Here is a 44,037-nt window from a genome sequence, read left to right on the forward strand (position 1 = left end):
CCTTAAGCAAAGAGGTGTAGTGGGCAGTTGAAGTTTGTAGTGGTTGTTGCTTTATGCAGTAGGCAGTTGCAGTACGCAGTCAGTAGTAGAAGTGGCGGCATGCAGTAGAAGGTGCAGTGAGCAAAGAGGTGTAGTTGCAGTATGCAGTTCGCAGTGGAAGTTGCTTTATGTAGCAGGTAGTAGCGGTACGCAGTCCGTAGTAGAAGTTGCAGTAATCAGTAGCAAGCCGAAGTAAGCAAAGAGGTTGCATTAGCAGTTGCAGTACGTAGCAAGCAATGGCAGTAAGCAGTCGAAGTTGCAGTACGCAGTAGCAGCATGCAGTCTAGCGCGGCCCGGTACAAACCGGCCCGCGCTTTTCTCTTATGGGCGCTCGACGCGATGCTCGCTCGCAGAGCGGCGCGGCGTGCCGGAGCCACTCGCACAAACAAGTCCCGCGCAAGTCACTCTGTAAGTGATCCGCTAAATGATCCGACCTATGCTGATCAGATGAAGCGAGTAGGCGGAGGTGTGCGATGAGACCCTGGCTGGTTGCGATCATGGTGATCGTCGCGATAGCGACGACGATCGGGCACTCAACGGCGGGCTATGCACACGATAAGGGCGATGGCTACGCGGGTCCGCCGATCGGATTCAAGAAATGAAAATTTGTTAGCTGCCTGCTGTGCTGTGAGTGCCTGGCGTATTGGCTGCGTTTCCCGCGGCGTGGATATTTGCGTGCGGGACGGCCGGTCGTGATCGACTCAGTGGAGATGACAAATGAAAGCGCGACGCATCTTTGCAGCCATCCTGGCTGTGTTGTTTGCTTTGGCACTTCCAGCTTCCGCGAGTTACGCGTGTGGAAACGATAGCTATAGCCAGCCAAACGGCGAAGGCAAGTAAAGCGGATGCGTGACCCGCAAGCGACCAGAAGAAAAGTCCAAAAGAAAAGAGCAAGCAGAACCACACAAGCCCGGCTTTCTCCGTGAAACGCCGGGCTTGGCTTTATCCGCGCCGCAGCCGCGCGCAAGTCATCAGCGAGCCGGCAGATGCGGCACGCCTTCGTTGCTCGTCACGCTCAACTGATGGATCGTCCGGTGCGCCTTGTTCAACTGCGCTTGAGCGGCGATCCGTTGTGCTTCGAGTTGCGCCACATCCTTGCGTACCTGATGCTGGCGCGCGCTCACGCGATGCTCCTGCTCCGCGTGGCGCTGCAGGTCGACGCGCAGCCGCTCGGCCTGCGCCTCCGATTGCTCGATCTGTTTCGTGAGCATCGCGTTCTGTGCCGCCAGCTGGGCGAGCCGCGTTTCGCCATCGGCGAGGCGCGTCGCCTGCTCTTCGAGATGATGAAACGCCGCGCCGGCCGCATCGAGATCGGTGGCGCGCAGCGCGTGCCAGAGCGTGTTGTCCTGGTGCAGGGTCACGAAGTAGGAGAGCGTGGGGCCATGAAACATCAGCGTCACCACGTAGTCGAAGCTGCGGAACACGCGGAAGGTCGCGAGCTCGTTCGCGGCGGCGAGGGCTTCGAACGAAGCGCCGTCGGCGAGTTGCACGGGCCGGTTGGAGAGGTGCGAGGGCACGGCCGGCACCGCGTGCAGCGTGGAGACCGGGCGCGACGCCGCGGCGGTGTCGGGCGGGCTCGGGGCAAGCGCGCCGGTTTCGGCGGACGGGCTGGCGTCAGTGACGGCCCCGGTGCTCGCGGACCGCGCGGCGGGTTCGTCGCGCTCGACTGCGGCATCCTCGGTGCGTGTTGCTTCTGGCGGTGCCTCGTGCTCGACGGGGACGAGGTGCGACGCGCCGTTGGAGAGCACGGCGCTACGGCGATTCAGGAACGACTTCACGGCGTATCCCCCAAAATGTCATGGTAGACATCGCGGCGGCCCGGGCGTCGGGGCGGCGGGCCGTGGCGGTCGGCACGCGGTCGAGGTGGAGCGGCATACTGCGGGATAGGCAGCCCGCTCCGCCATGGCCTGTGGTCAGCTCAGTGCAGCGGGCGCCTCCGGCGTGCAATGTCGTCAAAGAGCGCACAGCCGGGCTCGAGTGCGAACAGCCAGGTTTCGTCATAGCCGCTCAGGGTGTCGAGCGCGTCGCGCAGGCGCTCGACCACGATGGCCGGAATCTCGACCGTGGCTTCCCGGCCCCCGGACAGCCGGGCGATACTGGCGTGCTGGATCAGTTCGTCGGCGGCTTCGGCGACGTCGGCGGCAAAGACGAGATGGTTGTTCAACAGTTCGACGAGGCCAGGCGATGTCGCGACGTCTTCGACGTTGAGCTGCACAGAAAGGAAAGTGGCTTTGTTCATCCTCGGATTCCTCACGGACGTTGCACCACAGCGAGAGGCCTTTCGTCTGATTATCTGATGAGAGCAGCAAGACCCAGTATAGGCGAGGGTGCAAGCGGGTGCGCCGGGCGTGCGCTGGGTGTCCGCAAGCGTTCCGCGGGCCCCTGGCGGGCGAGGGCGGCGCGCGGCCTGCGCGCGAAAAAAGACCGTCACGCACGGGACGATATAATGGGGGCCGTTCGCCAATTCCGGCTCAATCAGGGTATCGCAGGCGAACGCCAGCGGCCCCACGCGCATTCAAATACGTATCCCTGTCGTACGTAGCGAGGAACCAGCGAGGTACAGCAAGATGAATCGACAACGGCGAAACCCGGGCACGTACGCGGCACTGGCCGCGCTCACGCTCGTCTGCAGCGCCTGCAGCACGCTCATGCCCCCCTGGGAGAGCGCACCGAGCCCCGCACCCGCCATGACGTCCAACGGCGTGCCCGCCGGCTACTACCGCGTGAACCCCGGCGACACGCTCTCGCGCATCGCTGGCGCCTATGGCCAGCGCCCGCAGGACCTCGCGAACTGGAACCAGCTGCCGCCGAACGCGCAGGTGCTGCCCGGCCAGGTGCTGCGCGTGGCGCCGCCGCCGAGTTATGCCAATGTCGCCCCGCCGCCGCCCGCCTATACCAACACCGCGCCCGCGGCCGCCGGCGTCGCCGCGCCTGTGCCGGTCGGGGTCACGCTCGCGTGGCCCGTGCGCGGCCCGATCCTGCAGCGCTTCTCGCCGGGCAAGTCCAACGGCATCATCATCGGCGGAACCCAGGGCGAGCAGGTCAAGGCCGCAGCGGCCGGCCGCGTGGTCTATGCGGGCACGGGCATCGAGGCCTATGGGCCGCTCGTCATCATCAAGCACAACGACCAGACCGTGACGGCCTACGGCCACAACAGCAAGCTGCTCGTGAAGGAAGACGACGCCGTCGCGCAAGGCCAGCCGATCGCCGAAATGGGCGTCGACAACGACGGCATCCCGGGCGTGGTGTTCGAAGTGCGCAGCGACGGCAAGCCGGTCGATCCGCTGCAACTGCTCCCGCGTTAAGTCCGCGCCCTGCGGCACGATCGCGTGCCCCGCGCCGGGTCCCTGCGCACCCGGCGTGTCCAGGCGGTTGGCGCGTCAGCCCCGGCTTCCCACTACGCGCCGTTTGAAAATACACTCGATGGTTTCCACGCCGCGCAACGCGGCGGAACGTGCCGTGCGCGCACGGCCATTACGAGGATGCCATCCGCATGATTGATCTGCGTAGCGATACCGTTACCCGCCCGGGCCCAGCCATGCTCGCCGCCATGACCAGCGCCGAAACCGGCGACGACGTCTGGGGCGACGACCCCACCGTGCTGCGCCTGCAGGCGCGCATGGCCGAAGAGGCCGGCAAGGAGGCGGGGCTGTTCTTTCCCAGCGGCACCCAGAGCAACCTCGCCGCGTTGATGGCGCATTGCGCGCGCGGCGACGAATACATCGTCGGCCAGGCGGCCCACACGTACAAATACGAAGGCGGCGGCGCGGCGGTGCTCGGCAGCATCCAGCCGCAGCCGCTCGAGAATGCCGAGGACGGCACGATCGCGCTCGAGCGCGTCGCCGCCGCGATCAAGCCGATCGACGACCACTTCGCGCGCACGCGCCTGTTCGCGCTCGAGAACACCATCGGCGGGAAGGTGCTGCCCGCGGCCTATGTCGCCGAGGCCACGCAGTTCGCGCACGGCCGCGGCCTCGCCACTCACCTCGACGGCGCGCGCGTGTTCAATGCGGCGGTGGCGTCGAATCAGCCGCTCAAGGCGCTGGCCGAGGGGTTCGACTCGGTGTCGATCTGCTTTTCGAAGGGGCTGGGCGCGCCGGTGGGCTCGGTGCTGGTGGGCAGCAAGGCGCTGATCGACGTGGCGCACCGCTGGCGCAAGGTGCTGGGCGGCGGCATGCGCCAGTCGGGCGTGCTGGCGGCGGCCTGCCTCTACGCGCTCGATCACAACGTGACGCGTCTCGCCGACGACCACGCGAATGCCGCGCGCCTCGCCGCCGGGCTCGCGCAGATCGACGAAGTGAAGGTGGCGTCGCAGGCCACCAACATGGTGTTCGCGCAGTTCCCGCAGGCCGATTGCGCGCCGCTCGAGGCGTGGCTCAAGGAGCGCGGCATCCTCACGCAGATGCTTTACGCGTCGCGCTTCGTGACGCACCTCGACGTGAGCGCCGCCGATATCGACACGTTCGTGGCGGCGGTGAAGGACTACTTCAAGCGCTGACGAGGACGCGGGCGGGGTGTGTGCCGCGCAGGTGCCCCCTGCCTTCCTATTTGCTCACCCCGCGATGCGACGGCGCGAACAGCCGCAAGCCGCTCACCACGCTCGCCACCGCCGCGAATGCGGCGCCCAGACCCAGCGCCAGCGTAGGCCCATGCGCGCCCGCAATGCCGAAGCACAACGCCACGAGCGCCGCGCCCGTCGTCTGCCCGAGCAGGCGCGAGACGGCGATGGTGCCGCTCGCACCGCCACTGCGCTCGGGCGGCGCGGACGACATGATCGCCTTGAGGTTCGGCGACTGGAAGAAACCGAAGCCCGCGCCGCAGATCGACAAGCGGATCACGATGTCGGCCAGTCCGGGATGCGCGGGCAGCATCGCGAGCGACGCCATGCCGGCCGCGAGGATCGCGAGGCCGATCGCGCCGAGCAAGCCGGGCGGATAGCGGTCGGAGAGCCGTCCCGCAATGGGCGCGGCGGCGGCCACGACCACGGACCAGGGCGTCATCAGAAAGCCGGTCTCCACCTGGCTGCGCATCAGCACCGTTTCGAAATAGAACGGCAGCGAAACGAATGCGAGCCCCTGCGCCGCGAACGAGCACATGGCGGTCAACGACGAGAGCGCGAACACGGGCTGCCTGAACAGGTCGATAGGCAGCATCGGCGCGGGATGGCCGGCCTCGCGGCGGATCAGCAGCGCGCCGAACACGAGCGCGGTCGCCGCCGCTATGGCCACTTCCTTGCCCGGCGCGCGCTGCGCCGCCTCGCCGAGCGCGAAGATCAGCGCGGCGAAGGCCACTACGTTGAGCAGCGCGGCGAGCGGGTCGAAGGCATGCTTGCCGCGCTCCGTGTGCGGCAGTGCCGGCAGCGCGAACACGAGTGCGATGACCCCGAGCGGCACATTGATCCCGAAGAGCCAGGGCCAGGTGCCCGCCGAGAGGATGATCGAGGCGATGGTCGGCCCCACGGCGAACGAGACGCCGACGATCAGCGCGTTCATGCCGAGCCCCCGCCCGAGCCGGTGTGGTGGGTAGAGGAAGCGGATCAGCGCCGTGTTGACGCTCATGATCGCGCTCGCGCCGAGCCCCTGCAGCACGCGCGCGCCGGCGAGCGCCGTGAGCGTGGGCGCGAGCGCGCAGGCAAGCGACGCCACCGTGAAGATCGCCAGCCCGCTGATATAGATGCGCCGGTGGCCGATGATGTCGCCGAGCGCGGCGAGCGGCAGCAGCGTTGCCACCATCGCGAGCTGGTACGCGTTGATGATCCAGACCGAGGCGGCGGGCGCCGCGTGCAGATCGGCGGCGATGGCGGGCAGGGCGGTGTTGGCGATGGCGGTGTCGAGCGTCGCCAGCGCGACGGCGAGCATGATGGCGGCCAGGGCGCGGCGGTTTTTGGGCGACATCGGCGCGTCGGCGCGCTCGGTGAGGCTTTGCGCGGTGCGGGTTTCGGACACGGCGGATCTCGGGTGATGCGAAGGTGGGGCAGGTACGCGCAGGCGCGGCGCGGGCGATTCCGCGATTGTTGCAGACGCGGCGCGTTTCTGCAGCGCACGCTTCAAAGCGTGAGCCACCTGTAAGGTGCAGTGAAAACCGGCTCCGAATACGAGCGCACTCACGAAAACTGAACCTGTCGCCAGGCTTCAAATGCAACTAACCGCCAACCGTGCGCGATCCCCGCGAGCCGCCAGTGCAGCGTGCATTCGCGCGAGAGGCCATGCGCAACATGAATGCCGCGCCGCCGCACGCCACCCAAAAATGTCCTACTCTGCAAACTGATCCGCGCCTGCCCAGCCGCCGCCTTGGCCGCATCCGCTGGACGCAGCGCGCCGTTTTTCCGGGAGACATTCGATGACAGCAGTGGGTCTTGAATTCGACCAGTTGAAGAGCAGTGCCGACGCCCTGCGCCGTTCCGTGTCCAACCGCCTGATGTATGGCGTCGGCAAGGACGCCGTGACGGCGCGTCCGCAGGACTGGCTGCACGCCGCCGCGCTGGCCGTGCGCGACCGCCTCGTCGAGCGCTGGATGGTGACCACGCGGCGCCAGTACGACCAGGACGCCAAGCGTGTTTATTACCTGTCGATGGAGTTCCTCATCGGCCGCACCTTCTCCAATGCGCTGCTCGCGCTCGGCATCTACGAGCCGATGAAAGAGGCGCTCGCAGGCGTCGGCGTCGACATGGAAGCGCTGATCGATCTCGAGCCCGACGCCGCGCTCGGCAACGGCGGCCTCGGGCGCCTCGCCGCCTGCTTTCTCGATTCGATGGCGACGCTCGGCATTCCGGGCTTCGGCTACGGCATCCGCTACGAATACGGCATGTTCCGGCAGCAGATCATCAACGGCGAGCAGGTGGAGGAGCCCGACTACTGGCTGAGCTCGGGCAACCCGTGGGAGTTTCCGCGCCCCGAGGTGCAATATTCCGTGCACTTCGGCGGACGCACGGTGCAGAGCAACGGCACCGTGGAGTGGATCGAGACTGAGCACGTGAACGCGATGGCCTACGACACCATCATTCCCGGCTATGCGACGAGCGCGACCAACACGCTGCGCCTGTGGTCCGCGCGCGCCGCCGAGGAGCTCGACCTCTCCGCGTTCAACCAGGGCGACTATCAGCGCGCGGTGGAGGCGCGCAATGTCTCGGAGAACGTCTCGCGCCTGCTCTATCCCGACGATTCGACCATGGCGGGCCGCGAGCTGCGCTTGCGCCAGGAGTACTTCTTCGTTTCGGCGACGATGCAGGACCTGATCCGCCGCTACCTGCGCACGCACAGCACCTTCGGCCGCTTCTCCGAAAAGGTCGCGGTGCACCTGAACGATACGCACCCGGTGCTGGCGATTCCCGAGCTGATCCGCCTGCTCGTGGACGTCCATCACATGCCCTGGGACGAGGCGATGGGCCACGTCAAGCGCGTGTTCTCGTACACCAATCACACGCTGATGCCCGAAGCGCTGGAAACCTGGGATGTCGAACTATTGGCGCGTCTGCTGCCGCGCCATCTCGAGATCATCTTCGACATCAACGCCGCGTTCCTGCGCGAAGCGAGCGAGAAAGGCGCGCACGATCTCGACTTCATTCGCCGCATTTCGCTCGTAGATGAATACGGTCAGCGGCGCGTGCGCATGGCGTATCTCGCGATCGTCGCGAGCCACAAGGTGAACGGCGTCTCGAAGCTGCACTCGCAGCTGATGACGCGCCATATCTTCGCCGACTTCGCACGGCTCTATCCCGAGCGCTTCACGAACGTGACCAACGGCATCACGCCGCGGCGCTGGCTCGCGCAGGCGAGCCGGCCGCTCGCGCGGCTCGTGGACGAGACCATCGGCACGCACTGGCGCACCGATTTGTTCGAGCTCGGCGCGCTGCGCAAGGTCGCCCGCGACGCGGCGTTCGAAGCAGCGTTCCGCGCGGCCAAGCGCGAGAACAAGGTGCGCCTGATCCGCAAGCTCACCGCGCGCACCGGCCTTGCGTTCAACCCCGACGCGCTGTTCGATATGCAGGTCAAGCGCATCCACGAATACAAGCGGCAGCTGCTCAACGTGCTGCATGTGATCACGCGCTATAACCGCATCGTGCAGGAGCCCGAACGGGATTGGGTGCCGCGCGTGGTGCTGTTCGCGGGCAAGGCGGCTTCGGCTTACCGCATGGCCAAGACCATCATTCGCCTCATCAACGACGTGGCCGAGAAAGTGAACCACGACCCGGTCGTGGGCGAGCGCCTGAAGGTGGTGTTCGTGCCGAACTATGGCGTGAGCGTGGCCGAAGTGCTGATTCCGGCGGCCGATCTTTCCGAGCAGATCTCGACGGCGGGCACCGAGGCGTCGGGCACCGGCAACATGAAGCTCGCGCTCAACGGCGCGCTCACGATGGGCACGCTGGACGGCGCGAACATCGAGATCGGCGAGGCCGTGGGCGCGGACAACATCTTCATCTTCGGCAATACGGCCGATCAGGTCGATGCGCTGCGCTGTGCCGGCTACCGCCCGCGTCAGCTCTACGAGGAGAATGCCGAGCTGCGCATGGCGCTCGACCAGATTCGCCGGGGCTTCTTCTCGCCCGGCGACCCGGCGCGCTATGCGGAAATCTTCCACACGCTCGTGGACTGGGGCGATCACTACATGGTGCTCGCCGACTACGCGTCGTTCGTGCAGGCGCAGGAAGCCGCGGACCGGCGCTTTGTCGACGTGCCCAGCTGGACTGCGAGCGCAATCGAGAACGTGGCGGGCATGGGCATGTTTTCGTCGGACCGCGCGATTGCGGAGTATGCGCGCGAGATCTGGCACACGAAGCCGATCGACACGGGGCGCTGACCCGCGCCCTGGCGCGCTCGTGCGCCGTGCGGTTGCCCGCGGGCTCGCCGCGGACCGGATGCGGATTTACTGTGCGGCGGGGCGCGCTGCGCTCGCCTCGGCGCTGGCGGCCTTGGCCGCGCGCACGGCCTGCTCGACGCGCTCGAGGAAGGCAAGGTCGTTGCTCCAGACCGCTTCGCGGGATTCGCCGCCCGTCACCACGAAGAGCTGGTGTTTGGCGTCCTGCCAGATCCACGCGAGCCAACCCACCACCACCATCATCACGCCGCACCCGAGCCCGGCTCCCGAGCCGTATGCGCCGCCCACGGCGGCGATCGCCACGCCGATCAGCGACAGCGCGATGGGCAGGCCGCGATTGCGCCGCCCGGCGACGACGCGCAGGTCGTCGATGTCGCGCAGCGGAAAGACCTGGCCCGCGGCGGATAGTGCGGTGCGCGTGACCGAGACGCCGGCCTCATTGAAAGGGAGTTCCATCGGTTCGATCGCTGCGAGGGGAAAGGGCGCAGCGTACCAGAAGCGCGCGCGGGGCGGCAGGCTGCACGCCGCCGCAGGCAGGCCGGCGAGGCCGCCGCGCCCGCCACACGGTGTGCCTGGCGCCCGCCGCGGCGGGCGCCAGGCCGTGCGTGCTTAGAACTTGTGGCGGATGCCGACACGCACCGCGACCTGGTTCTGCGAGCCGCTGCCCGAGGGCGCGAAGATGCTCGACGAGGAATCGCCGATCTGCGCCTGGACCGGGGCGCCCTTGTAGGTGCCCGAAGCGTCTTCGTAAGCCACGAGCGCGTACACGTCCGTGCGCTTGCTGAGCGCGTAGTCGGCCGATGCGTTGACCTGGTTCCAGTGCGCCGTGAACAGGCCCGATGCACGCGAGTACGTGTAGCCCACTGCGCCCGTGAATGCCGGCGTGAACGCGTACTTGGCGCCGGCTTCATAGGCGTTGTAGAGCGTCGAGGAGCCGGTGACCGGTGCGAAGCGCGTATTGGTCCACAGCAGCCACATCGTGGCCGGGCCGAACACATAGCGGCCGCCGAAGCCGAACGAGCGCAGATCGCGGATCACGCCCGTGCTGCTGCCGGTCGTGTTGACGTTGGCGAGCGAGGTCGAGAAGGTCGTGGGCGATGCCGCGGCCGGGTAGGTGATGTCGGTGTACGCGCCGCCGAGGCTGAACGGACCGTATGCGTAGTTCGCGCCGAAGCTGTATGCACGCGACGAAGCCGTCGTCGTGCCGGCCGGCGAGCCTGCGAACGAGGTCGTGTTCGAGAAGCCATAGAGGCCGCCGAACGTGAAGCCCGAGAAGTTCACGCTCTGGAACTTGACCGCGTTGCTGATGCGGCTGGACGTGAGCTGGTCGACGTCGTTGACGTGGTAGGCCCAGTTGCCCGAGACCGTGTTGCCGCCGGTCGAGTACTGCCCGCCGAGCACGTCGGTGCTGAACGAGTACTGGCGGCCGAACGTGAGCGAGCCGATGTTGTCCTTCGTGAGGCCCACGAACGCCTGGCGGCCGAACATCGAGCTGCCCTGGCCAGCCGTGCCGTTACCGACGTTGAAGCCGTTTTCGAGCACGAAGATCGCCTTCAGGCCGCCGCCCAGGTCTTCCGAGCCGCGCAGGCCCCAACGGCTGCCTTGTGCGACGCCGTCGCCGAACGTGAAGGCACTCGAGCTGCCCTTCGTTGCGTTCTGCGTGTGGTTGATGTAGTTCACGCCCGCATCGATCAGGCCGTACAGGGTCACGCTGCTTTGCGCATGGGCTGCGCCGGCAAAGGTGGTCAGAATAGCGGTGGTCAGAATCTTGTTTTTCAACTGTTTCTCCGGGTAAAGGACGTATGTCTCCGGCGCTCTGGTGGGCCGGTTGATGCGACGCGCTGCAATTTAAGGGTCGGCCGCGAAAGAAATGTGACAGTAAGGATATGCAGGCTGAATGTCGCCTCGGTGTGGCGCGGATGCGACAAGGGGCTTGCGAGCGGCGTCAGGCGGCCACGAGCCGCGCCGGGACTGGCTCGGCGGGATTTTGAAGGGGGGCGATGCGGGGCTGGAACCGGAGAAAGGCGGGTTATAAGATTTTCTGCTTTGAATAATCCAGATGCGTCTATGGATCTTCGGTTTGCCTGGCAATGCGAATGAACTGAGAGGGAGTTTTCCCGATGTGGAGCACTGGCTCATGCAAGACACGAGCCAGTGCGTTTGGGCAAACCTCAGAGCGAGAGCAGCGAACCCGTGCGGATCGGCTTGTCGCCCGCAATGCGCGCGATCTCCATGCCGGCCGTCGCGAAGCGCGCGCTATGCCGCGCGTACATCACGCCGCTCACGCTTGCGTGCAGCGTGGTCAATGCGTCGGTGAGCGGGTCCACGATGTCGGCGACCGGCGCACCGGCTTCGATCCACGCGCCGCATTCGGCGCGGAACACGATCACGCCGCTCGCAGGCGCGACGATCGGCTCCGTGCCCGCGAGCGGCGTGGCCGGATGCGCGAGCGGCGGCAGCGGGGCCGCCGTGCCATCGATCACGCCGCGCTCGATCAGATAATCGACGATGGCCTGCGCATCGCGCTCGGCGAATTCGTGCGAGACGTCGCGCTGGCTGCGCAGCTCCACGGTCACGGAAATCGAGCTATGCGGAATTGGGAAGCGGTGGCCGAAGCGCTCGCGCAGCTCCGACCAGCAGAAGCTGTGAATCTCGTCGAAGGGATTGCCGATCGAGTTGAGCGCGAGCAGCGATGCCCTGGCGTCCAGATAGCGCGCGAGCGGCTCGACTTCGGGCCAGAGCTCGGGATTCGTGTAGATGTGCAGCGCGGCTTCCCAGTCGCAATGCAGGTCCAGCACGATGTCGGCGTCGTAGGAGAGGCGTTGCAGTGCCAGGCGCTGCGATTCGATCTCGGTCTTCGGCGTTTGCGCCGCGAGCGCCTCGCCCATCGCGGCGCGAATGGCCGCGCGGTTCGCGTCGGCATCGGGACCGAGGCGGGACTCGATCTGCGGCAGCACGAGCGCCGTGAGATCGTAGAAGCTGCGATTGAAGTTCTGCGCGGTGTTCGACTCGAAGCGGCCGATGAGATGGCCGAGCCAATGCTGATTCAGGCCGATGGGGTTCGCCACCGGCACGATCACGATCTCGCCGCGCAGGCGGCCCGCGGCTTCGAGCGCGGCAAGCTTGCGCCGCAGCGCCCAGGCCGCGAGCATGCCGGGCAGCTCGTCGGCATGCAGGGACGCTTGCACGTACACCTTCTTGCCGCCGGGTTGGCCGTAGTGGAAGCTCGTGATCTGGCGCGCGGTGCCGAGTGCGGGCGCTATCAACGGATGGTGGTGGGTTTGCATGATGGGCTCGCGCGGCGCGCTGAGGCGCACGGCGCGTTCAGAGTGGGGGTATGAATGGCCCGAACGCGGGCCGGTGCCCATGATCTTAGCTGATATGGACAGCGGGCTGAAAGCAAGCGCCCGCATCCCGCGGTGCGAATAGGCAAGCCCAAAAAGCAAAAGCCCAGACCGGATGAGTCTGGGCTTTTTTACATCGGCAACCCGGGACCGCGTCTTTACGCGGTCGCGGCGCTATTGCAGTGCTTAGCCGCCGTACACGTCGAAGTCGAAGTACTTCGACTCGATCTTCTTGTACGTGCCGTCCTTGATCATGTCGGCGATGGCCTTGTCGATCTTGGTCTTCAGGTCCGCGTCTTCCTTGCGCAGGCCGATGGCGGCTGCGCCCGTCGGGATTTCCTTGCCTGCGAACTGGAAGCCGGCGCCGCGCGGCGTCTTCAGGAAGCCGAGGTCGGCTTGCACTTCATCCTGCAGCGCTGCGTCCAGACGGCCCGAGAGCAGGTCGGCGTAGACCTGGTCCTGGTTCTGGTAAGGCACCACGTTCACGCCCTTGGGCGCCCAGTTTTCCTTCGCATAGGTTTCCTGGATCGTGCCCTGCTCGACGCCCACCGACTTGCCCTTGAGCGAATCGGCGCTCGGCTGCAGGGTCGAGCCCTTCTTGGCGACGAGGCGCGTCGGCGTGTTGAACAGCTTCGCCGAGAAGGCGATCTGCTCTTCGCGCTGCGGGGTGATCGTCATCGAGGACAGCACGCCGTCGAACTTCTTGGCCTTCAGGCCCGGGATCATGCCGTCGAAGTCTTGCTCGACCCACACGCACTTCGCGTTCAGGCGCTTGCAGATCTCGTTGCCGAGGTCGATGTCGAAGCCGACGAGCTTGCCATCGGGTGCCTTCGATTCGAACGGCGCGTAGCTCGCGTCGACGCCGAAGCGCACGGTGGTCCAGTCCTTGGCGTGGGCGACGCCGGCCGAGACAGCCAGCAGGGCAACGGACAGGGTGGCAAGCAGTTTTTTCACTATGTGTACTCCTCGGTATGGTTCAGGGCGCGCAGCATGCGGTCGTGCCGCCGCCGCGCCTGGTTCCGGCGCGGCTCGCGCCGGAACATTCGTTGGGCTCGCTGGCTTGGGAGCGAGCGGCGGCGCAAAGCTTACCCGGTCAAAATTGCTGCGTCGCTAGTGTAATACCGGATAGCGGGATTCGATCCGCTGAACGTCCGTTCGTACGCCTCTACAACGAGGCGCAAAGCCTTGTGGGATAAGGCGCTCGGGGTTAGGGGCGGGAGCTGTCGGCGGCGCCGGCGAGGGCGATTGCGATGCTCCGCCGCAACAGTCTGAAGAATGCGCGCGGCATATGAAGGGGAGTTGAAAACGAAACGATGGCGTACCGTTGGGTCCGTTGTCAGGTACGCCCTTGTTACGCCGTGCCGCTGCCGCAGTGCAGCACGAGCGGCGCGCGTGAACGGGGCATATAGAGAGCGCGCACGAATGCGCGCTTTGCCCAGGCTCAGACCATGCGTGCACCCGCGCGGTACGTGGCGCGCGGCACCGGCAGCGTGTCGAGCATCGTCACGCGCACGAAGTCCGCGCGCAGGCCGGGCTCGATCGCGCCGCGGTCGGTGAGGCCCGCCTTGCGCGCCGGCTCCCACGAGACCGTCGCGAGCGCGCGCGGCAGCGTCCAGTCGGCCTTGGTCACGAGATCGAACGCAGCGGTGAGCAGGCTCGACGGCACGTAGTCCGACGAGAGGATATCGAGCAGGTCCGCCTGCGCCAGCTCGAGCGCGGAGACGTTGCCCGAATGCGAGCCGCCGCGCACCACGTTCGGCGCACCCATGATTGTGGCGATACCGCGCTTTTTCGCCTCGACGGCCGCCGCGCGCGTGGTCGGAAATTCGGCGAGCACGATGCCTTCGGCCGCCGCTTGCTCGACGTGCTCGACGAGCGTGTCGTCGTGGCTCGCGAGCGGGATGTTGCGCGCGCGGCAGCGCTCGACGATCTCGCGGCGATGGGCGTCGGCAAAGCGCTCCTGCTCGGTGGCCATCTCGGCGAGCATGGTTTCGGCCTGCTGGTCGGTCCACTTGCCGTGGCGCTCCTGGAAGCGCCGCCATTGCGCGCGGTCGTGCCACTGGCGCTGGCCAGGCGTGTGGTCCATCACCGAGGCGAGGCGCAGGAGCGGGTGCTCGCTCAGGATGTCGAAAAGCTCGATCACGTCTTCGGTCGCGATCTCGCAGCGCAGATGCAGAAAGTGCTCGGCGCGCAGCAGCTTGCGCTCCGAGAAGCGCGAGAGCGCGGCGGCGCTCGCGAGCTGCACGTCGCGGCCGCGCACGCCCACGGCGGCGCGCGTGCCGATGGCGAGCGCGTCGAACACCGTGGTGATGCCGGCGGCGGCGATCTGCGCGTCGTGGATCACGAATGCGGCGTCGGTGTTCCAGTGCACGCCGGGGCGCGGCGCGAGGTGCTTTTCGAGGTTGTCGGTGTGCAGCTCGACGAGCCCCGGCAACAGGAAGTCGCCTTCCCAGTCCTGCGCGTCGGGTGCGGCGGTCGTGCCGCGCGAGATCTCGCGGATCGTGCCGTCTTCGACACGCAGCGTGCCGGTGAAAACTTCGTCTCGCGTCACGATGCGAGCGTTCTTGATCAACATCGTCGGGCTCCGGAAATCGGGTCGTAATACAGTACAAGCAGCGCTTCGAGCGCGGGTTCAACGGTGATTCTGCCTGCCGCAAATGACAGGCCGCGGCTTTTCAAGGCACTTTCAGGCCATTTCAGCAACGCTCGCCTGCGCCTGCGCCTGCGGGGCGGCGAGCGCCAGCACGCGCGAGGCCACGCGCTCGCGCGTGTCCTCGTCGTGAAAGACGCCGACGATCGCGGCGCCGCGCTCGCGCGCCTCCACGATCAAGCCCGCGACCACCGCGCGGTTTTCGGCGTCGAGCGAGGCCGTCGGTTCGTCGAGCAGCAGCACGCGATGCTGCGCGATCAGCCCGCGCGCGATGTTCACGCGCTGCTGCTCGCCGCCCGAGAAGGTGGCGGGCGCGAGCGGCCAGAGCCGCCGCGGCACGTTCAGGCGCGCGAGCAGCGCGGCGGCTTGTTCGCGCGCTTCGTCCTCTTCCACGCCGCGCGAGACGAGCGGCGCGGCGACGATATCGAGCGCGGACACGCGCGGAATCACGCGCAGGAACTGGCTCACGTAGCCCACCACGTTGCGGCGCAGGCGCAGCACGTCGTGCGGCTCGGCGCCGGTGATCTCCAGATGCTGCCCGGGCACCGCTTCGTCGCGGATGGCGATCGAGCCGCCGCTCGCGAGATAGTTGCCGTAGAGGCAGCGCAGGAAGGTGCTCTTGCCGGCGCCCGAGGGGCCGACCAGCACGACGCATTCGCCGCGCTCCACGTCGAGCGAGACGCCCGCGAGCGCTTCGATGCCGATGCCGCCCTGGCCGTGCAGCGTGAAGGTCTTGCGCACGTCTTCGGCGCGCAGCATGAGTGCGGGGCGTTCGGCGAACGCGCGCGCGATCGAGGGATCGGGAGTCATGGCTCGTCCTATACCGGCAGCACGGAAGCTACCAGAGTTTGTGTGTAGGGGTGCTGAGGATCGTCGAGCACCTGGTCGGTCAACCCCGCTTCGACCACGCTGCCGCCTTGCATCACCATCAGGCGGTGCGCGAGCAGGCGCGCGACGCCAATGTCGTGCGTGACGATCAGCACCGAGAGATGCAGCGTCGTGGTGAGCGTGCGCAGCAGGTCGAGCAGGCGGGCCTGCACCGAAACGTCGAGGCCGGCGGTGGGCTCATCCATGAACACGAGGCGCGGGCCCGTGACGAGATTGCGCGCGATCTGCAGGCGTTGCTGCATGCCGCCCGAGAACGCGGCGGGCAATTCGTCGATGCGCGTGGCGTCGAGCTCGACGCGCTGCATCCACTGCTGCGCGGTCTGGCGGATGCGCCCGTAGTGGCGCGCGCCCACGGCCATCAGCGGCTCGCCGATGTTGGCGCCCGCCGAGACGCCGGCGCGCAGCCCGTCACGCGGATTCTGCTGCACGAAGCCCCATTCGGTGCGCGCGAGCAGGCGCCGACGCGGCTCGGAAAGCGTGAGCAGGTCGAGCGTTTCGCCGTTCGCGTTCACATACTGCAGTGTGCCGGAGTCGGCCGGGGTGCGCAGCGCGAGCGTGTTGAGCAGCGTGGTCTTGCCCGAGCCCGATTCGCCGACGATGCACAGCACCTCGCCGGGATACAGGTCGAAGCTCACGTCGCGGCAGCCGTTGCGGCCGCCATATTGCTTCGTGAGGTGGCGGGCGCGAAGGAGTGGCGTGAAACCCGGCGTCATGCGTGTTCTCCTGCTGGCAATGCCTGTGCGCTGGCCTGCGAATTTTCCTGCGAATTTGCCTGGCTATCCTCAGCGTCTCGTCGCTCGTGGCAATAGTCGCTGTCCGAGCAGACGAACATGCGCTTGCCAGCATCGTCGACGATCATCTCGTCGAGGAAGCTCTCGCGCGAGCCGCACAGCGCGCACGCGTGCTCCCAGCGCTGCACTTCGAACGGGTGATCGTCGAAGTCGAGGCTCTTCACCGGCGTATAAGGCGGGATCGCGTAGATACGGCGCTCGCGGCCCGCGCCGAACAACTGCAGCGCGGCATTCATGTGGAGCTTGGGGTTGTCGAACTTCGGAATCGGCGAGGGCGACGTGAGATAGCGGCCGTTCACCGTCACCGGATAGTCGTAGGTCGTGGCGATGCTGCCGTGCTGCACGATGTCTTCGTAGAGCTTCACGCTGATGAGCCCGTAGTCGGCGAGCGCGTGCAGCTTCTTGCATTCGGCCACGCGCGGTTCGAGCCGGAACAGCGGCTCGGGCATCGGCACCTGGTAGACGAGGATCTGCTTCTCGGTGAGCGGCGTTTCGGGAATGCGGTGGCGTGTCTGCACGATCGTCGCGTCCTGGGTGCGGCGCGTGGTGGCGACGCCCGTCGTGCGCGCGAAGAAGCGGCGGATGTTGACGGCGTTCGTGGTGTCGTCCGAGCCCTGGTCGATCACCTTGAGCGTATCGTTCGCGCCGATGATGGCCGCCGTCACCTGGATGCCGCCCGTGCCCCAGCCGTACGGCAGCGGCATTTCGCGTGAAGCGAACGGCACCTGGTAGCCGGGCACGGCCACCGCCTTGAGCAGCGCGCGGCGGATCATGCGCTTGGTCTGCTCGTCGAGATACGCGAAGTTGTAGCCCTCGGCCGCCTGGGTTTCGTGCGAGGCGAGCGAGGCGTCAAAGGTATCGGGCGCGTTCATGCGGCCTCCCCGGTTGGCATGTCGCCGCGTTCTTGCTGCGCACGCAGGCGGCGCACGAGTTCGAGCTCGGCCTGGAAATCCACGTAATGCGGCAGCTTCAGGTGCTGCACGAAGCCCGAGGCCTCCACGTTGTCGCTATGCGAGAGCATGAATTCGATGTCCTGGGTGGGGGAGGCCAGTGTTTCGCCCAGCTCCTCGGCACGCAGCGCGCGGTCGACGAGCGCCATCGCCATGGCCTTGCGCTCCGCGTGGCCGAACGCGAGGCCGTAGCCCTGAGTAAAGGCGGGCGGCACATCCTTGCTGCCCGCGAACTGGTTGATCATCTGGCATTCGGTCAATTCGATCTCGCCGATCTCGACCGCCCCGCCAAGCTCGTCGAGCACCATTTCCACGGCCACCGAGCCAAAGCGGATCTCGCCCGCGAACGGATGCGAATGCGCATAGCCGCGCTGCGTGGCGTAGCCCATCGCGAGCAGGAAGCCTTCGTCGCCGCGCGCGAGGTTCTGCAGGCGCACGGTGCGATCGGCGGGAAACGCGAGCGGCTCGCGCGAGAGGTCGCCGGGCTCGCAGGCCTCGCTCGACGGCGTCTCCTGCTCGATCAGGCCTTCCTTGTCGAGCAGCGTGACCACGCGCGGCATGGGCGCGGCTTCGTTTGAGGCGTTATGTTGCGCATGAGACAGCGTAGTCGATTCGCTATCCGAAGCATCGTCGCCTTCCGCGAGCAGCGCGAAATCGAGCAGGCGCTGCGTGTAGTCGTAGGTCGCTCCCAGCACCTGGCCGCCGGGCACGTCCTTGAAGGTGGCGGAGATGCGGCGCTGCACGGCCATCTGCTCCGTTTCCACAGGCAGCGTGTAGCCGAAGCGCGGCAGCGTCGTGCGATACGCGCGCAGCAGAAAGATCGCTTCGACGAGATCGCCCGCAGCCTGCTTGATCGCGAGCGCGGCGAGTTCCTCGTCGTAGACCGAGCCTTCGGCCATCACGCGCGCCACGGCAAGGCGCATCTGTTCGCGGATCTGCGCGACGCTCAACTCGGGCACGCGGGTATCGCCGCGGCGCGCCTGGTCGAGCAGGCGCCACGACGCTTCGATCGCGCGCTCTCCTCCTTTGACGGCGACGTACATCAGTTCACCTCCACGCGAGTCGTGCGCGGCAGGCCCATGATCTGGGCGCCGCAGACGAAATAGAAGTCGATGCCGCATGGAAAGAGCGGCGCGAGCTCGGCGCGATCCTCCCAGAAGCGCGCGGGCAGGCCGGCGGGCGCGATGGTGTGCGTCGACTCGATGCCGGGGCCGCGCAGCGTGATCGACGGGCCGTCGGTCAGGGAATCGACGCGCACGAACACCGTGGCCGATTGCTCCGGCGATTCGGGCGTGCCGCATGCGAACGCATCGAGCGGCGGCAGCGCGCCTGCGTCGTGCACGTAGGCGAAGGCGGCTTCGCGCGGCGTGCCCGCGAGCGGGGCGTCCGCGTGGAAGCGCAGCGCGGACGCCAACGCGGCGTCGGGCTGCGCGAGCCACACGGGCGTGGCGTAGTCGCAGAGCGTGAGCAGCGCGGCAAACACCGCGAGACCCGCGCGCGGTGCACCCGATGATGAGGCCGGCTCGCTAGTCGCGGCGGGCAGCGGCGTCTCGATCGTGGCGATCGTGCCGGGGCGCGAGAGCGCGCCGAGCAGCGTGCGGAATACGGCCTGGGTGTCGTGGACCGGATCGGCGAAACCGGGCGCGAGCGTATCGAGCGACTCGTGAAGGGCCGCCTGCGTGCCGGACGTACCGGGCGTATCGGGGATGCTGGGTTGTTCGTTCATGCGTCGCCTCGAACCATCGTGAAGAACTCGACCTTCGTGCTGGCGGTCTCGTCGCGTTGCGCGGCGCGTTGCGCCGCCAGGCGTGCCGCGAGCGGCTCGATCAATTGCGCCTGGAGCCGGGCGTGGTGCTCGGGCTGTTGCAGGAGCGCGTCGGCGAGCGCGGCGAGCTCGGCGCGGCGCTTGTCGCGGCCCAGCAGGCATGCAACGCCCACGGTGGCGCCACTGCCGCCTTGCGCACGCAGCCGCAGCGTGGCGCGCGTGACGGTGGCTTCGCCGAGATTGAAGGCGTTGCCGGTGCCGCCGATGCGCCCGCGCACCATCGCGAGCCCGGTCTGGGGCGGGCGCAACCAGTCGAAGGCCGGCGCGCGCGCGCCGCCGAGCGCCGCGCTGAAGGCCGCTTCGAGCTCGGCGCGCGGGGTGCGCGCGAGAACCGCCATCCAGGCGCGCCGTGCGGCGGACGCGGCGGTGGGCGGGACGGGAGATGCGTTCATCGGAGTTCCTGTGTCGTGAACGAAGGTGTACATTGAAGCATCTACTCATCTAAACGTCTAGATGTTTAAACGGGTAGCAACACTGTGAGCGCAAGGGCAACGTTTTCATATTTTCATCACGCCATGCACACTACAATGCGCAAGCTACACCCCATATTGGAACCGGGAGGAATGACAGCACCATGACATCGAACGACGACGCCCCGCACAGCACGCTCGAGCGCGGCGCAGGCGTGGCGGTGTGGCGGCAGATCGAACAGATCCTCGCGGCCGAGATCGCGGCCAAGGGCTTCGGCGATGACGGCCGCCTGCCGAGCGAAGGCGAGCTCGCGCGGCGCTTCGACGTGAACCGCCACACGGTGCGTCGCGCCATGCTGGGACTCGCGGCGCTCGGCCTCGTGAGCGTGGAGCAGGGGCGCGGCACTTTCGTGCAGCCCGGGGCGATCGACTACACCATCGGCAAGCGCACGCGCTTCACGGAAAACCTGCAGCGTCACCAGCATTCGGCGGTGGGCAAGCTGCTCGCGTCCTCGCGCGTGAAGGCCGATCCAGGCGTTGCGAAGGCGCTGGGCTTGCGAGCGGGCGCGCTGGTTTATCGGCTGGAGACGCTGCACGAGTCGGACGGCGTGCCGCTCACCTACGCGCGCAGCTGGTATCCGGCCGCGCGCTTCGCCGATTTTCCCGCGGTCATGGAGCGCGTGGACAGCACCTCGAAGGCGCTCGCCGAATACGGCGTGAGCGACTATCTGCGCAAGTGGAGCCGCATCGGCAGCGTGCTGCCCGAGCCCGAAGTGGCGCGGCGCCTGAACATCAACCGGCAGCAGCCGGTGCTGTGGGTCGAGAACGTCGACGTCGATCTCGACGGCGTGCCGATCAAGTACGGCATCACGCATTTCGCGGCAGACCGCGTGCAGCTGATGGTGGAGCACGACGTATGAGCGCGGCGCACGAAAGCTGGAGCGAAGCCACGCGCTTTGCGATCTATTACGCGCCGCCGCGCGCGTCGCAGTGGTGGCGGGCCGGCTGCGCCTGGCTCGGCCGCGACCCGGAAAGCGGCGAGACGCTCGCGCCGCCGCGGCCCGCCGCGCTCGCGCAGCCGCTTGAGGCGCTCACGGGCGCGCCGCGCCGTTATGGCTGGCACGGCACGCTCGTGCCGCCGTTCCGTCTCGCGGCGGGCGTGACGCCGCAAACGCTGCTTGCCGCCGCGCAGGCATGGGGTGCGGGGCGTGCGCGCTTCGAGGTTGAGGTGGAGGCAGCCACGCTGGGGCGCTTCGTCGCGCTGCGGGCCGCCGATGAAAGCGGCGCCCAGGCGTTGCGCGAACTCGCCGCTTCAGCCTTGCGCACGCTCGGCCACCTGCGCGCCGCGCAAACGGCCGACGAACTGGCGAGGCGCCTCGACGCGCCGCTCACGCCGCGCCAGCGCGCCTATGTCGAGGAATGGGGCTACCCATACGTATTCGATGAATTTCGCTTCCACATGACGCTCTCCGATTCGCTCGACGACGAAGCGCTGCGCACCTCGCTCACGCATGCCTGGAATGCGCAGATGCGCGACGCGGGCCCGCTGCCCGTGGAGGGTGTCGCGCTCTACGTCGAGCCGCATCCGGGCGAGCCGTTCTCGTTATGGCGACGCGTGGATTTTCCCGCGGATTGCGTTGCCGACGGGCAGGCACGGGTGCGCGCATGACGTCCCGCCTGATCTACGTAATGGGCCCCTCGGGCGCGGGCAAGGACTCGCTGCTCGGCTTCGCGCGGGCGAGGCTCGCGGCCGAGGGCGTGCTGTTCGCGCATCGCTACATCACGCGCGAAGCCGGCGGCGGCGAAAACCACATCGCGCTCACCGACACCGAATTCGAAGTGCGCTCGCGCCTTGGCCTCTTCGCGCTGCAATGGCGCAGCCATGCGCTGCGTTACGGCATCGGCGTGGAGGTCGACCAATGGCTCGGGCTGGGCTGCACGGTGGTGGTGAACGGCTCGCGCGCCTACGTGAGCGAGGCGCTTGCGCGCTATCCGCGTATGTCGCTCGTGCACGTGAATGCCGCGCAGCACGTGCTGGCCGCGCGGCTCGCCTCGCGCGCACGGGAGACGCCGGAGCAGGTGGCCGCGCGTCTTGCGCGGCGCGCGCCGTTCGAGGTGCCCGCGGGCGCGTCGCTCACGCATATCGACAACTCGGGGAGGCTCGAGGACGCGGGCCTCGCCTTCGTCGCGGCGGTGCAGCGGGTGGCGATGGCCTGAGCGAGCCGCGTGCGGGGCGGCAAGCATGCGCCGGGCGCGCTTAAGGCGACCTTATGCGGGCGCAAGGGCGCGCATCGATACTGGGTATTTTTGGCGAGTGCCATGGGTCATGCGAAGATGCATGCGACCCCGTGAACCCATTCGAGAGTGCCCTTGGACCGTTTCCAGGAGATGCAGATATTCACGCGCATCGTCGACCGCCGCAGCTTCACGCATGCGGCGGAAGACCTGAGCCTGCCGCGCGCCACCGTCACGAATTCGATCAAGCGCCTGGAGGCGCGCCTCGGCGTGCGCCTTCTCGAGCGCACCACGCGCCAGGTGAAGCCTACGCCCGACGGCGACGCCTACTACCAGCGCTGCACGCGCCTGCTCGCCGAGCTCGAGGAAACCGAGGAGGCCTTTCGCGACACCGATCCCCAGGGGCGCCTGCGCGTGAACATGCAGGGCACGCTCGCGCAGTATTTCGTGATGCCGCGCCTGCCGCAGTTTCTCGCGCGCTATCCGCGCATCGAGCTCTTCATCGGCTCGGGCGATCAATTCGTCGACCTCGTGCGCGAGGGCGTCGACTGCGTGCTGCGCGCGGGCGAGCTCGCCGATTCGTCGATGATCGCGCGGCGCGTCGCGCTGCTCGAGCAGGTCACGGTGGCGAGTCCCGCCTATCTCGAACGGCACGGCGACCCGGCGTCGATCGACGCGCTCGCGTCGGGCCATCACGCGGTCAACTATCTCTCGCCGGCCACGGGCCGCGCGCATCCGCTCGAATTCGCGCTGCCCGAGGGGGTGCGCACGCTCACGCTGCCGGGCCCGGTGGCGGTGAACGGGGCGGAGCTCTACACGGCCGGCGCCGTTGCGGGGCTCGGGCTCGTGCAGGTGCCGCGCTACCGCGTGCGCGAGCAGCTGGCCAACGGCGAGCTGTGCGTCGTGCTGGCGGACCAGCCGCCCCCGCCCATGCCGGTTTCCGTGCTGTTTGCGCAGAACCGGCAGCTTTCGCTGCGCGTGCGCGCCTTCGCGGACTGGCTCGTCCAGGTGTTCGCCGACGCTTCGTGAGGCAGGCGCGCGCCGCCCGGTGGATCAGGTGCGCAGCGCCACCATTTCCGAGACGCGCTGGGCGGCCTGCAGGAGCGGATCGAGGAATGCCTTGACCATCTGCTTGGCCGAAGTGCGCTGCGCGTTGCCGCTGATGTTCATGGCGGCGATCACGCGGCCCTGGCGGTTGCGGATGGGCGCGGAGATCGAGATGAGGCCGCCTTCGAGCTCCTGGTCGACGATGGCCCAGCCTTGCTGGCGCACCTGCGCGATGATCTTCTTGAGCTCGTCCTTGTCGGTGACGGTGCGCGGCGTGTGTGCGTAGAGCGGCGCGGCGCCGAGCGTGGCGTCGAGCGTCGCCTCGTCGAGCGTCGCGAGCAGCACGCGCCCCATCGAGGTGCAATAGGCGGGCAGACGGCTGCCGATCGAGAGGTTGATCGTCATGATCTTGTGCGTGGGCACGCGCAGCACATAGACGATCTCGGTGCGGTCGAGCACGGCGGCCGAGCAGCTTTCGTGCACCTCGGCCGAGAGTGCTTCCATGACGGGCTCGGCGAGATTCCAGAACGGCATCGACGTGAGATACGCGAAGCCGAGGTCGAGGATCTTGGGCGTGAGCCGGAACAGCCGCCCTTCGGCCTCCACGTAGCCGAGCGTCTGCAGCGTGAGCAGGATGCGGCGCGCGCCGGCGCGCGTGAGGCCGGTGGCGGCGGCGACGTCGGTGAGCGTCTGCTCGGGGTGCTCGGCGTTGAACGCGCGGATCACGGAAAGCCCGCGTGCGAACGACTGCACGTAGGAGTCGCCCGGCTTTTCGGGGATCTCCGGCTGCTCGTCGGAAGGGTCGGGCGTAGCGCGGCTGGCGGGGTTCATGGCGTCGGGGCGTCGGATCAAGGGCTTCAGGCGGCGCGTAAGGAACCCATGACGATAGCGCAAGCGCATTGATTCGCCAACCGGCGCACGGCGAGCGAGGCCGTTCGAGACGGAAAGTCGAGGCGGCAACGGACTTTATCGCTTTGATATTTGATTTTCAGCAATATCAAAGCCGAATATCAGGGTTGACGTAATTCGCGAATAGATATTCCGGCGTTATGTTGGATTCAATCTTATTATCAAATTATCTTCCTGGGAGCCAGTCGAATATTAATGTCAGACTAAATGCAGGACTTGTTGCTTTTCCCTTTTTCGATGCCCCGGAGTCTTTTCTATTTCCTTGGACAGCATGCTCTGCGCATGCTGAGAGCCCCTCTTCATCGGTCATTTACGTGCTTGAAAGATAATTGAAAGTAAATTGCGTCTTTCCGTCGCGCTTGCTCGATCGAGATATGTTGAAGGTCAAAAATCTGTCCGAGATCAAATTTCCGGATAGGCCCTTTCCGTAGAATTTCGCTAAACACGATAGGGGTGCATTTCGCGTGGCTATTTTGCGATGCAAATGCATAAAAGCGTCCAGGTGGTTAAACGGAAGAACAGGCAAACATGAAGAGAAAAGCCTTCAAAAGGTGGTTAATCCCCCTCGGCAGCGGGTTGCTCGCCTCCCTTGCGGGGTGTAGCGGCGAGCTGACCGTGCTCGATCCCAAGGGGAGCGTCGGCCTGGCCGAGAAGCACCTCATCGCCACGGCCACGTGGGCCATGCTGCTGGTGGTGATACCGGTCATCCTGCTCACGCTCTTTTTCGCCTGGCGCTACCGCGCGTCCAACCGCAACGCCACCTACGCGCCCAAGTGGGCGCATTCCACCGCGATCGAAGTGGTGGTCTGGAGCATTCCGGCCGTCATCATCCTCTTCCTCGCCATCCTCACCTGGAAGACCTCTCACGAGCTCGATCCCTACAAGCCGCTCGAATCGAGCGCGAAGCCCATCAACGTCGAAGTCGTCGCGCTCGACTGGAAGTGGCTGTTCATCTACCCGGACCTCGGCATTGCCACGGTGAACCAGCTCGCCGTGCCGGTGGGCACGCCGGTCAATTTCCGCATCACGTCGGATTCGGTGATGAACTCGTTCTTCATCCCGCAGCTGGGCACCCAGGTCTATGCGATGGCGGGCATGCAGACGCGCCTGCACCTGGTCGCCGACGAAGCGGGCGACTACGCGGGCATCTCGGCCAACTACAGCGGCAAGGGCTTCTCGGACATGAAGTTCCGCACGCTCGCGACGAGCCAGCAGGATTTCGACGCGTGGGTCCAGAAGGTGAAGGCGTCGCAGACGTCGCTTTCGATGGACCAGTACGCGAAGGTCTCGGAGCCAAGCGAGAAGGCGCCGGTCGAGTACTTCTCGACGGTCGACTCGAAGCTCTTCAACAACATCATCGCGAAGTACAACAACGGCCACGTCACGGATTTCACCGACCCGTCGTGCGTGACCAAGGGGTAAGCAGCATGTTCGGCAAACTGACATTAGAGGCAATCCCGTTCGATCAGCCGATCATCATGGGCGCCACGGCGTTCATGGCGCTGATCGTCATCGGCGTGCTCGGTCTCGTGATCGCGACCGGCAAGTGGAAGACTATCTGGAGCGAGTGGCTCACAAGCGTGGACCACAAGCGCATTGGTCTCATGTACATCATCGTGGCCGTGCTCATGCTCGTGCGCGGCTTTGCCGACGCCGTCATGATGCGCGTCCAGCAGGCGATGGCGTTCGACGGGCCGGGCTACCTGCCGCCGCATCACTACGACCAGATTTTCACGGCGCACGGCGTCATCATGATCTTCTTCATGGCGATGGCGCTCATGGTCGGCCTGTTCAACCTCGTGGTGCCGCTGCAGATCGGCGCGCGCGACGTGGCGTTCCCGTTCCTGAACTCGCTGTCGTTCTGGATGACGGCCATCAGCGCAATCCTCATCAACCTGTCGCTCTTCATCGGCGAGTTCGCGCAGGTGGGCTGGCTGGCCTATCCGCCGCTCTCGGAGCTCGCGTACAGTCCGGGTGTCGGGGTCGACTACTACATATGGGCCGTTCAGCTTTCAGGCGTGGGCACGCTCATTACCGGCATCAACTTCTTCGTGACCATCATCAAGATGCGCGCGCCGGGCATGAGCCTCATGAAGATGCCGGTGTTCACGTGGACGGCGCTGTGCTCGAACGTGCTCATCATGGCCACGTTCCCGATCCTCACGATCGCCGTTGCGCTGCTGGGCTTCGACCGCTACCTCGGGATGCACTTCTTCACGAATGACGGCGGCGGCAACATGATGCTGTATCTGAACCTGATCTGGGCGTGGGGCCACCCCGAGGTGTACATCCTCGTGCTGCCTGCGTTCGGCATCTATTCGGAAGTCATGGCCACGTTCTGCAAGAAGCCGCTGTTCGGCTACAAGACGATGGTCTATGCCTCGTGCGCGATCATGATCCTCGCGTTTCTCGTGTGGGCGCACCACTTCTTCACGATGGGCTCGGGTGCCGACGTCAACGCGTTCTTCGGCATCGCCACCATGATCATCGCGATCCCCACGGGCGTGAAGATCTTCAACTGGCTGTTCACGATGTACCGCGGGCGCGTCCATTTCACGGCGCCCGTGCTCTGGACGATCGGCTTCATGGTCACGTTCTCGATCGGCGGCATGACCGGCGTGATGATGGCCATTCCGGGCGCGGACTTCGTGCTGCACAACTCGCTGTTCCTCGTGGCGCACTTCCACAACGCCATTATCGGCGGCGTGGTGTTCGGCTACCTCGCGGGCCTGCATTACTGGTTCCCGAAGGTGTTCGGCCTCAAGCCCAGCGAAAAGCTCGGCAAGGCGTCGTTCTGGTGCTGGTTCGTGGGCTTCTACGTGGCGTTCGTGCCGATCTACGTGCTTGGCTTCATGGGCGCAACGCGCCGCCTGAACCACTACGACAACCCCGCCTGGCATCCGTATTTCATCGTGGCCGCCATTGGCGTGGCGATCATCGCGCTCGGCGTGGTGTTCCAGGTGCTCCAGTGGGTGATGGCGTTCGTGAACCGCAACAAGGCGGAATGCCAGGACGTCACGGGCGACCCGTGGGATGGCCGCACGCTCGAATGGGCGACCTCGTCGCCGCCGGCGGTCTATAACTTCGCGCTCATTCCGCAGGTGCAGGACATCGACGCCTTCGCCCACATGAAGGAAACGGGCCGTGGCATGGGTCTCGCCGCGAAGTACAGCGACATTCACATGCCGTCGAATACGTCGGCGGGCTTCTTTGTCGGCATGTTCAGCCTGGTGCTGGGCTTCGCGGGCGTCTGGCACATCACGTGGCTCGGTGTGCTCGCGTTTATCGCCATCGTTGTCACCATCGCCGCGCGCAGCTTCGGCGACGACGACGGGTACTACATTCCGGCCGCGAAGGTTCGCGAGATCGAAGAGAAGCGCCATCGTGCGACGGTTGCCGCCGAGCGCAAGATGGAAGCTGTGGAGGCTTAAGCGATGTTACAGAAAACCAATACGGCAACGCTTGCCGATTTCGATCATCACGATCATCCGCCCTCACAGTCCGTGTTCGGCTTCTGGGTGTACCTGATGACCGACTGCATCCTGTTCGCGGCGCTGTTCGCCACGTTCGGCGTGCTCGGGCATCAGTTCGCGGGCGGCCCCACGGGCAAGGACCTGTTCAATCTCAGCGACGTTGCCGTTGAAACCGCCGTGCTGCTGATTTCCAGCATCACCTACGGTTTCGCCATGCTCGGTGCGCACCAGCGCAAGACCGGCGCGGTACTCGGCTGGCTGAGCGTGACCTTCATTCTGGGCGCGCTCTTCCTCGTGCTGGAACTGCGCGAGTTCTCGCACCTGATCGCCGAAGGCGCGGGTCCGCAGCGCAGCGCGTTCCTCTCGTCGTTCTTCGTGCTGGTCAGCACGCACGGTGTGCACGTCTTCTTCGGCCTCGTCTGGATGGCCGTGCTGATGATGCAGGTGATCCGCCGTCCGCAGCTGGACGACAGGGAAGTGCGCCGTCTCACGTGCCTCAGCCTTTTCTGGCACTTCCTCGACGTGGTGTGGATCTGCGTGTTTACCTTTGTCTATCTCGGGAGCGTGATCTAAATGGCACATTCTCATAGCGAAGCCCATGGCAGCCTCGGCAGCTATGTGGCGGGCTTCATCCTCGCGGTGCTGTTGACGGCCGCTGCGTTCGGCGTCGTCATGCACGGCACGCTGGCGCCGGGCATCATCATGGTCGTGCTCGCCGTACTGGCCTTCGTGCAGGTGATCGTGCACCTCGTGTTCTTCCTGCATCTGAACACGTCGTCGGGGCAGGGCTGGAATGTGCTCTCGCTCGCCTATACTGTACTGGCGGCTGCGTTCCTGATCTTCGGCACGATTTGGGTCATGCACAACGTCGGCATGAACATGATGTCGCGTTAATCACTGGCGCTGTCCTGTGCCCGGGCGGGAACCGTCGGGGCACCGGTCCGCACAGGCCGACGGCCGCACAGACAGATGTTCTGTGCGGCCGTTTTCATTTCATCTGATGGAATATGCCCCTTCGATCAGGTGAGACGCCAGCTTGACACTCGCGCGCTGCGACGCCTATCATGGGCGCCAATTGTTCGTTAAACGATCATGAGTTCGCGTAACGAACAAATCGCATCTGGACATGCGCGCTCGAGTCCCGCCACTTTTTATCGCCCGCGCAGTCCGTCAATCTCAATCAGCCTTGCATTGGATCGCACCACGTGCGACTGGAACTGGAGACTCTCATGACGGAAGCATTTATCTGCGACGCGATTCGCACACCGATCGGCCGCTACGCGGGCGCCCTTGCGCAGGTTCGCGCCGACGACCTCGGCGCCGTGCCGCTCAAGGCGCTCATGGAGCGCAACAAGGACGTGGACTGGACCGCAATCGACGACGTGATCTACGGCTGCGCGAACCAGGCGGGCGAAGACAACCGTAACGTCGCGCGCATGTCGTCGCTGCTGGCGGGCCTGCCGCAGGCCGTGCCGGGCTCGACCGTGAACCGGCTGTGCGGCTCGGGCATGGACGCCGTGGGCATTGCCGCGCGCGCGCTCAAATCGGGCGAAGCGGGCCTGATGATCGCGGGCGGCGTGGAGAGCATGAGCCGTGCGCCGTTCGTGATGGGTAAGTCTGCCAGCGCCTTCGCGCGCGACGCGGCGATCTACGACACGACCATCGGCTGGCGCTTCGTCAACAAGCTGATGAAGCAGCAGTACGGCGTGGACTCGATGCCGGAGACCGCCGAGAACGTCGCCGTCGATTACGGCGTGAGCCGCGCCGATCAGGACGCGTTTGCGCTGCGCAGCCAGCAGAAGGCCGCGCGTGCGCAGGCCGACGGCACGCTCGCGCAGGAGATCGTCGCGGTGACGATCGCGCAGAAGAAGGGCGATCCGCTCGTGGTGTCGCGCGACGAGCATCCGCGCGAGACGACCCTCGAGACGCTGGCGAAGCTCAAGGGCGTCGTGAGCCCGGATGGCTCGGTGACCGCGGGCAACGCGTCGGGCGTAAACGACGGTGCGTGCGCGCTGCTGCTCGCCAACGAGGAAAACGCGAGACGCTTCGGCCTCACGCCGCGCGCGCGCGTGATTGGCATTGCGACGGCAGGCGTTGCGCCGCGCGTGATGGGTATCGGTCCGGCGCCCGCCACGCAGAAGCTGCTCGCGCGCCTGAACATGACCATCGACCAGTTCGACGTGATCGAGCTCAACGAAGCGTTCGCCTCGCAGGGCCTGGCCGTGCTGCGCATGCTCGGCGTGGCCGACGACGATCCCCGCGTCAACGCGAACGGCGGCGCCATCGCGCTGGGCCATCCGCTGGGCATGAGCGGCGCGCGTCTCGTGACGACGGCCACGTATCAACTGCACCGCACGCAGGGCCGCTATGCGCTGTGCACGATGTGTATCGGTGTCGGCCAGGGCATCGCTATCGCCATCGAGCGCGTTTGATTCTGTTCCGGCGACCCGAAGATTATTTTAGTTGCCGCCGATGCTGAAAATGCGTCGTGCATAAAGCCGCGAATCTTTTGATTCGCGGTTTTTTTTCGTCCTGCAGACCTGCATAACTTCATACCAACGGCACATATCGACACGCATCACATCCACGTTTCGTAAATAGTAAAAATGTGCTGAATTATTTCGGATCCGACACCGATCAATAAAACAACGCTTTTTGTGATGCGTTCAGCTTAATCTGATCTGGCTCGCAGCCATTCTCTAGTCGGTTTTTAAAAGGGACGCGTAGAATCGTCCCACTTCGGCACGAGCCGTTGCAGCGAAAATTAAACCCCGACTTTTGGAGAATACAGATGATGAAGGCAACATCGTTGGCAGCAGCGGTGGTCATTAGCATGGCGTTCGCGCAAGCCGCATCGGCGCAAACCGAGCAGCCTGCGTCGGCTCCCGAGGCACAATCGGCGCTTGCTGGCGCGGCGCAAGCGATCGTCGCCAATGCGGAGCCGATTCATGTGCAGGCCAAGATCGTCGGCATCGACCGTGCGGCGCGCGTGGTCACGCTGCGCGGTCCGCGCGGCAATGACGTGGACATCGCGCTCAGCCAGCAGGTGGGCAATTTCGACCAGCTCAACGTGGGCGATACCGTCGACGTGCTCTACAAGAACGCACTGCTCGTGACGGCCGAAAAGGTGACGGGCAAGGACAAGGGCATTCGCAAGCGCGTCGATACCAACGTCTATCTGCCGGCCTCGTCGGGCTACGACGCGGCGCGCCAGGTCGAGGTGCAGGCCACGGTGCAGCATATCAACATGAAGAAACGTGAAGTCACGCTGCGCGGCGCCTATCAAACGGTTACGCTCGACGCCACGCCCGATATCGATCTGAAGAAGCTCAAGGTTGGCGACACGATCCACGCCGTGTTCGTTTCGGCGTACGCAACGCAAGTCACGCCGGTGGGCCAGGCGCAATAAGCGCTGGCGGACCGCACGGTCCGCTCACACCAGCGAAAACGCCGGCGCACCGCGAATACATCGCGATGCGCCGGCGTTTCGATTAACGGCGGGCGCCTGTTACGGCGCCCGTTTTCTTTGGGCTGTCGTCAAGCAGGCTTACATGCCTGCCATGCACATGTACTTGACGACGACGTAGTCGTCCACGCCATAGTGCGAGCCTTCGCGGCCGAGGCCCGATTGCTTCACGCCGCCGAACGGCGCCACTTCGTTCGAAATCAGGCCAGTGTTGATGCCCACCATGCCGTACTCGAGCGCTTCGGCCACGCGCCACACGCGGCCGATGTCGCGGCTGTAGAAGTACGCGGCAAGACCGAACTCGGTATCGTTCGCCATCCTGATCACTTCCTCATCCGACGAGAAGCGGAACAGCGGTGCGAGCGGGCCGAACGTTTCGTCGCGCGCGACCTTCATCGCGGGCGTGACATTCGTGAGCACGGTGGGCTCGAAGAAGCCATGGCCGAGCGCGTGGCGCTTGCCGCCCGTGAGCACTTGCGCGCCCTTCGCGAGTGCGTCCTCGATGTGCGATTCCACCTTCAGCACGGCCGCTTCGTTGATGAGCGGGCCTTGCGTGATGCCGGCTTCCGTGCCCAGACCAACCTTGAGCTTTTCCACGGCTTCGCGCAGCCTGGCGGCGAACGTGTCGTAGATGGCGTCGTGCACATAGAAGCGGTTCGTGCACACGCAGGTCTGGCCGCTGTTGCGATACTTCGAGGCGATGGCGCCTGCCACTGCCGCGTCGATATCGGCGTCTTCGAAGACGATGAACGGCGCGTTGCCGCCCAGTTCGAGCGAGACCTTCTTGACCGTCGCCGCGCATTGGCTCATCAGCAGGCGGCCTACCGGCGTCGAGCCCGTGAACGAGAGCTTGCGCACCGTGGGGTTGCTCGTGAGCTCGCCGCCGATCGCCTTCGGGTCGCCAGTGACGACGCTGAAGATGCCGGCCGGCACGCCCGCGCGCTCGGCCAGCACGGCCAGCGCGAGTGCCGAAAGCGGCGTGGCTTCGGCGGGCTTGAGCACGATCGGGCAGCCTGCCGCGAGTGCGGGGCCGACCTTGCGCGTGATCATCGCGGCGGGGAAGTTCCACGGCGTGATCGCGGCGCACACGCCCACGGGTTCCTTGGTCACGACGATGCGCTTGTCATTGGCGACGGTCGGAATCGTGTCGCCGTAAATGCGCTTGCCTTCTTCGGCGAACCATTCGAGGAACGACGCGGCGTAGCCGATTTCGCCCTTCGCTTCGGCGAGCGGCTTGCCTTGCTCGGTGGTGAGGATCAGCGCGAGGTCGTCGGCGTTCGCCATCATCAGGTCGTGCCACTTGCGCAGGATGACGCTGCGCTCCTTCGCGGTCTTTGCGCGCCAGGCGGGCCATGCGGCGTTCGCAGCCGAAATCGCGCGGCGCGTTTCGGCGGCGCCCATGCGCGGCACGGTGCCGATCAGCGCGCCGGTGGCGGGGTTGATCACGTCGAGCGTGGCGCCGTCTTCTGCGCCTTGCCATTCGCCGTTGATATAGGCCTTGCTTTGCAGCAGCGATGCGTCTTTCAGGTTCATGCTTGAGCTCCGACAGGCTTCGATTCGATTTCGATGCAATAAGAACGACAAACGGCACAGCGGCAAACGCCGGTGTGCCGTTTCGTGGAGGGCCCGCGCGCGGCGGGCCACTAAGTGCGTGTGCTAAGGCTGAAGTCGCGACGCGAGGCTTACGCCGGCACGCCCACGGCTTCCTTGATCGACTCTTCGAGGATCGCGAGCGCTTCGTCGAACACGTTGTCCTGAATCGTCAGCGGGAACAGGAAGCGCACGACGTTCGAGTACACGCCGCAGATGAGCAGCAGCAGGCCGCGGTTCAGCGCGGCGGTCTGCACGCGCTTGGTGAAGTCGGCGTCCGCTTCGTTCGTGCCCGGCTTGAAGAATTCCACGGCGTTCATCGCGCCCGGGCCACGCACGTCGGCGATTTGCGGCACTTCGGCCTTCATCGCGTTGAGCTTTGCCTTGAGCTTGTCGCCGAGCTTCGTGGCGCGCTCGCAGAGCTTCTCTTCTTCGATGATCTCGATCACCGCGTGCGCCGACGCCACGGCCAGCGGGTTGCCCGCGTACGTGCCGCCGAGGCCGCCGGGCGCTGCCGCGTCCATGACTTCCGCGCGGCCGACCACGCCCGACAGCGGCATGCCGCCGGCCAGGCTCTTGGCGATCGTCATGAGGTCCGGCGTGACGTCGTAGTGTTCCATCGCGAACAGCTTGCCGGTGCGCGCGAAGCCCGTTTGCACTTCGTCGGCGATCAGCAGGATGCCGTGCGTGTCGCAGATCTTGCGCAGGCCGCGCACGAAGTCAGCGGGCGCCTGGTAGAAGCCGCCTTCGCCCTGGACCGGTTCGAAGATGATCGCGGCGACGCGCTTCGGATCGATGTCGGCCTTGAACAGCATCTCGATGTGCTTGAGCGAGTCAGCCGTGCTGATGCCGTGGACCGAGTTGGGGTACGGGGCGTGGTAGACGTCGGCCGGGAACGGGCCGAACGCGAGCTTGTACGGTGCGACCTTGCCCGTGAGTGCCATGCCCATCAGCGTACGGCCGTGGAAGCCGCCCGCGAAGGCGATCACGCCCGGACGGCCGGTGTGGGCACGGGCGATCTTGACGGCGTTTTCGACGGCTTCGGCGCCGGTCGTGAAGAACGCGGCCTTCTTGGCGAAGCTGCCCGGTGCGCGCTGGGCGACCTTCTCGGCCAGCGAGACGTACGACTCGTAGGGGACGATCTGGTAGGCGGTATGCGTGAAGTGGTCGAGCTGCGCCTTGATGGCGGCGACGATCTTCGGATGGCGGTGGCCCGTGTTGCAGACGGCGATGCCGGCAGCGAAGTCGATGAAACGGCGGCCTTCGACGTCCCACAGCTCCGCGTTCTCGGCGCGCTCGGCGTAGAAGTCGCACATCACGCCCACGCCACGCGGGGTAATGGCGTTCTTGCGGTTCTGCAGATCGGCGTTCTTGGTCACGTTCGTCTCCTTCGAAAACAGTGTCGGTTCGGTTGGCGGGTGGACCGGCTTTCGGTCCCATTCGGCCCGCACTCAGTCCATGCAGCGACTATACTCACGTTTGGCTCTAAATTTCAGAGCCATTCAGTAAAATTATTAGGAGCCAATTTCGATGCGAGCGAGTGTCCTGTCAGACTGGCTGGCCCAGCGGATCGAACGCGGCAGCGGTCAGCCGGTCTACCGGCAACTGCATCGTTTGCTGCAGCAGGCGATCCTTTCGCGCGAGCTGCCGGCGGGCGCGCGGGTGCCGTCGTCCCGGCTGCTGGCGGCGGAGCTGGGCATCGCGCGCAATACGGTCACGCAGGTGTACGAGCAACTCGTGCTCGAAGGCTATGTGACTTCGGCGACGGGGCGCGGGACCTTCGTCGCCGATACTTCGCCTGACGAGATCGTTGGCGCGGCGGAAATTGGCTCCCTGCGCACGGTTAAAAACGCTGCGGATTCTAGATCCGCACCCAATTCGATGACGGCAAGCCGGGTGGGTGATGCCGGCGTAATCGCAACTAACAGCCTCGACGCGCACACCTCGTCAGGCGCCCATGGCGTGCCGCCAACCCCGGTGATCCCTGTAACGCAGGCCCATTCCCTTCGCGCGGATGCCGGGGAGACCCCGGTGTCGTTCGCGCCCACGCAGGCGCAGCGCACGGCGGCCCGTGCGCTCTCCACGCGCGGCGCGCGCCTGATCGCGGGTGCGGGCGTTTCCAAGCGCCAAGGCGGCGCGTTCATGCCGGGCGTGCCCGACGTCTCGCGCTTTCCGGCACGCATCTGGACGCGCCTGCACAACAAGTACTGGCGCAGCCTGCGCCCCGATCTGCTGACCTACGCGCCGGGTGGTGGCCTGGCGCTCCTGCGCCACGTGCTCGCCGACTATCTGCGCACTTCGCGCTCGGTGCGTTGCTCGCCCGAGCAGATCATCATCACGACGGGCATCCACCAGTCGGTGGACCTGGCCGTGCGTCTGCTCTCCGACCCCGGCGACACGATCTGGACCGAAGATCCGTGCTACTGGGGCGTGCGCAGCGTGATGCAGGTTTCGGGGCTCAAGCCGCGCCCGATCGCAGTGGACAGCGAGGGCATCAATCCGTCGGCGGCCGATTTCGCCGCCGCGCCGCCGAAGCTGATTCTCGTCACGCCCTCGCACCAGTACCCGCTCGGCATGGTCATGAGCCTCGCGCGCCGCCGCATGCTGCTCGAGTACGCGCGCCAGCACCAGTGCTGGATCATCGAGGACGACTACGACAGCGAGTTCCGCTACGGCAGCCGGCCGCTAGCGTCGCTGCAGGGGCTCGACACGGCGGGGCAGGTGATCTATGTGGGCAGCTTCGGCAAGACGCTGTTTCCGGGGCTGCGCGTGGGCTATCTCGTCGCTCCCGAGCCGCTCGCCGAGAGCTTCGCGACCGCGAGCGCCGAGCTCTATCGCGAGGGCCAGCTCCTGCAGCAGGCGGTGCTGGCGGAGTTCATCGCCGAAGGGCATTTCACCTCGCACATCCGCAAGATGCGCGCGCTCTATGGGCAGCGGCGTCAGGTGTTGCTCGATGCGGTCGCGCGCCGTTATGGCGATGCGCTGCCGGCCATGGGCGGCGATGCGGGCCTGCACGTGGTCATGCAGCTGCCCGAAGGCAGCGACGACCGTGCCGTGGCCGAGGCCGCGCTTGCGCGCAATATCGTGGTGCGGCCGCTGTCGGGGTATTACTCGGAGCGCGAGCGTGCGGCTTCGGGGTTGTTGATCGGCTATGCGTGCGTGCCCGACGAGGAGATCGCGCCTGCATTCGATACGCTCGCCGAGGCGATTGATGTGACGTTGCCGGTGTTTGTCGAGTGATCGTTTTCGATAACTTTTGGCACTGTTGAGCAATTGCCGGGACGCCGTCGAATCGACGGCGAGGTTCTCGCGAACACTTGCAGAATGCGAAGGGCTAATAATAATTTTTATGCCTGACGGCTCCCGAAATAAATGAGTCTTGCATAAATCGAAGGTGTGCAGGATGGCCGTCAACTATCGTTATCGCGCCACTGTTCTGTGGCGTTCATGTTGATATGATCCCCGCGCTATCAGGCCGGATTTCTTGGGCTGTTCCTTCGCCGCTCTAATTCGATTTCGAGAGCGGCTTTCCCGATCGATGCTTCATTGCTGCCATCCATTGCAGACGACCCCGGTTTCGACTGACGGTGGGCGCGGCTCGTTGTTCTCCGGATAAGCCGCCATACGCCGCCCCTGTTTCTCCCGTACGCGCAGCAACAACGACCGACTCCGAGACCCATGAGCACGCACTCTCATCCAGCCCATCCCGCGCAGCCGGCGCCACCGGCGGCACCGGCGGCACCGGCTGCGCCCGCCGCCTCGCCGGCACCCGCCTGGACCCCGCTGAACTGGGCCTTTCCGTTCACGCCGCTCGGCAAGGACGACGCCACTGACCCGATGACGTACATGAAGGCGCTGGCGCAAGCGGACGACGGTTTCTATCCGCTCGGCGCCAGCGGGTTGTGGCATGGAGGCGTGCACTTCGGCTCGTCCACCGCCACGATGCTGAAGCAGGATACCGGCGTGCGGGCCATCGCCGATGGCGAGGTCGTGGCGTACCGGCTCGACAGCAAATATCCCGCGCAGACCTGGCAGGACGGCCACCAGGCGCTCTACTCCACGGGCTTCGTGCTGGTCCGCCACAAGCTGCAGCTGCCGCCGAAGCCGGCCCCGGCCAGCCCGCAGGGCGCACCGGTGCCGGCTTCCAGCCAGGGCACAGCCGCGGCGCCACCCGCCTCCTCGCCTTCCGCTGCAGGCACGCCGGCACCGCCCAGGCCCGCGCCGGACGAAACGCTCACGTTCTTCAGCCTGTACATGCACCTGATGGACTGGAACAGCTACCAGGCAGCGCAGGAGCAGGCACGGACCGCGCAAACCGGTGCAGCGAAGCTGAACCTGGCGCCGATGCCGTTCTGGGAAGGCGAGCGCTATTACCGCGTGGGCGACCAGGCACCCAATATTCAGGCGATGCCAAAGCCGAAGACCCCGCCACCCCCGCCGGCGGATGCGATTGACTACGACCTGCTCAAAGAATTCATCGAGGCAGGCTTTGTTGCACCACCCAAGCCACCTGCGGCCCAGCCCGTTGACGACGCTCCGCTACCTGCGCCGGTGAAGGGCATCGCGATTCGCGACCTGCCGAACGGCAAGCTCATCGGCATCCTGCCCAGGGGCGCTGAGCTCGTGGTTTCCGAAACGGACCCGAAGCATCCCGGCTGGCAGAAAATCAGGGCGCTCAGGACCGGCCAGCCAGTCAGCGCGGAGGTCGGGAAGCCGGTCTCGCCGCACGCCCCGTGGAGCTGGGTGTATGTGAAAGAACTCGACGCGGTGCTCGATCCGAAGCCGCTCGACACGGTGGTCGTGCTCAAGCAGCCGTATGCCGTGAAGGCCGGCGACGTGGTGGGCCAGATGGGGCACTACCTGCGCTACGTCGACGCGTCGCCGCTGCCGCCGAAGCCGACCCGGCCGCTGCTGCATCTCGAAGTCTTTGCCGGACCGGAACTGCAGGCGTTCATCGAAAAGAGCCGGGCGCGCGCAAAGGACCTGCCGGCGGCAAAGACCTTTCTGGAGATTTCGCCCGGTGCGCAGTTCGTGACGGACATCCCCCAGCCGGACAGGACGCTGCCCCGGAGCCCGGGTGGCCTGAAGCTGGTGCCGGTGGGCAACGCCACGGGCTCAAGGTGGGTCAAGGTCCAGCCGAAGACGGTGACGATGCCAGCACCGAGCGCCAACAATACCCATGGCGGGCATCACGGGCATCCTGCACCGCGCCCGATACTGACCGACACGGGTCCCCAGGTGTGGGTGGAGGCCAGACTCGCAAACACGACGACGACCGGCGTGGTAAAGGCGTGGACGAGTTTCCCGCTGAACGTCTCCAGCGCGAAGGGGCCGGGCGCGGATTTCCGCGACGTATTCCGGCGCACCGATCTGGACAGGCTCGGTGCCGACAACGTCGCGATTGACGACAAGGGTCACCGGTGGTGGAACATCACGATCGGCGCCCGGGACGGTTCAACCCGGCAGGGCTGGGTGTGCGAAGAGCATCACCCGCTCGCGCGAATGTGCGGCCCATGGGACTGGCCGGGGTTCGAACTCGTCGACAACACCGGCTTCAGGCCAGTCGACATGCTCAAGCGCTATATCCACGTGACGGACCAGTATCTGGTGGATGAAGACAAGTCGGAGTTCGAGCCGGGCGCGCTGAGCGTGAACGCCGGGGATTTGATCGTCAAGCTCGAGAAGGCGATTGACGCGAACCACGACGGCAAGGTGACGGCGCAGGAGTTGAAGCACGCGCAGGAAACGCCTTGGATGGCCGAAGCGCTCACGCATCTGGTGGTGCGCTCGGAGAGCGAATGGGGCGGCGGGCTGGGCAAGTGGGAAGAGATGTCGCCGCTGATGAAGAAGCTGCTGTGGCTGTGGAAGGCGGAGATCGAGCGGATCGGGAAGCTGCAGTGGTGGGAACAGGCGGTGGGGATTGAGGGGTTTCCGAAGGAGCCGACGCCGTGGCATTTTCATCCGGTGGGGATGGTGGGGAATTTTTCCTCAACCTGTAGTGAGGAATGCAAGACGGACGCTTTGGATTTTCAAACTACCGAGGGGATGTTCTATTCATCGAAGGAAGCCTTTTCCCTTGTATTGAGAATTGAAGGTTATGGCGAAACTCCGTATGTTCCAGGCGATCATCGAGATCAATCCAGCGGTGTGACGATAGGATACGGTTATGATTTAGGTCAACAAGTTTCTGCACAAGCAGCTACCGATCTAAATGGATTGGTGCCTCCAGGGCAAATTACAAGGTTGCTTGGCGCAATCGGGAGGCGCGGAGATCACGCTCGAGCACTTATCCCTTCTCTTTCCGATATAAAAATCTCAAACCCAAATGCGCTTGAATTGGCTCGACGAATGAAGCGACGCTATGCACAATACACCGTTGATGCATTTCCGGGTGTCACACGACTACATCCACATTGTCAAGGGGCCTTGCTTAGTTTGATTGTGAATCGTGGGCCAGGCTTGGAGGATAAGCCGCACCAAAAAACACGTGCTCAAATGAGGGAAATCAGAAAGGCAATCCAGGATAACAATCTGCCTGGTGTGCCCTTACAGCTACGTGCCATGAAGGTACTCTGGGACCCTGCAAGTCAGAGGGGACTTATCATAAGACGAGAAGCGGAAGCCCTATTGTTCGAGAAGGGCATGAATTGTAATTGTTGGAGATGAGTGATGATGAAGATTGTTGCTGTATTTGCAATATTTTTGGCATCTCATGCTGCCTTTTCGAAAGCAGTTTGTGGCGGCCAAACTAACTACGAGATTGAGCATTGTGCTCGTTCTAATTACGAATCTGCCGATAAAAATCTCAATCAAAACTATGGCAATGTATTAAATAAGATGCCTGCAAGAGATAAACAAAATCTCGTTGCAACTCAGCGATCATGGGTTGTCTATAAAGAAGAATATTGTCAATCCGCATATGACGCTACTAGCCCCGGGGAAGAGGCGGCTATTGACAAATTGACATGTCTGACTTCGGTGACGGAGGCGCGAACAAAGGAAATTCGCTATCTCGACTCATCGGTTGGAATGGACGATTTTAGGCGATCGTTGGCGATTATGGCCAATCTTTATGAGCATGGGGACACTGGTAAGGTGATTTCGAGGTTGGTAAGTCAAAATTCAGATGGAAATGATCTGAATTGGATGAAATATGTGGATTTAAATTGCAGGATGACCGCCTCAAAATTGAGCGAGGAGCATAATGCCTGTGTAGCGCGACTGAATTTCTACAGGAATTGGTAGAGATTCATTGGAAATTATTTTGCGTGCCGCAATGCGTTTGTTTCATATGATCACAGGTCGATGACGGACGACGGTGTTCCGACCGCCTCGAACGGTCGTCAGTCCAGGTGCGAGCGCCACCTGATATCGAGCCTGCCTGCGTCCCTTGGCGCGTCCAGCACAGTGCACCGCCCGAGTCTGCTCACATCCGTATCAACACCGCCCCACAAGTCACAAGCACGCACGCGACCATGCGGCGTGCGGTGAGCTTTTCCCGCATGAAGAGCCAGCCGATCAGCACCGCGAAGATCGACGACATCTCGCGCAGCGCGGACACCATGGCGATCGGCAGATAGCGGAACGCCTCGATCACGAGGCAATACGCGCTCAGCGCGAGCACGCCCGCGAGCATGCCGCGCAAGGCATTGGCCTTCGAGACGAACATCTGCGCCGCGCCGCCGCGCAGCTTGCAGACCACGATGAACTGCGGGACGTTCCACAGCAGGTAGACCCACATGATGTAGCTGAGCGGATTGCCGGCGAGGCGCGCGCCGAGGCCATCGACGATCGAATAGGTCGAGATGAAGAAGCCCGTCACTAGCGCCCAGGGCACGCTTTCGCCCGAGAAGCGCATGCCGCGCCTGAACGCGAGCGACATGATGCCGAGCGAGACGAGCATCACGCCCGTGGCGGCGAGCGCGTGCAGTTCCTCGTGCGCGAACACGAGCGCGCCCACGAACACGAGCAACGGCGAGAGGCCGCGCGCGATCGGGTAGATCTGCCCGAAGTCGCCGCTGCGGTAGGCGCGGATCAGCGCGAAGCAGTACGCGAATTCGAGCAGCGCCGATGCCGCGATATACGGCCAGCTCGCGGCAGCGGGCAGCGGCAGCACGCACACGCCGACGGCGCTCACGAGCACATAAGGCACCGAGAACATGCCGAGCAGCCAGACGCGGTCGCCCGAGAGGTGGAGAAACGCGTTCCAGCTCGCGTGCATGAGTGCCGAGAGCAGGACCAACAGGACGACGAAGCTTGCCATTGAACGAGCGCAATGAGTGGGAGGGGGCGGTTGCGGCCGCAAGCAGTCGATTATTCCAGCGAATGCGCCGCAGCGCCAGAACGCAAGGAAGGACCGCATGAAGAAAAAAGCGCGGGCCACGTGGCGAATGCCATGGAACCCGCGCTGCGGTGCTTGAAGCGGAACGCGTCAGTGTCAGATCACGCGCGCGCGCAGTTTTGCCGAGATGAGGTCGATCACTGTCACCACGGCGATCACCATGATCAGCACCGCGCTCGTCTGCGCATAGTCGAACGAGCGGATCTCTTCATAGAGCACGACGCCGATGCCGCCCGCGCCCACCATGCCCACCACCATCGCCGAGCGCACGTTCGACTCGAACCGGTAGAGCGCGTAAGAGATCCACAGCGGCATGACCTGGGGCAGCACGCCGTAGATGATCTCGTCGAGCGGCGTGGCGCCGGTCGCGCGCACGCCCTCGGCGGGGCGCGGGTCGATGGCCTCGACGGCCTCCGCGAAGAGCTTGGCGAGCACGCCCGTCGTGTGGACCCACAGCGCAAGCACGCCCGCGAACGGCCCGAGCCCGACCGCGACGATGAAGAGCATCGCGAACACCATCTCGTTGATGGCGCGGCACGCGTCCATCAGGCGGCGCACCGGATGGAGGACCCAGCGCGGCGCGAGATTGTGCGAGGACATCAGCCCGAACGGCACCGCGCAGACGATGGCGAGCGCCGTGCCCCAGAGCGCGACCGCCACCGTCACCCACATCTCGTGCACATAGGTGCGCCATTCGGTGAAGTCGGGCGGGAAGAAGCCGCTCGCGAAGATGCCCATGTTCTGCGAGTCGGCGAACAGATCGAGCGGGCGCATGTCCGCGCCGCGCCAGGCCGCGCCGAGCAGCGCGAACACGATCGCCCAGAGCACGAGCGAGGACCAGCTGCGCTTGCCGGCCGCCGCGCTCATCTGGCTCGCGAGCGGCGCCGGCCTGGCCGGCGCTTGCGCGAGCGCTTCGCCCTGGCGTTGCTCAGGCTCTGCGCCCAGGCCGTCGGCGTGCTGGGCGAGCCGCGATGCGTCGAATTCCATCGTGCCCATTACTGCTTCGTGGCGGTTGCGAGCGCGCCGATCTTCGCGTCGATGGCCGCGATCTGGCTCTTGCGGTCTTCGTCGGAGAGATGCGTGTCGGCGGCGATCTTCTCTTTCTGCTGGAACAGCGCGACCTGGCGGATCGGCAGCAACTGGGCGTCGGAGGCGGGCGCGAAGCCGGCGTAGCCCGTGATGTCGGCCATGATCTTCTTCTCCTTCGGATCGGTCTTGGCGTAGTGATAGAAGAAGTCACGCAGCTTCTGCTTGGTGGCCTCGGGCAGGTCCTTGCGCCACACGAGCGGGTCGGACGGGATCAGCGGCGAGGTCCACAGCACGCGCACCTGGGCGAAGCGGTCCGGATGCTTTTGCTGGAGCGTGGCGAGCTCGATCGTGTTGTTGGTCGCGATGTCGACCTTGTTGTTGACCACGGCGAGCAGGTTGGCTTCGTGGCTCGAAGGCAGCACCGTCTTGAACGTCGACGCATTCACCGAGACGCCGTGCTGCGCGAACAGGTAGTAGCCGGGAATCAGCGTGCCCGAAGTGGAATTCGGATCGCCCCAGCCGAGCGTGAGATCCTTCGTATTCTTGAATACATCGTCGAGCGTCTTCACACGGCTGTTGACGTTGGTGATCAGCACCGACTTGTAGCCGGCGTCGCCGTTGGCGTAGAGCACCTTCGCGAAGATTTCGCCGTTTGAGCGGTCCACGGCTTCCATGGCGGACGCGTTGCCGAAGTAGCCGATCTGCACCTTGTTGAAGCGCATCGCTTCGATGATGCCTGCGTAGTCGGTGGCGAAGAACGCGTTCACGTGCAGGCCGGTCTGGCGGTTCATGTCGTCGATGAACGGCTGCCAGCGCTGCTTGAGCACCGCCGACGAATCGGTGGAGATGATGCCGAAGTTGATGTCTTCCGCGTGAGCGGCCGAAGCGCCGAGCGAGGCGAACGCAACGGCGCCGGCGGCGCACCAGGAGAGCATGGAACGGAGCAGTTTCATGGGAGAGGCGGATTCCGTGTGGAGGGGGAACGTTTGCGTGATCAGGCTGCGGTGAGGTAATCGGGGCAGCCTCAGGCTGCGTTGGGCTGTGCGCCGAAGCGCTGGGTGGCCGCGTGAGCGGGATCGGCTTCGAGCAACTCGCGCGCGGCGCTGCCATAAAGCTCGTGCAGCAGGGCAGGCGTGAGCGCGGCGGACGGGCCGTCGTAGACCACGCGACCGTCGCGCAGCGCGACCGTGCGTGGGCAGTACCGCATCGCGATATCGACCTGATGCAGCGACACGAGCACCGTGAGCCCGTGATTGCGGTTCAGCATGCGCAGCATGTCCATCACGCGGCGCGACGACTCGGGGTCGAGCGAGGCGATTGGCTCATCGGCGAGAATCAGGCGTGCGCGCTGCACGAGCGCGCGGGCGAGCGCGGCGCGCTGCTGCTGGCCACCCGAGAGATTGGCGGCGCGCTCGCCTGCTTTGTCACCGATACCCACTTCCGCGAGCGCCGCGGCCGTGAGCTCGCGCTCGCTGCGCGGAAACCATCCGGTGAGGCGGCGCCACAACGGCAGGCGCGCGAGCGCGCCAATCAGCACGTTGGTTTCCACCGTGAGCCGATGCACGAGATTGAACTGCTGAAACACGAAGCCGATATCGCGGCGGATGCGGCGCACTTCGCGAACGATGTGCCCGTTCTGTTGAATCGGGCGGCCAAGTATTTCGATCTGCGAAGGTTGTGGATCGGCGGCCACGAAGCCGGCGATGTGGCGCAGCAGTGTCGACTTGCCCGAGCCCGATGCGCCGATCAGCGCGACCATTTCGCCGGTGCTTACGCGCAGGTTGATTTCGTTGAGGGCTTTGCGGTTTGCTGCGCCGCTAAAGGTCTTCGAGAGGCGTTCGATGCGGATTGCGTCCATGTCGATTCGTCATGTGGATCGGGCGCGTGGCCGCGAATCCTTGATTGAGTCGGGGTCATTCTAGGAAGGGACTATGACGGTTGAGTGAAGGTGTCGCGACGTCTAGACGACTATATGTTTTTAGCGGCTGCGCGCTGGGAGCGATCTGGATCGTGTCGGTTGCGTGACAGCGTGCGCTTGTGACATCTGTGTGACGTCTCGGATGTGTCACGTGCAATGCAGCGTGATGCGGTTATATTGGCGGCAGATGTGCGCGGTGGCCCGCTTTTGTGCGGGAATTCTTTTCGTGGGGGCTCTTGAAATTGTGATTTCTGGGGATGGGTGCGGGTTATAGTACTTTCGCGTTTAACTTGTTTTCGCGGCGGGCCGCAAGCGTTG

38 protein-coding genes are annotated in these 44,037 nt (G+C 65.3%); 17 read left to right on the forward strand and 21 right to left on the reverse strand.

The annotated features are described in order from the left end of the window. Positions 1-512 precede the first annotated feature (512 nt). Positions 513-641: a hypothetical protein gene (locus BO1_RS61820; RefSeq protein WP_281179225.1), complete on the forward strand. Its 129-nt coding sequence runs from the start codon at positions 513-515 to the stop codon at positions 639-641. 369 nt (positions 642-1,010) lie between these two features. On the opposite strand, the gene BO1_RS35980 is transcribed toward BO1_RS61820, so the two are convergent. Then, the gene (locus BO1_RS35980; protein WP_028221711.1) at positions 1,011-1,817 is read right to left on the reverse strand and encodes a DUF2968 domain-containing protein; all 807 of its coding nucleotides are present in this window, start codon (positions 1,815-1,817) and stop codon (positions 1,011-1,013) included. Positions 1,818-1,957: 140 nt separating this feature from the next. Next, positions 1,958-2,278, reverse strand: coding sequence for a hypothetical protein (locus tag BO1_RS35985; protein WP_028221712.1), 321 nt, complete (start codon positions 2,276-2,278; stop codon positions 1,958-1,960). A gap of 328 nt (positions 2,279-2,606) precedes the next feature. Between BO1_RS35985 and BO1_RS35990 the strand changes: the two genes are divergently transcribed. Both BO1_RS35990 and ltaE read left to right on the forward strand, forming a co-directional pair. After that, positions 2,607-3,344: a peptidoglycan DD-metalloendopeptidase family protein gene (locus BO1_RS35990; protein WP_028221713.1), complete on the forward strand. Its 738-nt coding sequence runs from the start codon at positions 2,607-2,609 to the stop codon at positions 3,342-3,344. Positions 3,345-3,532: 188 nt separating this feature from the next. Continuing rightward, on the forward strand, positions 3,533-4,537 hold the full coding sequence (ltaE, locus tag BO1_RS35995; protein ID WP_028221714.1) for a low-specificity L-threonine aldolase: 1,005 nt from the start codon (positions 3,533-3,535) through the stop codon (positions 4,535-4,537). Positions 4,538-4,583: 46 nt separating this feature from the next. Here ltaE and BO1_RS36000 read toward each other — a convergent pair whose 3' ends face one another. Beyond that, a complete protein-coding gene (locus BO1_RS36000) occupies positions 4,584-5,933 on the reverse strand; it encodes an MFS transporter (protein WP_028221715.1) in 1,350 nt (449 codons plus the stop codon). Positions 5,934-6,378: 445 nt separating this feature from the next. Between BO1_RS36000 and BO1_RS36005 the strand changes: the two genes are divergently transcribed. Then, entirely contained in the window at positions 6,379-8,835 is a 2,457-nt protein-coding gene (locus BO1_RS36005; protein WP_028221716.1) for a glycogen/starch/alpha-glucan phosphorylase, read from the forward strand. A gap of 66 nt (positions 8,836-8,901) precedes the next feature. On the opposite strand, the gene BO1_RS36010 is transcribed toward BO1_RS36005, so the two are convergent. The 11 genes from BO1_RS36010 to phnG form a co-directional block, all read right to left on the reverse strand. After that, entirely contained in the window at positions 8,902-9,309 is a 408-nt protein-coding gene (locus BO1_RS36010; RefSeq protein ID WP_028221717.1) for a DUF6232 family protein, read from the reverse strand. Between the two features lie 153 nt (positions 9,310-9,462). Continuing rightward, positions 9,463-10,632 (reverse strand): porin, encoded by a 1,170-nt coding sequence (locus BO1_RS36015; RefSeq protein WP_043287999.1) that lies wholly within the window; start codon positions 10,630-10,632, stop codon positions 9,463-9,465. 392 nt (positions 10,633-11,024) lie between these two features. After that, a complete protein-coding gene (locus BO1_RS36020; protein ID WP_028221719.1) occupies positions 11,025-12,140 on the reverse strand; it encodes a succinylglutamate desuccinylase/aspartoacylase family protein in 1,116 nt (371 codons plus the stop codon). A gap of 243 nt (positions 12,141-12,383) precedes the next feature. Beyond that, positions 12,384-13,151: an ABC transporter substrate-binding protein gene (locus BO1_RS36025; protein WP_028221720.1), complete on the reverse strand. Its 768-nt coding sequence runs from the start codon at positions 13,149-13,151 to the stop codon at positions 12,384-12,386. A 487-nt stretch (positions 13,152-13,638) separates the two neighbouring features. Continuing rightward, complete coding sequence (locus BO1_RS36030) at positions 13,639-14,772, reverse strand: alpha-D-ribose 1-methylphosphonate 5-triphosphate diphosphatase (RefSeq protein WP_028221721.1); 1,134 nt, start codon at positions 14,770-14,772, stop codon at positions 13,639-13,641. Positions 14,773-14,883: 111 nt separating this feature from the next. Further along, positions 14,884-15,657 carry a phosphonate C-P lyase system protein PhnL gene (gene phnL / locus BO1_RS36035; protein ID WP_028221722.1) on the reverse strand — a complete coding sequence of 258 codons (774 nt, stop codon included), beginning with the start codon at positions 15,655-15,657 and terminating at the stop codon, positions 14,884-14,886. An 8-nt stretch (positions 15,658-15,665) separates the two neighbouring features. After that, a complete protein-coding gene (gene phnK / locus BO1_RS36040) occupies positions 15,666-16,448 on the reverse strand; it encodes a phosphonate C-P lyase system protein PhnK (protein WP_028221723.1) in 783 nt (260 codons plus the stop codon). Next, complete coding sequence (locus tag BO1_RS54145) at positions 16,445-17,398, reverse strand: alpha-D-ribose 1-methylphosphonate 5-phosphate C-P-lyase PhnJ (RefSeq protein WP_043288002.1); 954 nt, start codon at positions 17,396-17,398, stop codon at positions 16,445-16,447. The genes phnK and BO1_RS54145 overlap by 4 nt, the downstream gene beginning before the upstream one ends. After that, a complete protein-coding gene (locus BO1_RS36050; RefSeq protein ID WP_028221724.1) occupies positions 17,395-18,519 on the reverse strand; it encodes a carbon-phosphorus lyase complex subunit PhnI in 1,125 nt (374 codons plus the stop codon). Before BO1_RS36050 ends, BO1_RS54145 begins: the two co-directional genes overlap by 4 nt. Then, complete coding sequence (phnH, locus tag BO1_RS36055; RefSeq protein WP_084688472.1) at positions 18,519-19,202, reverse strand: phosphonate C-P lyase system protein PhnH; 684 nt, start codon at positions 19,200-19,202, stop codon at positions 18,519-18,521. Before phnH ends, BO1_RS36050 begins: the two co-directional genes overlap by 1 nt. Continuing rightward, positions 19,199-19,693 carry a phosphonate C-P lyase system protein PhnG gene (gene phnG, locus BO1_RS36060; RefSeq protein WP_028221726.1) on the reverse strand — a complete coding sequence of 165 codons (495 nt, stop codon included), beginning with the start codon at positions 19,691-19,693 and terminating at the stop codon, positions 19,199-19,201. The genes phnH and phnG overlap by 4 nt, the downstream gene beginning before the upstream one ends. 182 nt (positions 19,694-19,875) lie before the next feature. Between phnG and phnF the strand changes: the two genes are divergently transcribed. From phnF to BO1_RS36080, 4 genes are all read left to right on the forward strand, one after another. Further along, complete coding sequence (phnF, locus tag BO1_RS36065; RefSeq protein WP_028221727.1) at positions 19,876-20,631, forward strand: phosphonate metabolism transcriptional regulator PhnF; 756 nt, start codon at positions 19,876-19,878, stop codon at positions 20,629-20,631. After that, entirely contained in the window at positions 20,628-21,380 is a 753-nt protein-coding gene (locus BO1_RS36070) for a DUF1045 domain-containing protein (RefSeq protein ID WP_028221728.1), read from the forward strand. Before phnF ends, BO1_RS36070 begins: the two co-directional genes overlap by 4 nt. After that, positions 21,377-21,928, forward strand: coding sequence for a phosphonate metabolism protein/1,5-bisphosphokinase (PRPP-forming) PhnN (gene phnN / locus BO1_RS36075; RefSeq protein ID WP_028221729.1), 552 nt, complete (start codon positions 21,377-21,379; stop codon positions 21,926-21,928). Before BO1_RS36070 ends, phnN begins: the two co-directional genes overlap by 4 nt. Positions 21,929-22,081: 153 nt before the next feature. Further along, positions 22,082-22,975 (forward strand): LysR family transcriptional regulator, encoded by an 894-nt coding sequence (locus BO1_RS36080; RefSeq protein ID WP_028221730.1) that lies wholly within the window; start codon positions 22,082-22,084, stop codon positions 22,973-22,975. A 24-nt stretch (positions 22,976-22,999) separates the two neighbouring features. Here BO1_RS36080 and BO1_RS36085 read toward each other — a convergent pair whose 3' ends face one another. Continuing rightward, on the reverse strand, positions 23,000-23,824 hold the full coding sequence (locus BO1_RS36085; protein WP_043288010.1) for an IclR family transcriptional regulator: 825 nt from the start codon (positions 23,822-23,824) through the stop codon (positions 23,000-23,002). A gap of 606 nt (positions 23,825-24,430) precedes the next feature. On the opposite strand from BO1_RS36085, the gene cyoA reads away from it, so the two are divergent. From cyoA to BO1_RS36115, 6 genes are all read left to right on the forward strand, one after another. Continuing rightward, complete coding sequence (gene cyoA, locus BO1_RS36090) at positions 24,431-25,324, forward strand: ubiquinol oxidase subunit II (RefSeq protein ID WP_028221732.1); 894 nt, start codon at positions 24,431-24,433, stop codon at positions 25,322-25,324. A 5-nt stretch (positions 25,325-25,329) separates the two neighbouring features. Continuing rightward, positions 25,330-27,333, forward strand: coding sequence for a cytochrome o ubiquinol oxidase subunit I (cyoB, locus tag BO1_RS36095; protein ID WP_028221733.1), 2,004 nt, complete (start codon positions 25,330-25,332; stop codon positions 27,331-27,333). Between the two features lie 3 nt (positions 27,334-27,336). Further along, on the forward strand, positions 27,337-27,948 hold the full coding sequence (gene cyoC / locus BO1_RS36100; protein ID WP_028221734.1) for a cytochrome o ubiquinol oxidase subunit III: 612 nt from the start codon (positions 27,337-27,339) through the stop codon (positions 27,946-27,948). Next, a complete protein-coding gene (gene cyoD, locus BO1_RS36105; protein WP_028221735.1) occupies positions 27,949-28,269 on the forward strand; it encodes a cytochrome o ubiquinol oxidase subunit IV in 321 nt (106 codons plus the stop codon). It begins immediately after the preceding gene. A 335-nt stretch (positions 28,270-28,604) separates the two neighbouring features. Continuing rightward, positions 28,605-29,807 carry a 3-oxoadipyl-CoA thiolase gene (gene pcaF / locus BO1_RS36110; RefSeq protein ID WP_028221736.1) on the forward strand — a complete coding sequence of 401 codons (1,203 nt, stop codon included), beginning with the start codon at positions 28,605-28,607 and terminating at the stop codon, positions 29,805-29,807. A 362-nt stretch (positions 29,808-30,169) separates the two neighbouring features. Further along, complete coding sequence (locus BO1_RS36115) at positions 30,170-30,784, forward strand: hypothetical protein (protein ID WP_028221737.1); 615 nt, start codon at positions 30,170-30,172, stop codon at positions 30,782-30,784. A 138-nt stretch (positions 30,785-30,922) separates the two neighbouring features. On the opposite strand, the gene gabD is transcribed toward BO1_RS36115, so the two are convergent. After that, positions 30,923-32,374, reverse strand: a complete 1,452-nt coding sequence (gabD, locus tag BO1_RS36120; protein WP_028221738.1) for an NADP-dependent succinate-semialdehyde dehydrogenase — start codon at positions 32,372-32,374, stop codon at positions 30,923-30,925. Between the two features lie 149 nt (positions 32,375-32,523). Further along, positions 32,524-33,810: a 4-aminobutyrate--2-oxoglutarate transaminase gene (gene gabT, locus BO1_RS36125; RefSeq protein ID WP_281179226.1), complete on the reverse strand. Its 1,287-nt coding sequence runs from the start codon at positions 33,808-33,810 to the stop codon at positions 32,524-32,526. Positions 33,811-33,961: 151 nt separating this feature from the next. Between gabT and pdxR the strand changes: the two genes are divergently transcribed. From pdxR to BO1_RS58325, 3 genes are all read left to right on the forward strand, one after another. Next, positions 33,962-35,671: a MocR-like pyridoxine biosynthesis transcription factor PdxR gene (pdxR, locus tag BO1_RS36130; protein WP_028221740.1), complete on the forward strand. Its 1,710-nt coding sequence runs from the start codon at positions 33,962-33,964 to the stop codon at positions 35,669-35,671. A gap of 438 nt (positions 35,672-36,109) precedes the next feature. Then, the gene (locus BO1_RS54150) at positions 36,110-39,097 is read left to right on the forward strand and encodes a lysozyme family protein (protein ID WP_156992588.1); all 2,988 of its coding nucleotides are present in this window, start codon (positions 36,110-36,112) and stop codon (positions 39,095-39,097) included. A gap of 3 nt (positions 39,098-39,100) precedes the next feature. Then, positions 39,101-39,676 (forward strand): lysozyme inhibitor LprI family protein, encoded by a 576-nt coding sequence (locus BO1_RS58325; protein WP_084688474.1) that lies wholly within the window; start codon positions 39,101-39,103, stop codon positions 39,674-39,676. Between the two features lie 181 nt (positions 39,677-39,857). On the opposite strand, the gene BO1_RS36140 is transcribed toward BO1_RS58325, so the two are convergent. The 4 genes from BO1_RS36140 to phnC form a co-directional block, all read right to left on the reverse strand. Continuing rightward, entirely contained in the window at positions 39,858-40,694 is an 837-nt protein-coding gene (locus BO1_RS36140) for an EamA family transporter (protein ID WP_028221741.1), read from the reverse strand. Positions 40,695-40,868: 174 nt separating this feature from the next. After that, entirely contained in the window at positions 40,869-41,639 is a 771-nt protein-coding gene (gene phnE, locus BO1_RS36145; RefSeq protein ID WP_028221742.1) for a phosphonate ABC transporter, permease protein PhnE, read from the reverse strand. 128 nt (positions 41,640-41,767) lie between these two features. After that, positions 41,768-42,754, reverse strand: coding sequence for a phosphonate ABC transporter substrate-binding protein (phnD, locus tag BO1_RS36150; protein ID WP_028221743.1), 987 nt, complete (start codon positions 42,752-42,754; stop codon positions 41,768-41,770). Between the two features lie 71 nt (positions 42,755-42,825). Further along, the gene (phnC, locus tag BO1_RS54155; RefSeq protein ID WP_043288006.1) at positions 42,826-43,659 is read right to left on the reverse strand and encodes a phosphonate ABC transporter ATP-binding protein; all 834 of its coding nucleotides are present in this window, start codon (positions 43,657-43,659) and stop codon (positions 42,826-42,828) included. Between the last annotated feature and the right edge of the window lie 378 nt (positions 43,660-44,037).

Origin of the sequence: Paraburkholderia oxyphila NBRC 105797 (genome assembly GCF_000685075.1) — a bacterium.
Classification (GTDB): domain Bacteria; phylum Pseudomonadota; class Gammaproteobacteria; order Burkholderiales; family Burkholderiaceae; genus Paraburkholderia; species Paraburkholderia oxyphila.

What these genes read in the sequence shown, in the direction of transcription:
- BO1_RS36050 (WP_028221724.1), bottom strand. Translation starts at nt 18,519, where the DNA reads ATGTACGTCGCCGTCAAAGGAGGAGAGCGCGCGATCGAAGCGTCGTGG.
- cyoC (WP_028221734.1), top strand. Translation starts at nt 27,337, where the DNA reads ATGTTACAGAAAACCAATACGGCAACGCTTGCCGATTTCGATCATCAC.
- gabD (WP_028221738.1), bottom strand. Translation starts at nt 32,374, where the DNA reads ATGAACCTGAAAGACGCATCGCTGCTGCAAAGCAAGGCCTATATCAAC.
- BO1_RS36000 (WP_028221715.1), bottom strand. Translation starts at nt 5,933, where the DNA reads ATGTCGCCCAAAAACCGCCGCGCCCTGGCCGCCATCATGCTCGCCGTC.
- BO1_RS58325 (WP_084688474.1), top strand. Translation starts at nt 39,101, where the DNA reads ATGATGAAGATTGTTGCTGTATTTGCAATATTTTTGGCATCTCATGCT.
- phnC (WP_043288006.1), bottom strand. Translation starts at nt 43,659, where the DNA reads ATGGACGCAATCCGCATCGAACGCCTCTCGAAGACCTTTAGCGGCGCA.
- pdxR (WP_028221740.1), top strand. Translation starts at nt 33,962, where the DNA reads ATGCGAGCGAGTGTCCTGTCAGACTGGCTGGCCCAGCGGATCGAACGC.
- pcaF (WP_028221736.1), top strand. Translation starts at nt 28,605, where the DNA reads ATGACGGAAGCATTTATCTGCGACGCGATTCGCACACCGATCGGCCGC.
- BO1_RS36070 (WP_028221728.1), top strand. Translation starts at nt 20,628, where the DNA reads ATGAGCGCGGCGCACGAAAGCTGGAGCGAAGCCACGCGCTTTGCGATC.
- phnE (WP_028221742.1), bottom strand. Translation starts at nt 41,639, where the DNA reads ATGAGCGCGGCGGCCGGCAAGCGCAGCTGGTCCTCGCTCGTGCTCTGG.
- phnD (WP_028221743.1), bottom strand. Translation starts at nt 42,754, where the DNA reads ATGAAACTGCTCCGTTCCATGCTCTCCTGGTGCGCCGCCGGCGCCGTT.
- BO1_RS54145 (WP_043288002.1), bottom strand. Translation starts at nt 17,398, where the DNA reads ATGAACGCGCCCGATACCTTTGACGCCTCGCTCGCCTCGCACGAAACC.
- BO1_RS35985 (WP_028221712.1), bottom strand. Translation starts at nt 2,278, where the DNA reads ATGAACAAAGCCACTTTCCTTTCTGTGCAGCTCAACGTCGAAGACGTC.
- BO1_RS36030 (WP_028221721.1), bottom strand. Translation starts at nt 14,772, where the DNA reads ATGTTGATCAAGAACGCTCGCATCGTGACGCGAGACGAAGTTTTCACC.
- phnH (WP_084688472.1), bottom strand. Translation starts at nt 19,202, where the DNA reads ATGAACGAACAACCCAGCATCCCCGATACGCCCGGTACGTCCGGCACG.
- BO1_RS36140 (WP_028221741.1), bottom strand. Translation starts at nt 40,694, where the DNA reads ATGGCAAGCTTCGTCGTCCTGTTGGTCCTGCTCTCGGCACTCATGCAC.
- cyoD (WP_028221735.1), top strand. Translation starts at nt 27,949, where the DNA reads ATGGCACATTCTCATAGCGAAGCCCATGGCAGCCTCGGCAGCTATGTG.
- BO1_RS54150 (WP_156992588.1), top strand. Translation starts at nt 36,110, where the DNA reads ATGAGCACGCACTCTCATCCAGCCCATCCCGCGCAGCCGGCGCCACCG.
- BO1_RS36020 (WP_028221719.1), bottom strand. Translation starts at nt 12,140, where the DNA reads ATGCAAACCCACCACCATCCGTTGATAGCGCCCGCACTCGGCACCGCG.
- cyoA (WP_028221732.1), top strand. Translation starts at nt 24,431, where the DNA reads ATGAAGAGAAAAGCCTTCAAAAGGTGGTTAATCCCCCTCGGCAGCGGG.
- BO1_RS36115 (WP_028221737.1), top strand. Translation starts at nt 30,170, where the DNA reads ATGAAGGCAACATCGTTGGCAGCAGCGGTGGTCATTAGCATGGCGTTC.
- ltaE (WP_028221714.1), top strand. Translation starts at nt 3,533, where the DNA reads ATGATTGATCTGCGTAGCGATACCGTTACCCGCCCGGGCCCAGCCATG.
- BO1_RS61820 (WP_281179225.1), top strand. Translation starts at nt 513, where the DNA reads ATGAGACCCTGGCTGGTTGCGATCATGGTGATCGTCGCGATAGCGACG.
- phnL (WP_028221722.1), bottom strand. Translation starts at nt 15,657, where the DNA reads ATGACTCCCGATCCCTCGATCGCGCGCGCGTTCGCCGAACGCCCCGCA.
- BO1_RS36010 (WP_028221717.1), bottom strand. Translation starts at nt 9,309, where the DNA reads ATGGAACTCCCTTTCAATGAGGCCGGCGTCTCGGTCACGCGCACCGCA.
- phnK (WP_028221723.1), bottom strand. Translation starts at nt 16,448, where the DNA reads ATGACGCCGGGTTTCACGCCACTCCTTCGCGCCCGCCACCTCACGAAG.
- BO1_RS35990 (WP_028221713.1), top strand. Translation starts at nt 2,607, where the DNA reads ATGAATCGACAACGGCGAAACCCGGGCACGTACGCGGCACTGGCCGCG.
- cyoB (WP_028221733.1), top strand. Translation starts at nt 25,330, where the DNA reads ATGTTCGGCAAACTGACATTAGAGGCAATCCCGTTCGATCAGCCGATC.
- phnG (WP_028221726.1), bottom strand. Translation starts at nt 19,693, where the DNA reads ATGAACGCATCTCCCGTCCCGCCCACCGCCGCGTCCGCCGCACGGCGC.
- phnF (WP_028221727.1), top strand. Translation starts at nt 19,876, where the DNA reads ATGACATCGAACGACGACGCCCCGCACAGCACGCTCGAGCGCGGCGCA.
- BO1_RS36005 (WP_028221716.1), top strand. Translation starts at nt 6,379, where the DNA reads ATGACAGCAGTGGGTCTTGAATTCGACCAGTTGAAGAGCAGTGCCGAC.
- BO1_RS36085 (WP_043288010.1), bottom strand. Translation starts at nt 23,824, where the DNA reads ATGAACCCCGCCAGCCGCGCTACGCCCGACCCTTCCGACGAGCAGCCG.
- phnN (WP_028221729.1), top strand. Translation starts at nt 21,377, where the DNA reads ATGACGTCCCGCCTGATCTACGTAATGGGCCCCTCGGGCGCGGGCAAG.